This window comes from Cyanobium sp. Morenito 9A2 (assembly GCF_024345575.1).
Taxonomy (GTDB): domain Bacteria; phylum Cyanobacteriota; class Cyanobacteriia; order PCC-6307; family Cyanobiaceae; genus ATX-6F1.
On sequence record NZ_JAGQBJ010000005.1, the window covers coordinates 1 to 53,242 of the forward strand.

Genomic DNA, 53,242 nt, shown 5'->3' on the forward strand with positions numbered 1-53,242 from the left:
GCAGTTTTGAGCTTGCGGATGATCTGCTCCGCTGTGTGTCTGGTGCGTTTCATGGTGTAGTCCCCGGCCCAGTCTGGCCGGCTGAGGACTCTCATTCACCCTGCTCCGGCTGCCGGGGTCCACGTCACACCGGCATGTGGAGCGGGAGACACTGCTGATTCACTCGGATCAGGGCCGCCAGTACCGGGCTGCTGACTACCGCGATCTGCTCAGGGAGCAGAAGATCGTCTGCAGCATGTCCGCCAAGGGCTGCTGCTGGGACAACTCCGTGGTGGAGAGCTACTTCTCCACCCTCTAGCCGAAGGCTTCTGCGAAGCAGTAGCTGGAGTTGGACCTCGATGACAATCGAGAGGAGCTGATCTCACCCCAGCAGCTGCAGCGTGATCTGGCCTTCTGGATCGAGGGTTTCTACAACCGCGAACGGCGCCATTCAACGATTGGCTGCATCAGGCCGATCGACTGTGAACAGAGGTTCATCGCGACCTTTACAATCACCCCTGTGAATCCCTGATCAATGTCCACGATATCGGAGGAATCCCAGACATACACCTGGACGTCCTTCGAGAGCCAATCACGCACGGGGAAACGGCGGCAGGATTGCCTGCTCCGGCTGCCAAGGACGAAAGGTCAGAAGATTTTTGCATGGTACCTTGCTATCGCCTAGATCCATTGCAAAAATTGGGATCTTGGCTGATTCAAGGGCGTTGGTGGAGTAACTGCAGACGGCCTGCGCGCAACAACCGTTTAGCCCCGTGTCTCCCGCTGTTTCAGCAGGCTGCGGAGAGAGACCATCCAGGCGGGTGCGCGGGAGGTCAAGTGAGCCGTTCGGAAAGTAGAAGTCAACTTTCTCCGTCCTGTTCCGTGACCTGCACGGGTTAGAGAAGGATCGAGTGCAGAACTGCCCCACCAGGCCGTTTCACGCCCCACCGACCCAGACCCCCGACACCAGAAAACCCAGGCCTGGCCTAGGTTTCTTCAATGGAGCCAAGCGGATTCGAACCGCTGACCCCCTGCATGCCATGCAGGTGCTCTACCAGCTGAGCTATGGCCCCATGTGGCGCGGCGCTGGAGCTGAAAGCTCGGGCGCTTGACCTGAGGAGAGCCTACACCGCAGGGGTGCTCACACCTGGCGCCACACCGCCACGAGCTTGCCTTGGATGCTCACCTGGTCGGCGGGCAGCACGATTGGTTCGTAGGCGGAGTTGGCCGCCTCCAGCCGCACCGTGGCCCCGTCCCGATGGAAGTGCTTGAGGGTGGTGCCGCTGCCGGGTACCAGGGCGCTGACGATCGTGCCCGCCTTGAGGCGGCTTGGCTCGTTCACGGGCTCCATGAGAACCACGTCGCCATGGTCGATATGGACGTCGACCATGCTGTCGCCGTTCACGGTGAGGGCGAACAGGCCGCGGGTCTGGAGCACCGGCGACAGATCCAGCCGTTCCTGCAGGTCGTCGTAGGGCTCCACCAGACCCCCAGCAGCCACGGCGCCCAGCACCGGGATCCCCTGGGACGCCCCCCCAAGCAGCTGCAGGGTACGGGCCTGGCCCTCCTGCCAGGTGATCCAACCCTTCTGCTGCAGATGCCTCAGGCGGCTCTGAATCGGGGCCGGTGAACGCAGCCCCATGGCCTCCATCATCTGGCGGATCGAGGGGCTATGGCGGTGCACGCCGATGAACTCCGTCAGCCATTCGTAGAGCTCCTGCTGGGCGCTGGTGAGCTCCTGGGCCTCTTGGTGGCCGAGATCACTTGATCGGCCGGCAGCGAAGCGAATGGAGGGGTTAGCGGGCACCAGCAATACAGATGAACCAGTCCATCCTTTCTCGCACCGCCTGGGGCCTTTGTCCAGTCCCGGCCTTGACTTCGCTGCCTGGCTCCTGGAGAGCAGAACCCTCAATGTCTGATCAGAGGCTCCTCAGATCAGAGCGTGGGGCCGCCCAGCAACACCGCCAGCAGCGCCTGCTGAACATGCAGACGGTTTTCGGCCTGATCGAAGACGCGGCTGGCACTGCCTTCGATCACCCCGGCGCTGATCTCCTCGCCCCGGTGGGCGGGCAGACAGTGCAACACGATCGCCCGGGCATCGGCTTCGGCCAGCAGCGCCTCATCCAGGCAGAAGCCCTGGAAGGCCGCTTCCCGCTGGGCCTTCTCCTCCTCCTGCCCCATCGACGCCCAGACATCGGTGTAGAGAGCATGGGCACCGCGAACGGCCACCACCGGATCGTGGGTCACCTCGATGGTGCAGCTGTTCCCCGCCAGGGCGCTGGCCCGGTCCACCACAGCGGGGTCGGGCTCGTAGCCCGCCGGGGCGCCAATGCGCACGTTCACCCCCAACAGGGCGCCGGTGAGCAGCAACGAATGGGCCACATTGTTGCCATCACCCACGTAGGCCAGGGTGAGATCCCCGGGGCCCGCGCTGGCGCCGAAGGCCTCCTGAACGGTGAGAAAGTCGGCTAGGGCCTGGCAGGGGTGTTCCAGGTCGGTGAGGGCGTTGATGACAGGGATGGCCGCCCAGTGGGCGTACTCCTCAAGTTCCTGTTGGGCGAAGGTGCGGATCGCCAGGGCATCCACGTAGCGGCTCAGCACCCGCGCCGTATCAGCCACCGGCTCACCGCGCCCGACCTGGGTGAGGCTGGGGTTGAGGTCCATCGTCTGACCGCCCAGGCGAGCCATGGCCACGGTGAAACTCACTCTTGTGCGTGTGGAGGCCTTGGTGAAGATCAATCCAAGGGTCTTGCCCTGCAGATCGACGCGCCGCTCCCCACGTTTGAGTTCGGAAGCGAGCTGCAAGAGCGCTCTGATCTGCTCACCGCTCAGATCGGCGGAGGAGAGGAGGTCGTGGCCCCGCAAGGTGGCGAGGCTGGGCCCCGGGCTGGCGAGCTGAGGGCTCATATCCCCATCCCAAAGATCCCTTATCCGAGATTGGGGGCCCCGCCGTCAAGGGGCCCTTCACCCTTCAGGCACCTGCAGCCACAGGGTCAGGGAGAACAGCCGCATCGGGCAGGGTGCTGGAGGCCAGCAACCCCTTGAGCTCGTCGCCCTCGATCACCTCTTTCTCGAGGATCTTGCCGGCAATGGCCTCAAGCAGGTCCCTGTTGCCATGGAGGATCGCCAGGGCCCGGTCGTGGGCCCGGTCCACCAGGGCCCGCACCTCTCGATCGATCGCCTGGGCGGTGGCGTCACTGACGCTGCGACGGGGATTGCTGCCGCCCCCCAGGAAGCGGTTGCCGCCTTGCTTGTCATAGGCCAGCGGGCCGAGGGTGTCGCTCATGCCATAGGTGCCCACCATCTGCTCGGCAATGTCGGTGGCGCGCTGCAGGTCGTTGGAGGCGCCGGTGGTGACCTCACCGAAGACGACCTCTTCGGCGCTGCGCCCCCCGAGCAGGGTGGCGATCTGGCCCTCGAGATCCTCCTTGGAGTTGAGGAAGCGCTCCTCGGTGGGCAGCTGCAGGGTGTAGCCCAGGGCGCTCATGCCCCGGGGGACGATCGAAATCTTGGCCACCTTGCTGCCGCCCGGCATCAGGTGCCCGACGATCGCATGGCCCACCTCGTGATAAGCCACCACTTTCTTCTCATCGGGCTGGAGCACGCGGCTCTTCTTCTCCAGACCCGCCACCACGCGCTCGATCGCCTCATTGAGGTCGGCCTGCTCCACTTCGGTGCGGTAGGCCCGCGCCGCCAGCAGGGCCGCTTCGTTCACCAGGTTGGCCAGGTCGGCGCCGGCGAAACCACTGGTGGCCTGGGCGATCTTGTCGATGTCGATGCTGGAGGCCAGCTTCACTTTCTTGGCATAGATGTCGAGGATCTTCCTGCGGCCGGAGAGGTCGGGGCGATCCACCAGCACCTGGCGGTCGAAGCGGCCTGGCCGCAGCAGGGCAGCATCGAGGGTTTCGGGCTGGTTGGTGGCCGCCAGCACGATCACCGGCTTGTCCTGGCCGGTGAAGCCGTCCATCTCGGTGAGCAGCTGGTTGAGGGTCTGCTCCCGTTCGTCGTTGCCGCCCACCACGCCCATCGAGCCCGAGCGGCTCTTGCCGATCGCATCGAGTTCGTCGATGAAAATGATGCAGGGAGCTTTTTTCTTGGCCTCTTCGAAGAGATCGCGGACACGGGCGGCGCCGGCTCCCACGAACAGTTCAACGAACTCAGAGCCGGAGATGATGAAGAAGGGCACTTCCGCTTCACCGGCCACGGCCTTGGCCAGCAGGGTCTTGCCCGTGCCCGGAGGCCCCACCAGCAGCACACCCTTGGGGATGCGGGCGCCGATGGCGGCGTAGCGCTCAGGAGTCTTGAGGAAATCGACGATCTCGTTGAGCTCGGTCTTGGCTTCGTCCACACCAGCCACATCGGCAAAGGTGACCCGGGATTCCTCATCGGGCACGTAGACCTTGGCTTTGGATTTGGTGAAGCTCAGGGCTCCCTGGGCGCCACCCGCACCGCCCATGGCCCGGCGGGCGAAGAACTGCAGCACCACGATGAAGATCAGGGGCGGCACCACCCAGCTCAGCAAGGTGGTGAAGAAGCTGGGGCGCTTGGGCGGGGCGGCGGCGAATTCCACCCCCTTGGCCTCCAGTCGCTGGGGCAGCTCCATGTCGAAGATCGGTGTGGTGGCCAGCACCGGGGCTTCCCCTTCGCCGGGATTGGCCAGCTCGTAGCGGATCTGGTCCTGGGTGATGTAGGCGCGCTTGACCGCTCCGTCATCCACCTGATTGATGAACAGGGAGTAGGGCACCCGCGGCACCTGAGCCTGCTGGTTGGGCAGGAAGCTGCTGAACAGCAACAGCACCCCGAAACCGATCAGCACCAGATTGATGATGCCGATCCGCCGGTTCGGCTTGTTGTCGTCCTGGCGAATGGCCATCGGGGCTGTGTGCGCGTCCTGACCAAGCTAGGTCGGTGTTCCTTCGCTTCGGACCTGGGCCGAGGTGAGAGAACCGAACGTTCACAGCTGCGGTTGAATCGAGATGTGCGGCCGTTTCTGCCTGACCACGCCCCTGGCGACGTTGGCGTCGAAGCTGGGGGCTCCGTTGCCGCCGGGGCTGGCCCGCCACTACGCCCCCAGGCTTCAGGTGCGCCCCGGTGAACCCCTGCTGGCCCTGCGCCAGGAGCATGGCCGCGATGAGGTGGCCCTGATGCTCTGGGGTCTGCTGCCCGACTGGGTCAAGGATCCCGCCGGCGCCAACAGGTCGATCAACGCCCGTGCCGAAACCGTGGCCACAAAGCCCAGCTTCCGCGCAGCGTGGCGCCACCGGCGCTGCCTGCTGCCGGCGGATGGCTTTTACGAATGGAGCGGTGCGAGCAGCGGCCGAAGGCCCTGGCTGATCCGCCGTCGCGATGGTGCCCCCTTCTGGCTGGGGGGGCTCTGGGAGCGCTGGATCGGCGCCGATGGCAGCGAGTTGGAGAGCTGTTGCGTGCTCACCACCGCGCCAAACGCCCTGATCAAACCGCTGCACGATCGTCTGCCGGTGGTGGTGCCCGATGGGCTGGAGCAAGCCTGGATGGCGCCGTGCGACGGCCCCGAACTGCGGGCGCTGGTGCCGCTGATGGAGCCCTGGGACCCGCTGGGCTGGGAGGCGCTGCCCCAGGGGGGGCAGGTGGAGCTGCCGATCTGAGCGCTCCTCAGGGACCCCAGAACCCAGATCCCAACATCCCTTGCTCCGACAGCCAGATCTGAGGCACTCACCCTTGAGGCCCCACGCCCGAGGGCTCACAATCAGGAGGCCGTCGTATCGATCCTTGGACGTTCCCTCCACCCGAGTGTCCAAGGGCGTAGCCCGCCTGGGGCGCCGGCACCGCTTCTTCCTGCAGATGTTTCTCATCTGCCTTCTGTTGCTTGTGAGCTTCGCCCTGCCCCTGGGGTTCAATCGCCTCACGATCCTCTGGCAGATCGTGATGGTCCTGTTGCTTGTTCTGAACCTGGGGGAGCCCGGGACCGTACCGGGTGCCACCCGGCTCACCGATCGCAGCTATCGGGCCCTGGGCCTGGCGGCGCTGCTCTCCCAGACCGTGTGGGTGCTCACACCTCTGTCGCTGAGACACACCGGTGTGCCTGTGCTGGGTCTTTGGTCGCTGTTCGTCGCCTGGAGCACCCTGAGGCTGGTGCAGGTGATCGCCCAAGAAAAGCAAGTGAACGGCCGCGTCCTGATGGGGGCCGCCGCCGGCTACCTGATGCTGGGCCTCACCGCCGGTCTGTTGTTCAGCGTGCTGGAAACCGTGCAACCAGGCAGTTTCAATAGCATTCACCACAACGGCGGCCAGCTGCTCGTTCCGCGTCACATGCCCGGTCTTGGAGTTCAGCAGGTGTGGGAACTGGATTTCGTGCGGCTCAACTATTTCGCCTTCGTGAGCCTCACGACCGTGGGCTACGGCGACATCCTGCCGGTGACCCCCCTGGCCCAGATCGCCAGCGTCAGTTTCAGTGTGATCGGACCCATCTACCTGGTGATTGTGATGGGCCTGTTGATCAGCCGCCTCACCAGCCAAGAGGTGAATGAAGCCGTCGAGCTGGCTGCCGCACGAGCGGCAGAGGATGAGGAGCTCTCCGGGTAAGCCCCAGCATCAGGGTGCAGTGAGAGGAGTTGTTGGTGTGTCCAGGGTCCAGAGCAAATCCGGCCCCAGCCGGGTGACCGCCCGCTCCCTGAGAGAAGGGCCATCATCGACCCGCTCAAGGCCCAGGGATCCCAGGGCAGTGCGGGCCGCTTCGCCCCCCAGGAGCCTGGGGGCGACCACGGCGGCCAGCTGCTGGACGCAGCCCTGGCGCAGGGCGGCGGCGGCCAGGGCCGGACCGCACTCCCAGAGCACCCTGTTGCAGCCCCGCTGGGCCAGGGCCTGCAGCAGGGCGGCGGGTGCGCAGGCGGGCAACTCCAGCCGCGGCACGTCCAGCTGATCCAGGGTCTCCCGGCGCTCCCTGGGAGCCTCCGGGCCGTGGGCCACCAGGGTGGGGGCCCCGCGCTGGTCCCAGAGCCGGGCGCGGCCCGGTGTGCTGACGCCCGGTAGATCAAGTCGGCGGCAGAGCACCACGCGCAGGGGCTCCGGCTGACGCCTGCCGCGGCTTGTGAGCAGTGGGTCGTCGGCGCGCAGGGTGCCGCCCCCCACGATCACCGCATCACAGCGGGCCCGCAGCCGGTGCACCCAGGCCCTGGCCTCGGGGCCGCTGATCCATTGGCTGGCGCCGTTGGGCAGGGCCGTGCGGCCATCGAGGCTCATCGCCCACTTGAGGATCCCCCAGGGGCGGCCCGTGGCCAGGCGATGGAGGAAGGGCCTGTTGAGGGCGCGCGCTTCCGCTTCACGCACCGCTTCGATCACCTCGATCCCCGCCGAGCGGAGCTGGGTCAGGCCGCGGCCGGCCACGCGCGGGTCGGGATCAGCCATGGCCACCACCACCCGCGCCACCCCGGCGTCGATCAAAGCCGCGCTGCAGGGGGGGGTGCGGCCGTGGTGGCAGCAGGGCTCCAGGGTCACCACCAGGGTGCCGCCCCGGGCCCGCTCCCCCGCCTGGGCCAGGGCCCCCACTTCCGCATGGGGCTGGCCGGCGGCGGCATGGAAGCCTTCCCCCACCAGCTGGCCGCTGGCATCAAGCACCACCGCTCCCACCAGGGGGTTGGGGCTGGTGCGCCCTTCTCCCAGGGCCGCCAGCTCCAGGGCCCGGCCCATCCAGCCGTGCCAGGCGGCGGTGCCGCTCAACGGCCGCTGATCGCCAAGGCGCGCCATTGCTGGACCACGTAGGGCGGCACCACCAGCTCGTCGATGGCACCGGGGAGCCTCAGGCGCAGGGGCCTGTTTTGCTGGAGAACGGCCAGCAGCGGCTCCAGGTCGAATTCGGCGACGGCCGAGCGGCCATCGACCGCCAGCTGGGGGTTCTCCATGGTGAGGTCCGCCAGGCTCCAGCGGAACGGCCCGGAGCGCACCTGCAGGGCTGTGGGGTGCTCCAGTCGCAGCTTGCCGGGGAAGCCCACCAGCCGCAGGCGCATGGGTCCATCCTCGGCGCCCTGGTGGTAGGCCACCAGTTGCCAGCTCTGGTCGTCGAGGTCGCGCAGGCTTTCGAGGCTGCGCTCGATCGGATGGGCCCAGGCGGGCGCAGGGACCGCCGTCAGCCCCAGCAGCCCTGCGGTTCCAAGGGCGAGCGAGAGAATCACCGCCATCACGTGCTTGATTCGCCAACTCCCCATCGGTTCAGGGCCTCCGGGCCGCGCCGGGGATCGGCTCCCAGCCGGTGTGGGTGGCCCAGAGCGCCCAGATCGCCATCGCCCGCAGGTAGTGGCAGGCCCGGAAGGTGCCCACGGCCGTGATCGCCTCCGGGGTGCGGAACTGCAGACCGCCCGTGTACACCTGCTCGACAACGGCGCCGGTGATCGCCAGGGCGGTGCCCGTCTCGTCCAGCAGGCGGAAATAGGCGGCCAGGCCGAAGTTGATGCCGGTCCACACCTCCAGGGGGTGGGTGCCCTTGGGATCAAGCGGCGTGCCATCGCGGCGCAGGCCGTTGGCCACCCCGAGCCGGCCCCCCTCGAAGCGCTCGAAGCAGGCCTCCTTGATGGCGCCCAGGGCCGAGCGCGCCCGCTCCTCGGCCACCACCGCTGGCAGCCCCAGCAGGCGGGCATAGAAATCACCGCAGAGCTGGTCGGCCATCACCACTGGCGTGCCGCTGCCGGCATCGATGCGGTAGTACTCGCCGTTCCAGAGCAGCGCGTCGAAGTTCGCCCTGCTCTGCTCCAGCCAGCCCCCGAACTCCCGCTGCTCGGCGCTGGTGTCGAGCCCCAGCTCCAGCTGCAACCGCTGGCCCATGGCCAGGGCCGCCTCCAGGGCGGCGATCCAGAGGGCACCGCAGTAGGCGCTCACCCCCTCCAGGGGCCAGTCATCAAAGGTCTGATCCGGAGCCCCGCCGTTGTCAGGCAGGCCGTCGTCGTTGGCATCGAAGGTTTTGAGGTAGCGCAGGGCCTGCACCGCCGCCGGCCAGCAGTCGGCCAGAAACCGCAGGTCTTCGCCCGTGGGGGCGAGGGTGAAGGCACGCCAGACCTGGAGCACGAAGTCGCTGGCGAGGTCTTTCCAGCGGTTGCAGTCCTGGTACGCGGTGTAGTTGGTGGCGTCGAAGGGGCGTTCGTTGGGGGCCCCCAGGTCGTGGGGGGTGGCGCCGGCCACCTTTCGGGCCGCCTCCACCCGGCCGCGGCCCTGGGTGAAGTACCAACCGATCGGCCGCGGCGTGGGGTCGGCCGCGGGGATGGCGCGGGCGAAATCGCGCAGCACCGCCTTGTCGAGCTCCGGCCAGAGCTGCAGCAGGGCGAAGGAGCCGTAGAGCCGCACATCGAGGCTCTCGTACCAGGCGTAGTCGAGGCATTCGAGCACCCCGAAGCGGCCGACGGGATCGCTGGGGCTGGCGGCGGTCCAGAGGCTGCCGCCGCTGGCCAGGTCGTAGAGCTCGTTGAGCAGGGCCATGCGCAGCGGCTCGGGCAGATCGGCCCGCTCCAGCACCGGTGCCTGCCAGGCCTCGATCTGCTCGCGCCAATCCCGCCCATCGAGCAGCGCTTCAGCGGCGATTGCCGCAGCCTGGCGCCCACTGGTGCCGAAAAAGTCGGTGTAGCGGCGCAGGGCGCGGGTGCCGGTGGCAAACGCCGTGACGGGGAGATCCCAGCTGATCACCACCGGCAGCTCGATCGAGGCCCCGGGCGCCAGGGTGAAGCGCAGGGCGATCGCGGCACTGGCGGGTTCGTTCGCGGCGCTGGTGCGTTCGTCGTCGCGGTCGGGGATCGAGCCATCACGCTCAAAGCTCTCCCAGAGCTCGGCGCCGTCGCCCGAGGGGTCCCAGCGGCTGCAGCGCAGCACCTCCACCCCTTCAACGTCGTCGGGCACCGCCAGGCACCACTGGCCCTGGCCTTCGGCGATGGGTTCGCTGCGCGCTCCCTCCAGCAGCACCCCCTTGAGGCCGGGGGCGTCCACCCAGCGGTTGTGCTGGCCGCCGGTGGCGCCGATGGCGGGCACGTAGTTGTGCTCCGGGCTGCCGTCATCGCGGAAGGTGACGGCGGCGCTGGGGTCGGTGTTGGTGAACCAGCCGCTGGTGTTGCGCCAGCTGAGCAGCAGCGAGAGCTCCAGGGGCTGATCGCTGGGGTTGCTCAGACTCCAGCGGAAGACCGCCACCGGGTAGCTGCTGCGCTGGTAATCGCCGGGAAGAATCGGGCTGAAGGCCTCACAACCCACCGCCGCCTGGAACACGCCGTCGTAGCGGAACCAGCTGAGCGGGTAGCGGGCGGCGTAGGTGCCGGTGCTGCGCAGGTTGCCGTCGCTGCCGGTGGTGCTGGCGGGGTACCAGCTCCAGGCGCCCAAGGGAGCGCCGCTGGCCCCGGGGCGGGAGTCGTCCCGTTCGGGGGCGGTGGCCAGGGCATGGGCGCGGCAGCCGCTGCCGCTTTTTTCAAACAGGGCGAACTGGCAATCGGGCAGGGAGCCGAACCAGTGCTCACCGCCATCGAGGTGCCAGAGGTTGAAGGCGCCGTCGGGGCCGCGGCCGAAGCAGCCCGCCCCGAAGCCCCCCAGGGGCGCGCCGTGGTTGGGGCCGTCATCGAGGTTGCTGGCGTAGCGGACGGTGTAGGGCTTCTCCCAGCCCAGTCCAAAGGGCCGATGCCAGCTGGCGGCGGGGGCCTGCCAACCGGAGCCGCCCGCTCCGGAGCCCTTGCCCCGCAACAGCTCGTGGAGGGCAGAGAGGCCGAGGCGCGCCATGGCAGAGCCGGAGGTGGGTCCAGCTTGTCAGAGGCGGGCGCCGCCGGGGGCTCGGGGGTTCTCCGCTTCGCTGCTCACCTCCTGGTCGATCAGGGCATCGAGGGTGACGGCCGAGCGCACCAGGGCCTGGTAGTGCTGCACCACCCGCCGGTTGCGCTCCAGCCAGGCGCCCGGATCGCCGCCGTCGGCGGCCAGCAGCTCCCGCTCCCCCTGCTGGGCCAGCAGGGCGATCACCAGTTCATGGATCCGTTGGCGGCGCTCGCCCATGGGCGTGGGGGTGGGGAGTTGAGCATCATGATCCGATCGGCGGGAGCAAGCGGCGGTGGAATCCCAGCGGCAGCCAGGCAGCCGGATCAATGACCCGTCAGTAGCGCGCATCGACGTGCTGGGCACCGATGCCGGCGGCGTGGACGCGCTGGCGGCCCCGGCCCTGGCGCTGTTGCGCCAGGCGGATCTGGTGGTGGCGCCGGAGCGGCTACTGGCCGGAGCCCAGGCCTGGTGGCAGCGGGAAACAGCAGCGGGTCGGCTGGATCGCCCCCTGCCCCGGCTGCTCGCCAGCGACCGACCCGATGAACTGATGGCCCCCCTGGGGGCGGCCCTGGCGGCCGGTGTGCCCGCCGTGGTGCTGGCCAGCGGCGATCCGCTCTGGTTCGGCATCGGTCGGCTGCTGGTGCAGCACCTGGGTGCCGGCGCCCTGCGCTTTCATCCCGCCCCCAGCTCCCTGCAGCTGGCTTTTGCCCGCCTGGGCCGCCCCTGGCAGGACGCCAGCTGGATCAGCCTCCACGGCCGCGACCCCGAACCCTTGGCCCAGCGGCTGCAGCAGCGCCCACCTGCCCTGGCGGTGCTCACCGATCCCGGCCGCGGCGGCGCCGGGGCGGTGCACCGGATCCTGGCCGCCTCAGGCCTGGAGGCGGCCTATGGCTTCTGGCTGTGCGAGCGCTTGGGCCACCCGGCCGAACGCGTGCAGCGGCTGGACCCTGGGCAGCCCCTGCCGGTGGATCTCGACCCCCTGCATCTGGTGCTCCTGATCGCCGAGCCGCCCGCCGATCCCGATCCGGCTTCCCTGCCCCTGTTCGGCCTCGACGATGGCCTCTGGCTGCAGCAGGGCGACCGGCCCGGACTGATGACCAAACGGGAGGTGCGCATCCAGCTGCTGGCGGATCTGGAGCTGCCCGCCTCCGGGGTGCTCTGGGATCTGGGCGCCGGTGTGGGCAGCGTCGGTCTGGAGGCCCTGCGGCTGCGGCCGGAGTTGAAGCTCTGGGCCCTGGAGCGCCGCGGTGGCTCGGCGGCGTTGATCGCCGCCAACGCCCGACGCTTTGGGGTGACTCCCGCGGGGATCCTGGAGGGGGCCGCCCCTGAAGCACTGGCCCAGCTGCCTGATCCCGACCGGGTGCTGATCGGCGGCGGCGGCCGCGATCGCGCCGCAATTCTTGCGGTCGTCCTGGAGCGCCTGCGGCCCGGCGGTGTGGTGGTGTTGCCCCTGGCCACCCTCGAAGCGCTCGCGGAACTGCGGACGCTGCTGGAGAGCTCTGGCCTGGCGGTGGGGGTGGGCCAGCTTCAGGCCTGGCGCGGGGCCCCGTTGGCGGAGGGCACCCGCCTGGCGCCCCTCAACCCGGTGCTGGTGCTCAGGGGGCGCCGATCCGCTGGTGCAAAGGCGCCGGCTTGAGGCCGGTCAGCCAGCGGATCGGCGCCGGGCTGCCGGGGGTCAGCCCCAGGGCGGCCGCCTGGCCTGCCGCCAGTTCCACCACCCCGTCCACCTTCTGCTCCGGGCCGTAGCTCCGGCAGGGCAGCCGCGGGCAGGGGGTCGCCGCCGCTTCGATCGCCACCACCCGCTCCCCTGCCACGAACAGCATGTCGAGCGGCTCGGGGGTGCGGTGCATCCAGAAGCTCACGGGCTGGGCGGGCTCGAAGCGAAACCACATGCCGCGCAGGGGCGCCAGGGGTGGCCGCTGCATCAACCCCCAGGCGAACTGCAGCGGGGTGCGCGGCACCTCCAGCCAGATGCAGCGGGGTGCCGCCAGGACGCCCGTGGCGCTGGCGAGCGGCGGCAGGCACCACTCGGCCTCGACCGGCAGGTACTGGGGAGGCCCAGCCGCTTGAGGGGTCGTTCTCGCTGGCTGATGGGCTGTTGGGCTGACCGCCGGCCGGCTGGCGCTGGGGTAGGCCGGCCTCGGTGCCTGGGGCGTGGCCACCAGTAGGGCCGTCAGGGCCAGGGCAAGGTTCATGGAGATGGAGGATCCAAGGGGGGAGGACCATCACTGAGGCTGTAGCCGCGCCCCCGCACTGTGTGCAGCAGCCGCCGTTCGCCCCCCTCTTCGAGCTTCTGGCGCAGGTAGCGCACGTAGACCTCCACCACATTGCTGGCCACGCCCTGCTGCCCCTTCCACGCCGCCGCCAGGATCTGATCGCGGCTCAGGATCTGACCGGAGTGCTCAAGCAGGTGCAAGAGCAGGCCGTACTCGCGGGCGGTCAGGGCCACCTCGCGCTGACCGCGCCGCACCGTGCGGTTGCCGGGGTCAAGGCTCAGGTCCGCCAGCCGCAGCAAGGGTGAGCGGCCGCTGAGACGGTCCCCTATCCGCCGGAGCAGCCGCAGCCGCAGCAGCAGGTCGCTGGGGGGGGCCTCCGAGAGCCAGAAATCGTCCGCGCCGGCACTGAGACAGCCGGAGCGGGCCTCGAGGCCATCGCTGCCGATGTCCAGCAGCAGCGGGACTCCTGGCAGGTCCTGGCGGAGCACGGCAATCGCTGAACGGGTCTCCGCCCCGAGCACGACCACCGTCGGAGGGGCCGCGATCAGCAGGGCGCGTTGATGGGGGAGGGCCAGATCCTCCAGGTTCAGGCAGACGGGTTGGTAGTCCGAGGTCGCCAGACGCGAGGCCAGGGGGTGGGTGCTGATCCCCAGCAGCAACACGCGGATCATGGGGAGTGCTGGTGGGCGCCCGGTTTGGCCACGTGGGGCAATCCCCAGCCCAGCTTGTTGCGCAGCACCTGGAAGAATTCGTGGTTCTGCAGGCGGATGAAGCGGGCGGGATGGTCGCTCCGGCGGATGAGCACCCGGTCTTCCGGCCAGACGTAGCAACCGGCGCTGCCATCCACCACCATCATCAATCGCTCCGGCGTGGCCGGAAACACCGTCACCGGCTCCCGGTCACTGAACACCAGGGCGCGCGAGGCGAGGGAATGGGGGGCAATCGGGGTGAGTTGCAGCACCGGGCAATCAGGGGTGATCACAGGCCCGCCTGCGCTCAGGGCATAGGCGGTGGAGCCGGTGGGGGTGGAGAGGATCACCCCGTCCGCAGCGATGTCCACCGGCGCGTGGCGACCGATGGCGATCTCGAAGTGACACATGCTCGTGAGCGGCTCCCGGTGCAGGGCCATCTCGTTGAGGCAGAGCACCTCCCAGCGACGCTGCTCTCCCCGCATCACGCTCACCACCAGCATGCTGCGGTCTTCCACGGTCCAGCGGCCGGCGATCAGCTGCTCGAGCACCGCGTCGAGCTCGCTGAGGTAGGCCTCGGCCAGAAAGCCCAGGTGGCCGGTGTTGATGGTCAGGATCGGCAGGCCGATCGGCGCGGTCTGACGGGCGGCGGAGAGCACGGTGCCATCCCCGCCCAGCACCACCGCCAGGGCCATCTCGGCGTGGAATTCGCTGGGCACGCAGGCGCTGTAGCCCAGGTTGCGCAGGTGCTGATCGGGGTTGGCGAAGCCCACCATCCCCCCGGAGCTGCTGGCCCGCAGCACCGCATAGCCAGCCCCCACCATCCGGCGCTCGATCGCATCGGCGGTGCTGACGGCCAGCTCCTTGCCGTCATTCACGATCAGTCCAACGCAGGGCACCGATCGGGGGCGAGGGTGAGTTGAGTTTATGGAATGACCATCGGGGATGGTTTTCAGAACTGTTCGAGGAAGCGCAGGTCGCTGGTGTACAGCCTGCGGATGTCGTCGATGCCGTGGCGCACCATCGCGAACCGCTCCACCCCGAGGCCGGCGGCAAAGCCGCTCCAGCGCTCCGGATCGAGCCCCAGACCCTCAAGCACCGCCGGATCGACCATGCCGCAGCCCATCACCTCCAGCCAGCGGCCCCGCCACCGCACGTCCACCTCGGCGCTGGGTTCGGTGAAGGGGAAGTAACTGGCGCGGAAGCGCACGGGGAGGTCACCGAAAAAGGCCTGCAGGAAGGTGGTCACCGTGCCGCGCAGATGACTGAAATCGAGCCCCTCGTCGATGGCCAGCACTTCCACCTGGTGGAACACGGGGGAGTGGGTGGCATCGACCGCATCACGCCGGTAAACGCGCCCCGGCGCCACGATCCGCACCGGTGGGGGGGTTTTCTCCAGGTGTCGGATCTGCACCGGAGAGGTGTGGGTGCGCAGCAGCTGGTGCTCCGAGAGATAGAAGGTGTCCTGCATGTCCCGGGCCGGATGGTGGGGCGGGATGTTGAGGGCGGTGAAGTTGTAGTGGTCGGTCTCGATCTCCGGGCCCTCCTCCACCCGGTAACCCAGGCCGCAGAAGATATCGACGATCTCCTCGGTGGTGGTGATCAGCGGATGGCGATGCCCCACCGGGATGTAGCTGCTGGGGGCGGTCACATCCAGCCTCTCGCGCTCGAGCTTCTCGGCCAGGGCCAGACCCTTCATCCCGGCCAGCCGTTCCCCCAGCTGGGTCTGCACCAGTTCCTTGAGCACGTTGGCCCGTTGGCCCACCAGCGGGCGCTCAGCGGCGGGCAGCCGGCCCATGGCGCCGAGCACCCCGGAGAGGCGCCCTTTCTTGCCCAGCAGAGCCACCCGCAGGGCCTCAAGGGCAGCGGGGCTGGCGGCGGCGGCGATCTCGGCGCTGGCCTGCTCCTCCAGCTGCTTCAGCTGGTCGGTGAGCTCCTGCAGGCTCAAGGTGGCGCTCACGGCGACGAAACGATGACCCCCGACTGTAGGCAAGGACGCCTGGGGCACCCGGGCAGGCCCGCTGGGCGGCCTAACTTGCGCTTCCACGCCCCTGCCCATGGAGCCCCTGCGGATCCTGATCAGCAACGACGACGGGGTCTTCGCCGGCGGCATCCGTGCCCTGGCGGCCGAGGCGGCGTCCAGGGGGCATCGGGTCACGGTGGTCTGCCCGGACCAGGAGCGCTCCGCCACCGGCCATGGACTCACCCTCCAGACACCGCTGCGGGCAGAGCGGGCCGATGAGCTGTTCGCCGATGGTGTGGGGGCTTGGGCCTGCAGCGGCACGCCCTCCGACTGCGTCAAACTCGCCCTGGCCAGCCTGCTGGAGGAGCCGCCGGATCTGGTGCTCTCGGGCGTCAATCACGGCCCCAACCTCGGCACCGATGTCCTCTATTCAGGCACCGTCTCAGCGGCCATGGAGGGCACCTTGGAGGGCTTGCCAGCCCTGGCGGTGAGCAGCGCCTGTTTTCAGTGGCGTCAGTTCGAGCCCGCCGCTCGCCTGGCCCTCGACGTGGCCGAGCAGGCGCTGGCGAGGGGCTGGCCCGAAGGCCTGTTGCTCAACCTCAACGTGCCCCCCCTGCCGGATGGCTCGATGGCGCCCCTGCGCTGGTGTCGGCCAGGGGTGCGCCGCTACGTGGACCAGTTCGACCGCCGCAGCGATCCCCGCGGCCGCACCTATTACTGGCTCGCAGGTGAGGTAGTGAACGATCTGGAATCGGCCGGCGCCGGACCCCAGCACTGGCCGACCGACGTGGCCCAGGTGCACGCCGGTGGCGCGGCACTGACGCCCCTGCAGCCGGAACTCTTCTGGCGAGGAACCTTGGGGGCTTTGCCCACGCTGCCGGAGCTGCTTTCTGCCCCGCAAGAGTGATCGAACCCTGGCCTGGCAGGGTCCGTTTTCAGCGGGGGCGGTGGACCCGCTGCAGCAGCCATAAGCTGATGATCAGGCCCAGCAGGTGAGCAAACAGCACCTGGGTGTTGCTGAGCACGGACAGCATCTCGATCGAGGTGATCGGCAGCCCCACCACGCGCCCACCCGCCCCGGCCGCCCCCTGCATCTGGGCACCGAAGAAGCCCGGAACCTGTTGGGAGGCCTGCACGAACAGGCTGCCCGCCAAGGCCTGGTAACCCACCGCCGCCAGGGTGAGGCCGATCAGATCGGCCAGCAGTCCACGTTTGATCAGGCGGCTGGTCTCCCCCTTCGAGGGGTGGGCGGGGCTGTCCAGGGCGCGGCCGCACTTGACCACCAGCCAGCCCTGCCAAAGGCACCAGAGCAGCACCAGGAACGAGAGCGTGGTCAGCGAGAGGCCGGGGCCCAGCCCCAGGGCGCGGGAGGAATTGGCGGCCATCTGGCCGCCGATGTTGTTGAAGATCAGCACCCCCACCACAACAATGCCCAGGGCCAGCTGGATCCAGAAGCGCACCCAGCCCATGCGCCGCAGGGCGGCGGAGATCTGGAGCAGATCCAGGCGATCGGCCATGGGAACGGGGCGGGGGTGGGGAAGGGGTGAGCCGCTCAAACTTGCCATGGGAGGATCGATCGGGCGAGGCCCCGACCCCCTGATTTGATTCCGCTGCGTTCGCCCCAGGAGGCCCGCCGGCCCACGGCGGTGGCCCTCGGCAGCTTTGATGGTCTGCACCGGGGCCACCGGCGGGTGATCGAGGCGGTCACCGGCTGGCGGCCCGCCCCGTCCCGGACCCCGCCGGGGCCCGTTCCCGTACCGACGGTGCTGAGCTTCTGGCCCCACCCCCGGGAGGTGCTCTACGGCGACACGCGCCTCCGCCTCGACCTGCCGGTGGAGAAGCTCAGCCTGCTCGACCCATTGGGCATCGAACAGCTGGTGCTGGTGCCCTTCGATCGCGACCTGGCGGCCCTGAGTCCGGAGGCCTTCATCGAGCAGGTGCTCGTGGGTCAGCTGCAGGCGCGGGTGGTGGCCGTGGGGGAGAACTTCCGCTTCGGGGCGGGCCGCAGCGGCGACGCCGCGGCGCTGGTGGCCCTGGGCGCCCGCCATGGCCTTGAGGTTCGCGTCTTGCCGATGCTCCAGGACAACGGCGAGCGTTTCAGCAGCAGCCGCATCCGCAAGGCGTTGTCCATGGGCGACCTGCAGGAGGCCACCCGGTTGCTGCAGCGTCCCTATCGCTTCAGTGGCCGGGTGGTGCGCGGCCGTGGCCTCGGCCGTGAGATCGGCTGGCCCACGGCCAACCTGCAGGTGGACGGCCGCAAGTTTCTGCCCCTGGAAGGGGTCTATGCCGCCTTCGCGCAGCTGGGTGGCGGGCCGCCGCTGGCGGCGGTGATGAACCTCGGTCCCCAGCCGACTGTGGATCCGATGGCCCCCTCGGCGGTGGAGGTGCACCTGCTCGACCGCCAGCTGGAGCTGGAGGGCCGCGAGCTGGTGGTGGAGCCGCTGGCCCTTCTGCGGCGCCAGCAGCGCTTTTCAGGCCTGGAGGAACTCAGTGCCCAGATCGCCCGTGATGCCGACCGGGCCCGGGAACTGACCGGGGCCGCGTGCCCTCAACCCAGCGTCGGTGGGGGCTCAGGCGGCGGGGTAGGCGTTGGTCAGGCCCCAGATGATGAAGGCGCCGATGCCCCCCAGCAGCAGAATCCCTGAGATCAGCACCAGCATCGGGTTGTCCGCCTCTCCCTGAGCCATGGCCGCCGCAACGCTCGTAGTGGCGACAGCCTAAGCAGCCCCCTTCTCCCGCTTCGCCATCACCCACACCAAGTCGATGGAGTCTTTGCCCCCGGATGTCGCCCCCGCCAGAGCCCTGGCTGAGCCCAGCGCCGCAGCGGACGGTGCGGCGATCGCCCGGTTGCTGGATGCCAATCTGGATCGCGCCCGTGAGGGCCTGCGGGTGATCGAAGACTGGTGCCGATTCGGCCTCGATCGCGATGACCTGGTGGCCCGCACCAAAGACCTGCGCCAGCGCCTGGGTCTGCTGCACGAGGAGCGCTTCAAGCAGGCGCGTCACACCGCCTCCGATCCGGCCACGGGCCTGGGCCATCCCGCCCAGGAGACGCGGCGGGCCCCCTCCCAGGTGGTGGCCGCCAACTGCGCCCGGGTGCAGGAGGCCCTGCGGGTGCTGGAGGAATTTGCGCGCAGCGAGGCACCGGAGCTCGCACGCCAGGCGGCGGCTGGGCGCTATGCCCTCTACGACCTGGAAGTGGCGGTGCTGCGGGCCCGTCAGGGGGGCCATGGGCGTCGCCAGCAGCTGGCCCAGTGCCGGCTCTACCTGATCACCAGCCCCTCACCCCGGCTGGAGGCCACCGTGGCCGCCGCCCTCGAGGCGGGGGTGCGGCTGGTGCAGTACCGCAGCAAGGAGGCCCCCGATGGCGAGCGCTGGCAGGAGGCCCGGGCCCTGCGCCAGCTCTGCGCCCGCCACGGGGCCCTGTTCATCGTCAACGACCGCATTGATCTGGCCCTGGCCCTCGACGCCGACGGGGTGCACCTGGGCCAGGGGGATCTGCCCCCCGCCGTGGCCCGCCGGCTGCTGGGGCCCGAGCGACTGATCGGGCGCAGCACGGGTGAGCTGGCCCAGCTGCACCAGGCGGTGGCCGACGGCTGTGACTACGTGGGGGTGGGCCCGGTCAACGCCACACCGACCAAACCGGGCCGGGAACCCGTGGGGCTCTCCTATGTGCGCCAGGCGGCGGCGGAATCGCCCCTTCCTTTCTTTGCCATCGGCGGCATCGATGCCCTCACCTTGGCTGCGGTGCTGGCGGCGGGGGCCGAACGGGTGGCGGTGGTGCGGGCGATCACCGACGCGGCCGACCCCGGCCAGGTCAGCCGCGACCTGCTGGAGGCCCTGGCATGAGCGAGGCGGTGGGATGAGCGATGAGGTGGCGATCGAGGTGGTCCTCAACGGCGAGCAACGTTCTTGCCCGGGCGGCCTGGATCTGGAGGCGACCCTGCGCCACTTCGGCTACGAGCCGCGGCTGGTGGTGGTGGAGTTCAACGGGGCGATCCTCCCGCGCTCCCTCTGGCCGGATCAGCGGGTACGGGAAGCCGATGGACTGGAGGTGGTCACCATCGTTGGAGGTGGTTTCTAGAGTCAAGCCGATTCCTCAGGTGCTGGCCTTGTCCCCACTGCGGCCTTCCTCGCTACTCCGTCGCCTTTGTGGCGCCTTGCTCGTGCCGGTCCTGCTGTCTGGATTGCTGCTGGCGGCGCCCCAGCCCTCCCAGGCGGCCAGCGGCGGTCGCATCGGTGGCGGTAGCTTCCGCTCGGCCCCCTCCATGCCCCGGAGCTACGGCGGTGGAGGCGGCGGCTACCGGGGTGGCTTTGGCGGCGGGTACGGGGGTGGCGGCTTCGGCTTTCCCTTCTTGATCCCCATTTTTGGCTTCGGTGGTGGTGGCCTGTTCGGCTTTTTGATCCTCATGGCGATCGTCGGTGTGATCGCCAACGCCCTCAGGGGTGGCGCTGGCTCCCTGGCCGGAGGGGATGGCGGTGCCATCGAGGCCCCGCGCCGCGACGGCCCCGTGGCGATCGCCCAGCTCCAGGTGGGGCTACTTGCCACGGCAAGGGACCTGCAGCAGGATCTACGCGGCCTTGCCGGCAGCGCCGACACCAGTTCCAGCGCCGGCCTTCAGCGCGTGCTGCAGGACACCACCCTGGCCCTGCTGCGCCATCCCGACCTCTGGGTTTACGCCAACAGCGAACTGGGCCAGGTGCCCTTCACTGCGGCCGAATCCACCTTCAACCGGCTCTCGATGACCGAGCGCAGCAAGCTGCGCAGTGAGGTCACCACGAATGTGGCTGGCCAACGCCTCAGTTCACCTTCCGCGGCCGCTGGCAATGCCGATGCCACCAGTGATTTCATCGCCGTCACCGTGCTGGTGGCCAGCCGCAGCCGCGTGCCGCTCAAGCCAGTGACCACGGCCGATGAGCTGCGTGAGGCCCTGCGCGTGATCGGTTCGGTGCCCTCCGCCGATCTTCTCGCGCTGGAGGTGATCTGGCAGCCCGAGGGCGAAGGGGAGGTGCTCAGCACCGAAGAACTGCTCACCGCCTACCCCCAGATCCAGCACCTCTGAGCCCCTTGCCTGAGCGCTCCTTGGGCCGCACACTGCTCTCCAGTTCCAGGCTCAGCGGATGGCACGCCGACCGGTCGAGTGGGTGAATACCCCTGTACTGGCGGAAGCGTTGCAGCGCTATCGGCTGGGCCTGTTGCCCCTGTCCATGCGCCGCTGGGTGGAAACTGTGCTGGAGCTTCCCCCCGGCCCTTCCAAAGTTTCAGAACGCCTGCTCTGACCCCTTGGGAGGGCAGTCGGATCCCCTGAGAATGCGCAGGGCGGCCATGGCGGCGCCGTAACCGTTGTCAATGTTCACCACCACCAGTCCGGGCGCACAGCTGGCGAGCATCCCCTGGAGGGCCGCCTGGCCCCCGGCGCTCACCCCGTAGCCCACCGACACCGGCACCCCGATCACCGGCTGGGGCACCAGCCCCGCAAGCACCGTGGGCAGTGCCCCCTCCATGCCGGCGCAGGCGATCAGCACACGGGAGCCTTGCAACTGCTCCAGGCGCCCCAGCAGCCGGTGCAGCCCGGCCACGCCCACATCCACCAACAACCTGCTGGCCACACCCGAGCAGCGCAGGGCCAGGGCGGCTTCCTGGGCCACCTCCAGATCGCTGGTGCCGCCGGTGAGAATCGACACCGCCACGGGCCCCGGCGGTTCCTCCAGGGGCCCCTGGGTGAGGCAGCGGCTGTCCGGGTGATAGCGGCTGGCGGGGACTAACTTGAGTACCGCCGCGGCTTTCTCCGGATCCACTCGGGTGACGAGCGCCGGCAGCCCCAGCGCCTGCAGGCGCTCGAGGATCGCAGCGATCTGTTCGGCACTCTTATGGGCTCCCCAGATCGCCTCGGCCAGGCCCAGCCGGCGGCGGCGGTCGAGGTCGAGGTGCGCCAGCCCCACGATCGTGCCGCCGAGGCTTCCGACCGCCTCGGGGCTGGTCTCGCCGTTTCCCTGGACCAGCGTCATGGCCGATCCCTGGCGACCGTCTCCCCGAGTTGCTCAAGCAGCAGCTCACCGCTTGAAACGATCGGGAAGGGGTTGCTCGGGCGTGCGCCACTGGCCCGCACGGGCGGGCTCGGATTCCCCGGGGTCAGACAGCGACGGGCGGCGTCTTCGAAGCGCTCCTGCACCTGATCGAGGCTGGCGGTGGGGATGGCGTTCCAGTCGTGGCGGCGGGCCCAGCCAATCAGCAGCATCGCCTCCTGGCGCTGGGGATCCCAGAACAACTGGCGGCCGCGGTAGCCGCGCTGCTGGGCGAGCCAGGGTTCCCAGCTGGAGGCCTCCGCCTGGAGCCAGCAGACCCGCGCTGCAGCGGGAACGCGCAGGCGCAGGGTTTCCAGCACCTCGGCCTGGTCGGCCTGCAGCGCCAGCGGGGGAACGCTTGAGACGTCGAGGGGGCTGGCGCTGGCGGCCTGGGGAGACAGCAGCGACCAGGGGAGCCCGATCAGGGCGGCCAGCAGCCATGCCAGCGCCTGGAGGGTCCAGCTTGGGGGCGTTGAGGGATGGGGCCGTGGTGGGGCCATCGGAATCAGGGTTTGTGCAGCAGGGCCACGGCGTGACAGGCGATGCCTTCCTCGCGGCCCGTGGGGCCGAGCCGTTCATTGGTGGTGGCCTTCACCCCCACCTGATCGGGTTCCACCCCGAGCCGGGCGGCGATGGCCGCGCGCATGGCGGCGATGTGGGGCTTGAGCTTGGGGCGCTCCGCCACCACCACCGTATCGAGATTGAGCACCTGCCAGCCCCGTTCCCGCACCAGGGACACCACCTGCTCCAGCAACACCAGGCTGTCGGCCCCTTTCCAGCGCGGGTCCTCGGGGGGAAAGTGCAGGCCGATGTCCCCGAGGCTGAGGGCCCCCAGCAGGGCATCCATCAGGGCGTGCACCAGCACATCGGCATCGCTGTGACCATCGAGCCCGAGGCCGTCGGGGTGCTCCAGCCGCACGCCCCCCAGGATCAACGGCCGCCCCGGCACCAGCCGGTGGATGTCGTAGCCGTTGCCGATACGCAGGTGCATGGGGCGATCGAATCGGTGCTCGGCCCAGTCTCCCAGTCCGCCCCAGGCGGTGCCTGAGACGGCCTAAGGCTGTTCCTGCTCCCGCCAGCGGGCATGGAGATCGGGCCGACGCTCGGCGGTCCGTTGCTGCTGCTGCTCGAAGCGCCAGCGGGCGATGGCGCCGTGGTCGCCGCTGCGCAGCACCGCGGGCACCTCCTGGCCGCGGAAGCTGGCCGGGCGCGTGTAGTGGGGATGCTCCAGCAGCAGGGTGCTGTGGCTTTCCTGCTCCAGGGAGGCGGCGGTGCCCACGGTGCCCGGCAGCAGCCGCACCACCCCGTTGATCAGCACCATCGCCGGCAGCTCACCGCCGGTGAGCACGAAATCGCCGATCGAGACCTCCTCATCGGCCAGGGAGCGGATGCGCTCATCGAAGCCCTCGTAGTGGCCGCAGAGCAGCACCAGCTGATCGTGGTCGGTGGCCCAGCGCTGCAGATCGGCCTGCTGCAGGGGCCGGCCCTGGGGGCTCATCAGCAACACCCGCCGCCGTGGCAGCACCGGAATCGACTCCACCGCCGCAAACACGGGTTCGGGCTTGAGCACCATGCCGGCACCGCCTCCGTAGGGCTCATCGTCGACCTTGCGGTAGCGATCGAGCGCGAAGTCGCGCGGGTTGTGGGTGTGCAGATCGGCGATGCCGGCGGCAAAGGCCCGCCCGATCACCCCGAGGCTCCGCAGGGGGGCGAAGGCCTCCGGCGCCAGGGTCACCACATCGAGGCGCAGGCCGCTCATGCCTCCTGGGCGGGGGGGCGGGAGACCCGGCGGATTTCGGAGCTGAAGCTGGCGTCGCTGGGGCGGCCATCGGCGTAACGCTCGACGGTGCTGCGCAGGCGCAGGTTGGGCTTGGTGAACCAGATGCGCTCGCGCAGTTCCCGTTCGCCCTGGAGCAGCGTCAACTCCAGGCTGCCGTCGGGCCAGAGCTGCCAGGAGCCGCTGAGATCGGCAGTGGTGCCGTCATCCGTGGCGTGAAACCTGCCGCCCGGTTCGAAGCGCAGCTGGCGCCCCGCCTGGCCCTTGGGGGTGACCACCAGCACGCCGATGGAGCTCTGACCATCGCCCGCCTGCCAGGCCACCTGAAGCTCGCCGCGCTCGCTGCTGTGCCAGTCGTCGTCGCCAGCGGCGGCCAGGGCGAACCGGCTACGCAAGCTCATCCACTCACCGGCGCAGAAGGCCAGAAAGCCGGCCAGATCCTCGGGCGGAAACGGGGCGCTGCTGTCGGTCAAGGGGGCGGGGGACGCGGTGCGGCAGCCCATCTTCTCAGTCGCCGGCCTCAGGCGCCGCTGGGCACTTAACCGTCTCCTCGATACCCCAGCTCCGCCAGCTTGGCCGGGTTGCGGCGCCAGTTGGGCACCACCTTCACGAACAGCTCCAGATACACGGGGCCATCGAACACCTTCTGCATCTGCAGCCGGGCGCCGCTGCCGATGGTTTTGAGCATGGCGCCGCCCTTGCCGATGAGGATGCCTTTCTGGCTGGAGCGCTCCACCAGCACCGTGGCCAGCACGGCGGTGCGCGGGCCGTCGTCGACGATGCGATCGATGCTCACGGCCACCGAGTGGGGCACCTCCTCTCGCGTCTGATGCAGCACCTGCTCGCGGATCAGCTCTGAGAGCAGCAGTTGCTCGGGCTGGTCGCTGACAGCATCGGGGGGGTAGAGGTGGGGGCCCAGGGGAAGCCGAGCGGCCAGGGCCTCCACCAGCGCACTGGTGCCGACGCCGGTGGTGGCACTGCAGGCCAGCAGGGGCCAGTGGAGCGGGGTGGGCCGTTGGCCCCAGACGGTCGCTTGGCCACCAGGGCCACCTGCGCTCTCTGTCTGAGCTGGCGGGGCCGCACGCATGGGCTCCTGGCCGTTCGGGTCCTGGCCCAGCAGCGCGCGGTAGCTGGCCATGAGCTGCTCGGCGCGGGCGGGATCCACCAGGTCGCTCTTGTTGAGAGCCACCAGCACCGGGGCCCTGATCGAGCTCAGCAGCTCGACGATGAAACCATCCCCCCGGCCGGCCGGCTCGCTGCCATCCACCAGCAGCATCACCACATCCACCTCGCCGATGGCCCCCCGGGCGCTCTGCACCAGGCGCTCGCCCAGCAGGTGGTGGGGCTTGTGGATGCCCGGGGTGTCCAGCAGCACCAGCTGGGCGCTGGGGGTGGTGAGAATGGCGCGCAGGCGGTTTCGGGTGGTCTGGGCGACGGGGGAGGTGATCGCCACCTTCTCGCCCACCAACTGGTTGAGCAGGGTGGACTTGCCCACATTCGGCCGCCCGATCAGGGCCACGAAGCCGGAGCGGAAGCCGGGTGGGGTGCTGGGGAAGGCCCCTGCCGCCGGCACCCCCAGCGGTGGATCATGGATCTCCATAGCCTTCACACTGCCAGCCCACCGGCCCGATGTCCGATACCCAAGCCGCTGATACGCGTGGTCTCGACTACGCCGCCCTCCCCAGCGAAGCACCCGTCTCGCCCAGCTTTCCCCAGGCGATGGAGATCGCCACCCAGTGGCTGGCGCTCTGGGAAGCGGGCGAACTCAGCGATGAGGTGCTGGCTGATCGGGTGGGAGAGCTGGTGGACAGCCTCGATGGGGCCAGGGGCTTCTTTGTCGTGTCCCTGGCCGGTGATAGCCCCGTGATGGACCGGCTGCCGGAACCGCTGCTGTTGAGCCTGCGCCTCGCCGGCGAGTTGGTGGTGGACCTCACCGCCCGCAACCTGGCGATGAGCACGGCCATGGCGCTCCACCACGGCCGTAGCGGCGACGCTGCCCAGCAGGCGGGATCGGAGCGGGTGCAGACCCGCTGCACCGAACTGTTGCGCCATCTGGAGCCTGGAGCGGTGAAGGCGCGACTGGAGCGCTTGCTGGCGGCCACCGCGGACAGCGGCGACGACGTGGCGTTTCTGGAGCGCTGGGGCTACGACGACGACCAGAAGGCCGCCATCGCGGCGGCGATCGAAGCGGTGGCTGAGTGAGCAGGCGCAGCTTCCAGGCGCCCCACCCTGCCGACCCATAAAAAAAAGCGCCCCTGGGGAGGGCGCCTTGGTTGAGAGCTTCGGTCCCCTCAATCGCGGCGGCCGCCGCCGTTGAGGGCAATGATCAGCCGCAGGATGAAGATGAACAGGTTGATGTAGGTGAGGTACATGCCCAGGGCGCCGGCCAGGTACTGGTCGTCGCTGTAGGTGCGGGGCATCGTGTAGAAGTCGACGAAGGCGGCTCCCACAAACAGCACGGTTCCGAAGCCGGCGATCAGCAGCTCAAAGCTGCCGCCATGGAAGACGCCGGGGGCAAAGATGCCGCCGATGATCTGAACCACCATCGCGATCAGCAGGCCGACGATCCCTAGGCCCACCACGGCGCTGAGGGATTGGCCGACGCTGTCGCTCATGCGGCGCCCCAGCACCGAGGCAATCACGAAGGTGACGCCTGTGGCCAGGGCCGCCACACCGATCGAGCCGATGCCGGCGGTGCCGATGGCCAGGGCGACGATGCCACTGAGGGTGAAGCCGGTGAGAAGGCTGTAGAGGGTCAGCAGAGGCAGAGCTGTGGAGCTGTTCCCCTTCAGCGCCACGTTCTGGGCGACGAAGAAGAGGATGAAGTTGCCGATCAAGGCAACCCAGAACAGCGGTTGAAACGCCGATGGATTGCTGGCCAGGAGGGCCAGGCCACCGGCCACGCCGCCGGCGGTGAGCACCATGCCGCCACCCACGTAGGGCAGGGCCTTGTTCACCACATTGGGACCCACCAGCGCGCTGCTCTGGGCTTCGCGAATGGCCTGTTGAAAATTGCTGCTGGCCGGCATGGCTCACCAGAGGGTTTAACTCCACCCATCCTGCCAGTGCAAGCCATGGGGTGGGGTGTGGTTCTCCCTAAAGACCCCGGCTGCGGCGCCGGTCCCGCTCGGCGTAGGCCTGCACCAGGCGCTGCACCAGGGGGTGACGGACGACGTCGGCGGCGGTGAGCCGGCAGATCGCCACCCCTTCCACCCCTTCAAGCACCTCCGCAGCCTCGATCAGGCCGCTCGGCTGCTGGGGCGGCAGGTCGCTCTGGGTGGGATCGCCGGTGACCACCATGCGCGCGTTCTCCCCCAGGCGGGTGAGCACCATGCGCATCTGGGCCGGCGTGGTGTTCTGGGCCTCATCGAGGATCACGAAGGCATCGGCCAGGGTGCGGCCGCGCATGTAGGCCAGCGGCGCCACCTCGATCACCCCCTTCTCCAGCAGAGCAGCGGTGCGCTCCGCTCCGAGCAGGGTGTGCAAAGCGTCGTAGAGGGGGCGCAGGTACGGATCCACCTTCTGCTGCAGATCGCCGGGCAGGAACCCGAGCCGTTCACCCGCCTCCACCGCCGGGCGGGTGAGCACCAGGCGCTCCACCTTGCGCTCACTCAGCAGGCGCACCGCCTGAACGGTGGCCAGAAAGGTCTTGCCGGTGCCCGCCGGCCCGAGGGCGAGGGTGAGGTCATGGCGCTCCATCGCCTCGACGTAGGCCTTTTGATTGAGGGTGCGGGGGCGCAGCAGACGGCCGCTCTGGCTGCGGGCCAGCACCTGTTGGCCCAGCGCCCGATGCTCCTCGCCGCGGCCGCTGTCGAGGGCCGAGAGGGCCGTCTGCAGATCAACAGCCGTGATGGCCTGGCCCTCTTGCCACAAGGGACGCAACAGCTCAACCAGGGCCGCAGCGCGCTCCAGCTGACTGACACGGCCCTGGATCACCAAAGTGAGTCCGCGCAGGACGAGCGTGGCTCCGGTGAGAGCGCCGATGCGGTGCAGGGTGGCTTCCGCCTCGCCGGCGAGGGCAAGGGCTGCACCCCCATCCGGCAAGTCGAGGCTGAAGGCTGTGGCTCTGTCGGCCCCGGCCATGGGGCGGGCGATCAGGCTTCGGCGGCGGCGGGTTCGGGCTCGCTGGCGGCGGCGGCCGCTTCGGCGGCTTTGGCCTCAGCAGCGGCCGCCGCTTCAGCGGCCTTGGCGGCGGCGGCTTCCTTGGCCGCAGCCTTGGCGGCGGCGTCGCGGGCCTCGGCCTGCTTCAGCTTGCCAACGCTTTCGGCATGACGGATGGTTTTTTCCACCAGGCCGGCCTTCTCGAGCAGGGTGCGCACGGTGTCGGTGGGTTGGGCGCCCTGGCCTAGACGCACCCGGATGGCCTCGGTGTCGAGGCGGGTCTCGTCAGTGCGGGGGTTGTAGAAGCCCAGCTCCTCAAGGGGGCGGCCGTCACGGCGGGAGGTGCTGTTGGTGGCCACCAGGCGGAAGCTCGTTTCCCGCTTCTTGCCAAACCGCTTCAGGCGGAGCTTGATCATCGTGGCCTTGCCTTGCTTGCTGGGGGAGGAACCGGCGGTGAAATCACGCGCCAAACGACAACCATACCCTGCCGACAGACCACCTCAAAGTTGCCCGAAACCCTTGCGCTTCTTGGTCGGTTTGGGGGGGCGCGGCGCGGCGCCGCCCCGGGCGGACGCCCCCGGATGGCCGAAGACCCCACCCATCTCCGGCAGGCCACCCCCTAGGCCTGGTAAGCCTCCGCCCAGGCCCGGGAAGCCCCCGCCCATCCCCGGAAGGCCCGCAGACAGTCCGCCCCGGCTCATCTGCTGCATGAAGCCGCGCATCTTCTGGAAATCGGCCAGCACCTTGTCCACGTCGGCGGGGGTGTGGCCGCTGCCGGCGGCAATGCGACGACGGCGGGAGGGCTGGGCCGCCAGGAGTTCGGGCTGCTGGCGCTCAGCGGCGGTCATCGAGCCGATCATCGCCTCGATCTTCTTGAGCTGGGCTTCCCCCTGCTTGAGCATGCCGTCGTCGATCTTGTTCATGCCCGGGATCATCTTCATCAGGCCCCCGAGCGAGCCCATGCGCTTGATCAGGCGCATCTGCTGGACGAAATCGGAAAAGTCGAAGCTGGCCTCCTGCAGCTTCTGCTGCATGCGCGCCACATCCGCCAGCTCCACCTCCTTGCTGGCCTTCTCCACCAGGGTGAGCACATCGCCCATGCCGAGGATGCGGCTGGCCATCCGCTCCGGGTGGAAGGGCTGCAGGGCCTCCACCTTTTCGCCTGTGCCGATGAACTTGATCGGCGCGCCGCTCACCTTGCGAATCGAGAGGGCGGCGCCGCCGCGGGAGTCGCCGTCCAGCTTGGTGAGCACCGCACCGGTGAGGCCCACCTGCTCGTGGAAGGCACGGGTGAGATCGGCCGCCTCCTGGCCGATCATCGAATCCACCACCAGCAGCACCTCGTCGGGGGCCACGGCAGTGCGGATCCGCACCATCTCCTCCATCATCGCGGCATCGATCTGGAGCCGACCGGCGGTGTCGACGATCACCGTGTCGAAGCCCTCAGCCCGACCCTTGGCGACCCCGGCGGCAGCGATGTCTTCTGGTTTGGCCTCGGCTCCGAGGCTGAACACCTCCACACCGATCTGGCGGCCGAGGGTCTGGAGCTGGTCGATGGCGGCGGGCCGGTAGACGTCGGCAGCCACCAGCAGGGCGCGGCGCCCCTGCTCTTTGAGGTGCAGCCCGAGCTTGGCCGTGGCGGTGGTCTTGCCCGCCCCCTGCAGGCCCGCCATCAACACCACGGTGGGCGCCGTATCAGCGTTGGCGAGGGGGGCATTGCCGCCGCCCATCACCTCCACCAGGGCCTCGTGCACCAGCTGGATGAACTTCTGATCCGGGTTGATGCCGCGCACCACCTCAGCCCCGAGGGCCTTGGCGCGCACATCGGCAACGAACTCCTTGATCACCGCCAGGCTGACGTCGGCCTCAAGCAGGGCCCGGCGCACTTCCTTGAGGGCGCTGTCCACGTTCGTTTCCGTGATCGTGGCCTGACCCCGCAGGCTCTTGACCGCGTCTTCAAAACGTTGGGAGAGCTCGTCGAACATGGGCGGCTAATCAATGGGCGGGTGTGGAACGGGCCGGCGGGGACCAGCGGCTGGGCATTCGTGTCGGCTCAGGCCAGGGGACGGAAGAAGACCAGCTTCCAGGTCTTGCCGTCCCGGCCGAACACATACCTATTCGATCGGCTGCCCTCGGGGGTTCGCTTCAGCACCTGACCCTGGCGGTTGCGCAACTCATCGCTGTAGCTCAGTTCCACTTCGGCCTCGATGCGGTTGGCGGCGCGGTTGGTGACGGTGAAGCGGCGCACGCTGGACCTGATCTCCTCGATTCGACCGGCGGCTTCATCCTCGCGGCGCTGACGGCGGAGCCGCTCCACCTGGGGTGTGCGCGCCAGTTCCTCGAGGGGGAGGCTGGCGCTGCCCCCGGCTAGGACCGCAGCCTTGGCCTTCAGCCACGCTTCCAGCAATGCCTGCAATTCCTCGGGGGTGGGTTCATCGCTCTCCAGGGGCAGGGTGGCGGGCAGGGAGGGCGCCGGCTTTACCACCGGAGGCGAAACGGGCTGGGTCAGCGGCGGCACGCTGGCGCTCGGGGCCATCCCGGCCTGGGGCGTCCCGGGGGCCAGCCGCTGGCGCACCAGGGCAAAGCCACCGGCGGCCACGCCGAGGGCAAGCACGGACAAGGCGGCCGCTCGGGTCCAGCGGGGCTGCTCCGGCAGGTTCAGCTTCGCCAGGTTGAACCGGGGCACGTTGAAGGTCGGCCGCCGGAAGACTGGTCGTTTCAGGGATGGCCCCCCCGGAGTCGGCAGGCGCAACTCAGGCGGGCGCCAGGCGCTGATCGCCTGGAGCGAACGCCCCCATCGGGGCCAATGGAGCTGGGGCCATGGCCAGCTCGGCCAGTCCAGATCGTCCTCCTCCGCGCCATCGTCACGCCCAGCAGCGCCGGTGGCCGCGGTGGGGGCGGGGTAGGTGCCAAGCCCGGAGATCGCCGGTGACCATTCCGCCAGCAGATTGGTGCTCTCGCTAGGGACGCTCGCAGCACTGGAGACGGCTTCCCCACCCCGGGCCATCTTGCGGTCCTCCCGCTCCACATAGAGCTGCACGTCCCGGTCGGCGAACCAGGCCTCCAGATCAACCTCCACCTCGATGTCGCGGTAGCCCGGCAACACCTCGCGATCGAGCCAGTCGATGCAATAGGCGCACAGTCCCGCCAGGGGTTCGTCGCCCTGCTCGGCCGCCCATTGGCGCAACGGCTCGCTGGCTCCCTGGGCAAACAGGCTCTGGGCGACCTCCACCTGGCCGAGCAACAGCGAAAGGCAGGCGAGGTAGGGCTCCATGCCGGCCTGGCCACCGGCCACCAGGCGCTCGCGCGCGGCGGCGATCCGCTCCGGCTTGCGCTGGCTGAAGCCAGAGGCCGTGAGGGCGTAGCTGGCGAGGAAGCCGGCCGTTGGGGAGGAGGGCACCGCCCAATGGCTGAAGAGATCCACCTGCTCCTGCACGGTCAGGAATTGGCGGATCTGCTTGAAGAAGGCCTGGAACTCCTCGGGGCTGAAGTCAGCGTCCCCGGGCCCATCAAGGCCGCCGCGCTGCTGCACAAGGTGCTCCAGCAGATGCAGCCCCTCCTGGCGCTCAGCCACCGCGGCCAGATCACGGCTGAGCAGATCGAGGATTCGATAGGGCAGCAGGGCCGCCAGGCTGCGTTCGATCATCTGGCGCGAGGCCGGGAGCTGACCCATGCGCTGCAGCAGTTGCAACCCCAACTGGAGGGTCTGGGCGGCGGCTTCGTAGCGGCGCTCCTTGTGGTAATCCTCCGCGCTGGCCTGGCAGGCGAGGGCCGCCAGCAGGGTCAGGTCGGCCTCGCGGCTGCTGCCCAGGGCAGGGGCCTGGGGCGGGTTGAGCCCGCGGCGGGCGGCCTCGAAGGCCTCGGCCCCCTGGCCCGCCTCCAGCAGCAACAGCAGGCCAGCCACTTCCTTGGACGGGGGCACCTCCAGGCCCGGCACCAGCGAGGCCTCAGCGCTCGAAAGGTTGGTGAGGTCCGCTTCATAGCGTTCGCGCCGCTCGGAGTTGCTGAGCAGGTCGGCACTGCTGCGTAACAATTCCGCCCTCGTTTGCAGGGTCTCCGGGGTGAACCCTTGATCGGGGGGACGATCGAGCCGCAACTTCAAGGTGTGCAGCACGGTCTGAGCGTCCGCGGCCGGGCTGACACCGAGAAGGCGGAAATGATCGAACGGCAGTTCCAACCGCGCGGCAGCGATGGCACGCGACTGTAGGCAGGGCCAATGGTTTTGACTGCAGAACGAGGACGGACCCCGTACAGTCAGCCTCACCCGATCAGCCTCCTCCGCCATGACCCAGGAGATCGTTGCCCCGGTTCAGCTCGGCGGAGCCACACGCATGGACAGCTCCGCCGGGGCCGCCGGCAGCCACGCGGAACGTCTGGCGGCGCTCTATCCCGCCGGCCCCAGCAGTGTCAGCCGCGAGGACGGGCTGATGCTCTACCGCGACATGACCCTGGGCCGGCGCTTCGAAGACAAGTGCGCCGAGATGTACTACCGCGGCAAAATGTTTGGCTTCGTTCACCTCTACAACGGCCAGGAGGCCGTGAGCACGGGTGTGATCAAGGCGATGAAGGCCCAGCACGACTGGTTCTGCAGCACCTACCGCGACCACGTGCATGCCCTCAGTGCCGGCGTGCCGGCCCGGGAGGTGATGAGTGAGCTGTTCGGCAAGGAGACCGGGTGCAGCAAAGGCCGGGGAGGCTCGATGCACCTTTTTTCGAAGGAGCATCATCTGCTCGGGGGCTATGCCTTCATCGGCGAGGGCATCCCCGTGGCCCTCGGGGCCGCCTTCACCAGCCGCTACAAGCGTGACGCCCTGGGCGATGCCAGCAGCGATGCGGTGACCGCCGCCTTCTTCGGCGATGGCACCTGCAACAACGGTCAGTTCTTCGAATGCCTCAACATGGCGGCGCTCTGGAAGCTGCCGATCCTGTTTGTCGTGGAGAACAACAAGTGGGCGATTGGCATGGCCCACGACCGTGCCACCAGCGATCCGGAGATTTGGCGCAAGGCTGCCGCCTTCGGCATGGCCGGCGAGGAGGTCGACGGCATGGACGTGCTGGCGGTGCGGGCCGCCGCCCAACGGGCGATCGAGCGGGCGCGGGCGGGCGAAGGCCCCACCCTGCTGGAATGCCTCACCTATCGCTTCCGTGGTCACTCCCTGGCCGACCCCGACGAACTCCGCAGTGAGGCCGAAAAGACCTTCTGGGCGGAGCGCGATCCCATCAAAGCGCTCGCAGCCCACCTGCAGGAGCACGGTCTGGCCAGCGCTGAGGAACTCAAGGCGGTCGAAAAAGAGATCGACGCCGAAGTGGCCGACGCGATCAGCTTCGCTCTGGCGGCACCCGAGCCGGATCCCGCCGAGCTCACGCGTTACATCTGGGCTGAAGACTGATCGGCCTCAGAGTTCGACGCTCTGCCGGCGTGTGAGGTTGCGCAGCTTGCGCAGGGCCTTGAGCTCCACCTGGCGGACGCGCTCACGGGAGACCTCCAGCAGCCGGCCGATCTCGGCCAAGGTGTGGCGCTCCTGGCCCTCAAGGCCAAAGCGCAGCTCCAACACCTGGCGCTCCTGGTCGGTGAGGGAGGCCAGCCAGCGCCCCAATTGCTCTCGGTGCATGCCGCGCTCCACCTGGTCGAGTGGTTCGTCGTGGTGACCATCGGCGATCAGATCGCCGAGAAAACTGCGCCCCTCTTCGCCGTTGACGGGGGCATCAAGGCTTGAGGTGGTGAGGGACTGGCGAAGCAGGGAATCGAGTTCCTGGATCGGGATCGCCATGGCTTCAGCGATTTCCCCGCGGCTCGGCATGGCCCCGAGCTTTTGGGCCAGATCGAGGCTCACCTTGCGGACGGCGCCAAGGCGCTCGCTGAGGTGCACCGGCAGGCGGATCGTGCGCGACTGGCAGGCAATCGCCCGGGTCATGCTCTGGCGAATCCACCAGAAGGCATAGGTGGAGAACTTGTAACCACGGGTGGGATCGAACTTTTCGACGGCCCGCTCAAGGCCGAGGGAACCCTCTTGGATCAGGTCGAGCAACTCAAGTCCTTTGCCCTGATACTTCTTCGCCACGCTCACCACCAGACGAAGGTTGGCCTTCATCATCCGATCCTTGGAGCGCCGCCCCACTTTGATCGACTTCTTCTGCTGGTCGCTGAGGGGCTTGATCTTCCCGTCTTCGATCAGACGCATCATCGTCTGGACTTGATTGCCGAGTTCGATTTCTTCGGCCGGGGTTAAAAGGGGCTCCCGCCCGATCGTGGCCAGGTACCAGCTGATCGGGTCACTGCTCCGCCGGCGACTGCCGCTGGCCGAGAGGCTGGAGGTTGTCATGAACCCTGGCCTTGGATGCAACGAATCTCCTATGAACTTCCGGTTGATGGCTGTCATGTCAACAACCCTTCAGCTTGATACGTGTAAAACCACACATTCCCCCTGCTCAGCGCTGGGGGTGACGGCAGCATTAACCACCTCTTCCCTGGCTGACGCCAGCGCTCGTTCATCAGGGAGGGGGTTCCTTTGCCCCCATGGCCCTCAGCCGAGGAGGCCGTCATCGACGCGGTGCCGCCCCAGCGTTGCCGCGACGGCCATCGGTGTGCAGGCGCCAGCACCCTCCTCGCACGCCGTCCTCCGGCCGGCCTGGGCATGGTCAAGGGCGATCGCCGCCAGGAGGGCGCTGAAGGAGGCCGCGGCGCCCCTCGCCGCAACGCCCTCGGCCCCTGTGCAGGCATCAGCATCGGCCATTCCACCCGCCAATGCCATGGCCCCCCGTCCAGCGGCGTAGCCCGCGAGCACATCGCCCAGACCCGCACGGGCACTGACGGCCTCGGCCTCGATCAGCTGCCAGCGGTGTCCAAGGGGACTGGCCACCACCGTGCGCGCGCCTTTGAGCAGCACCGTGGCGCCACTGGTGGCCGCTGCTTCCGCCGCAGCCGCCAGCGGCGGCCGTTCGGCCAGTGCAGGGAACAACCGGGCGAATTCACCCCTGTGGGGGGTGAGCCAGGTGGGCCCCTGCCTGCCCTGGAGCCAGTCCACTGCGGCTCCCGAGGTGCGCTGGGCCAGGCGGTTGAGTCCATCGGCATCGAGCACCAACAGCCCGGAAAAAACCTGAAGCGCGACCCAGGCTCCCTCCTCCTTGGCAGCGGCGTTCGAAAAACCGCGCTCGAGACCGCTGGCCTTGGCGCCCGTACCGATCCCCGGCCCGAGCAGCACCGCATCAAGCCGCTCCAGGATCCCCGGGACCGCCAGCGCCCCCAACTGAAGGTGACCGTCGTGAGCGCAGGCCAGGGCTTGCTCCACAACCACATGGGGCTGCACGGCCCAGAGCCCTTCGGCCACGGCCTCGGGCAAGGCCGCTCGAAGACTGCCGCAGCCGCTGGCGCTGGCCCCGAGCAGCGCCAGCGGGGCGGCACCGCGGTAGCGCTCGCTGCCGCACACCACCAACAGCCGGCCACGGCCGTACTTGGCCTGCTCCGGTCCCAACCGTGGCGACGGCGCCCCGCGTCGATCGGCGGCGGCCAGGGCCAGGGGCTGCTCGGGCGGCAGGGCTTCGAAAAGTCGCTCGGGCAGGCCCAGGTCCAGGCGCCGCAGCTCCCCCACCCAAGCAAGGGCCGGATCCTGCACCAGGCCCAGCTTGAGCAGGCCGAGGCAGTAGGTGATGCGGGCGCAGGCGGCGACACGGCCCAGGAGCTGGCCGCTGTCGGAGCAGAGGCCACTGGGGACATCAAGGGCCACCAACCGGCCGGGCCGCCGGCACTGGCGCTCGGCCAGGAGCTCTTCAAGCGAGTCATCCAACGGCCGGCTCTGCCCCATGCCGAACAGGGCGTCGATCCAGAGGGCCGCTTCGGCTGGATCGGGGGCGACGCTGAGCGGCTCAATACCCATCCAGAGGGCGCACTCCAGGTGCCGGGCCGTGAGGGGCTTGGGACGCTCGAACGGGTTCCAGACCCGCACCGGAACGCCTGCCAGCCAAAGCTCCCGGGCCACCACCAGACCGTCGCCGCCGTTGTGGCCTGGGCCCACCAGCACCGTCACCCCGCTCTCCAGCAGCGAGGGCGCATCAAGCAGCGCCGCGCTGATCGCCAGGGCCGCCTTCTCCATCAGCGCTTCCACCGGCAGGCCGTGGGCGAAAAGGTCCGCTTCAATCGCCGCCATCTGGGCCGAGCTCACCATCAGATGGGCGGCATCCCGCCGGGGCCAGGGGGCATGGAGCGCGCTCATGGGGGGACGTCCTTCAGGCGGGGGAGCGGTGTCGGTTCCATGATGGGGATTCCCGTCGCCTCGACTTGAGCACCGCTTCTCTGCAGACCGGTTTCAGCCGTCCCCCCGCCACCGCGGCCGGAGCCGAGGCCTTGGCGCGCCTGGCCGCCTGGCCCGGGGAACGGCGGGTGGCGGTGGGGCTCTCCGGCGGCGTCGACAGCTCCCTCACCGCCGCCCTCCTGGTGCAGGCGGGCTGGCAGGTGGAAGGCCTCACGCTCTGGCTGATGAGTGGCAAGGGCTCCTGCTGCGCTGAAGGGCTGGTGGACGCCGCCGGCATCTGCGACCAGTTGGGGGTGCCCCACCACGTGGTCGATTCCCGAGAGCGCTTCCGCGAGCAGATCGTTGAGTTTCTCGTCACGGGCTACGGCGAAGGGGTGACCCCGCTGCCCTGCTCCCGTTGCAACCGGGAGGTGAAATTTGCGCCGATGTTGGCCTGGGCCAGCGCCGAGCGCGGCCTTGGCCGGCTCGCCACCGGCCACTACGCCCGCACACGCCCGGCCGAGGAATCCGCCAATGGCCGCACCCAGCTGCTGCGCGGCCTCGACGCCCACAAGGACCAGAGCTATTTCCTCTATGGCCTCTCCCAGGAGGTGCTCTCGAGGCTGGTGTTTCCCCTTGGTGAACTCACCAAGGCCGACACCCGCGCCGAGGCGGAGCGCTACGGCCTGCGCACCGCCGCCAAGCCCGAGAGCCAGGACCTCTGCCTGGCGGACCACCACGGCTCGATGAAGGCGTTCCTGGATGCCTACCTGCCGCCGCGCCCGGGGGAGATCGTGCTGGCCGACGGCACCGTGCTGGGGAGCCACGACGGCATTGAGCACTTCACGATCGGCCAGCGCAAGGGACTGGGGGTGGCCTGGAGCGAGCCCCTGCACGTGGTGCGCCTCGACGGGGCCCTGAACCGGGTGGTGGTCGCCCCCAGGGCCGAGGCGGCTCGATCCTCTTGCCAGCTCGACGAACTCAACTGGGTGTCGATCGAGGCTCCGGATGGGCCCCTGGAGGTGGAGGTGCAGGTGCGTTACCGCAGTCTTCCGGAGCGGGGCTTGCTTGCTCCGGAGGCAGGGGGCCAATGGACGCTCGAGTTTGCCGAGCCCCAGTTCTCGATCACGCCGGGGCAGGCGGCCGTCTTCTACGACGGTGAGTTGCTCCTGGGGGGTGGCTTGATCCAGCGCTGAGTCCCGCCCATTGGGATGGTTCACCAGTGGGGGTCACTGGCCAGTTCCACCTGGAGCCGTCCGCTGCGGGCCCTCGGCACCGTGGCGATGCAGGCGCGCACCACGCGGCCGTTGACCTCGATTTCGCAGGCACCGCAGCTGCCCGTCAGGCAGCCGGTGGGAATGGCCAGCCCCGCCGCCGCCGCCGCCGGCAGCCAGTCCTGGCCCACCTCGGCCGAGCCCGTGGCTCCCCCCGGCCAGATCACCTCGATGGTGGCCTTGCTTCCCATGGCGGTTGCCGCGGCCCAGTCCTGACCCATCATCGACACAGCGACGGCTGATCCCTGTGCCCGATGCGCCTGAGCACGTCGAGCGGTAGAAGGAGCTGTTTGAGCGGGCCGGTCGTCGCCTGGGGAGGAGCCGCACCCTGTGCCGGGCGCAGCCAGCCGGCTCACGGCCCGCAGCTACGTGCTCGTGGCCGGGGACGGCCGTTTGCTGGCCCGCATCCCCCTGGCTCAGCTGGGGTTGCCCTGGCAATGGGGCGATCCGACGGAGCCCCCCTGGCAACGGTTGGGCCTGATGCCAGTGGCCACCGCGCTCTCCCTGCTCCTGAACGCCCTGTCCCCCTGGTGCCGCTGGGTGTTGGCGTACGGCTCTGGTTCCATGAGTTCGGCCATGCCATGGTGGCCTCGTGGAGTGGCCGGCGGGCCTTGCCACTCCCCATCGGCTGGACCAGCGCCGATCGGGAGCGCTCCGTCCTGGTCGTGATGCTGGTGCTGCTGTTGGAGCTGGTGCTGCTCACCCTGGCCTGGCGGGAGCGCCGGGCGTACATGGCCCTCCTGGCATGCTCCCTGATCGCCACCCAACTGGCGGCGGTGGTCTCCCTGGGGGGAAAACCCTACGCACCCCTGATGGCCTGGGGCGGCGTGGCGGGTGAGTTCGTGCTGCCTACGATCCTGATCACCGGCGGCCTATTCAGCGTACCGACCTACTTCCGCTGGCCGCTGCTGCGCTTTCCGGCCGTGCTGGGGGGAAGCCTCACCTTCTGGTAGGCAATGGCGGAGTGGCGCGGGATCGCCGCCGACAGCAGGCCCCTGCCCCTGGGCAGCCTCTGGGCGGTGAAGGTGCCGGTGACATCGACCGGCTGTTGGCGGCCGGATGGAGTACCCGGGCCATCACCAGCTCGTACGTGAACCTCGGCCAAAGCTGCCTGATGATCATCCTGACGTTCTACGGTCTGCGCCAGTGGCAGGCCCATCGGGGCCATTAGGGCGGGCCCAGCAGCGGCGCCAGATCGACGTGCGCTTCGAAGGCATCCGCGAGCCGATCGAGCAGGGCTTCCCGCTGGCGGCCGTGGTGGGGCTGGCGCTCGCTCAAGGGAAGCAATCGGCGCCGCTGGCGGAGCTGGTTGAGCCAGCGGCGCCGCCAGGGCCCCGCTTCGAACACACCATGCAGGTAGGTGCCCGCCACCTGACCGCCGCAGTCGCCCCAGGGAAGCCACCAGCCCAGGCCCCCATCGCTCGCCAGCGGCTGAGCCGGAGCTCGCCCGTGGTCCAGGGGGCCGGTGGCGCCCCGGTGCAGTTCGAAACCCTCCAGCTCCAGGGGTGATCCCGGCGGCCAAAGGGCCGTCGCGCGGTGCTGGCGCAGGGTTTTACTAGCGCCAAAACGGGTGCGAAGCGGTAGGAGCCCCAGACCCTTCACCACGCCAACGGTGGGCACTCCCCCCTCCAGGCCATCGGGGTCGAGCAGCTCGGCGCCCAGCATCTGCATGCCGCCGCAGAGCCCGAACACGTGGCCCCCGCCGGCCAGGTAAGTCTTGAGTTGCTCCTCCAGCCCCGCTGCTTTCAGCGCCTCCAGATCGCGCAGAGTCTGTTTACTGCCAATCAGCAGCAGGGCATCCGGTTGGCCTAGGGGGTCTCCGGGGCGGATCCAGCGCAGCCTGACGCAGGGTTCCGCCTCCAGGGGATCAAGATCCGAGAAGTTGCTGATTGAAGGCAGGCGCAGCACAGCGATCTCCAGTTCCGCCTGGGGTTTGCGCGGCTTGCGCTCCAGCAGGTCAAGGGAATCTTCAGGTGGAAACAGCTCATCGAGCCAAGGCATCACACCCAGCACCGGCAGTCCCGTTTCCCGCTCCAGCCAATGCCGGCCCCCATCGAACAGTTCGCGGCGGCCGCGGAAGCGATTGATCAGCAATCCCTTGATCAAGGGGCGCTCCACCGGCCGCAACAGGGCCAGTGTGCCGACGATCTGGGCGAACACCCCGCCGCGCTCGATGTCGGCCACCAGCAGACAACGGGCCCGCAGAAACTGGGCCAGGCGCAGGTTGGTGAGATCCCTGGGCTGCAGGTTCACCTCCACCGGGCTGCCCGCGCCCTCCAGCACCAGTCGGCCGCCGGGGTGGGCCGAGCGCAGCGCATCGAGCCCCGATCGGATGGCCTTCCAGCCCGGCTTGAACCAGTCGCGGTAGTAGTCCTCGGCGCGGGCGACCCCCACCGAGCTCCCCAGATGGATCACTTCACTGGTGCTGTCCCCCTGGGGCTTGAGCAGCACCGGGTTCATGGCCACCTCGGGCTCCAGCCCGGCGGCCCAGGCCTGCAGCGCCTGGGAATAGGCCATCTCTCCGCCGCTGGGATCCACCCAGGCGTTGAGGCTCATGTTCTGCCCCTTGAAGGGCAAGGGGGTCTCGCCCCGACGCTTGAGCACCCGGCAGAGGGCGGCGGTCATCAGTGATTTACCCGCGCCGCTGCTGGTGCCCAACACCATCAAGGGGCTTGGGCCGCCCCCGGTGGCCAACGGAACCGGAGTTCTCACAGGGGCCAGTGGCGGCGCAGGGCGTCGCGGAGTCGGGCGAGGGGGCCGGCGCTGGGGATCTCACCGGGCCATTGACGCAGCAGCTCCCGGCCCATGGGGGTGAGCCGCACCCGATCGGTGAGGCCTTGGCCATCCACCTCCCAGCGGATCAACCCAAGGCGAATCAACCAGGCCAGGTGATCCTCAGCGGCTCGACGGCTCAGGGGCCGCCCTCTCAACGTGGGCACGGCCTCCGCGGCACTGAGCAGTTCGGCGTCCACGCCTCCCGCCGCCAAGCGCTCATAGAAGGCACGGCGAAAGGGCAGGCAGCCCATGGCCCGCCAGGCCCGCGCCCGGGAGTGCCGATCGCCGTCGATCAGCTCCGGATGGGCCTCTGGGGCGGGCCCCTTGGTAGGAGGTTGGGTCAGGCTCACGTGGGGAAGGCGGGTAGGCCTCTGCCAACTGCTGCCATTCTCAGGGGCCGCCTGGCTCGAACGTCGCCGATGCTTGTGCTCGCCTCCGCCTCCCCCGCCCGCCATCGTCTGCTGGAGCAGGCCGCCATCCCCCACCGGATCCGCGTCAGCGGCGTCGATGAGGAGGCGATCCCGGCCGCTGAACCGACCGAGCTGGTGCGGCGTCTGGCCCAGGCCAAGGCCGAAGCGGTGGCAGCACTGGAAGGGGAGTTGGGGCCGCTGCCGGTGCTGGGCTGCGATTCACTGCTGACGTTCGATGGCGAGGTGTTTGGCAAGCCCCGGGATGCCACCGAAGCCGAGGCGCGCTGGCACCGCATGGCCGGCCACTGGGGGGAACTCCACACGGGCCACTGCCTGCGGTGTCCCGGCCGTGCGCCGCTGCTGTCCACGGTCACCACCCGGGTGCTGTTTGCTCCGCTAGGGGCCGAAGAGATCAGCACCTACGTGGCCAGTGGTGAGCCCTTGCAGTGCGCTGGGGGCTTTGCCCTCGAGGGCCGCGGCGGTCTGCATGTGGAGCGGATCGAGGGCTGCTTCAGCAACGTGATCGGCCTGAGCCTGCCGCTGTTGCGGCGCTGGCTCCTGGTTGTGCGGACTTGACCCGTACCGCGCCGCTCGAGACCTCTGCAGAAGGCCACAACCCTGATGGTCGGGGCTGGCCGGTTCGCCATAAAAAACCCCCCGACGAAGCGGGGGGTTAAGGGATTGATGGAGCCTGGAAGCCGGGCTCAGTCGAGGTCAGGCATGGCCAGGGTGGGCTCGGCCTGACGGTCGATGCCCTTCTCAAATCCAGCAGCGGCGGCGCGGGCGCGACCGGCGTGCCAGAGGTGACCCACTAGGAAGAAGAAGGCGAGAATGAACTGAGTGGCCGACAGCCACTGGCGAACATTCACGAAATTCACCGAGTTTGGTTCGGTGATGATGCCGCCCACCGAGTTAATGGAGGCGTTGGGGGCGTGGGTCATGTATTCAGCCGCGCGGCGCACTTGCCAGGGCTGAATGTCGTTCTGGAGCTTGTCGAGGCTCAGGCCATTGGGGCCGCGCAGGGGCTCCAGCCAGGGGCCACGGAAATCCCAGAAGCGCATGGTTTCACCACCGAAGATGATCTCGCCGGTGGGGGAGCGCATCAGGTACTTGCCCAGGCCAGTGGGGCCCATGGCCGAACCGATGTTGGCGCCGAGGCGCTGGTCGCGCACCAGGAAGGTGAAGCTCTGGGCCTGGGAGGACTCGGCGTTGGTGGGGCCGTAGAACTCAGAGGGATAGGCGGTGTTGTTGAACCAGATGTAGGTGCTAGCAATGAAGCTCATCAGGCTCAGGGCGCCGAGGCTGTAACTCAGGTAGGCCTCACCGTTCCAGATGAAGGCGCGACGCACCCAGCCGAAGGGCTTGGTGATGACGTGCCAGATGCCACCGAAGATGCAGATCAGGCCGATCCAGATGTGGCCACCGATGATGTCTTCCATGGAGTTCACCCCGATGATCCAACCTTCACCGCCGAAGGGGGCACGGGTGAGATAACCGAAGATCACTCCGGGGCTGAGGGTGGGGTTGGTGATCACCCGCACATCGCCGCCACCGGGGGCCCAGGTGTCATAGACACCGCCGAAGAACATCGCCTTGAACACCAGCAGCAGCGCACCGACACCCAGAAGGATGAGGTGGTAGCCAATGATGTTGGTCATCTGGTTCTTATCGCGCCAATCCTGGGCGAAGAACGCGGAGTAGTTCTCGAGGATCTCGGGGCCGCGGAGGGCGTGGTACAGGCCGCCGAGACCGAGCACGGCAGAGCTGATCAGGTGCAGCACCCCCACCACAAAGAACGGATAGAGATCGGTGACCTCACCACCGGGGCCGACGCCGTAGCCAAGGGTGGCCACGTGGGGAAACAGGATCAGGCCCTGTTCGTACATGGGCTTGTCGAAGGTGAAGTGACTCACTTCGAACAGCATCATCGCCCCAGCCCAGAAGACCATCAGGCCAGCGTGGGCCACATGGGCGCCCAACAGACGTCCAGAGAGGTTGATGAGGCGGGCATTGCCCGCCCACCAGGCGTAACCGGTGGAGTCGAGGTCCTTGCCCCCGACCGACACCAGGTTGGGATTAGAGAGCGTTACCACGGGGCAGAACCTCTTCGGGGAAGATGAAGTTTTCGTGAGGCTGGTCAGCCGGTGCCATCCAGGCACGCAGACCTTCGTTCAGAAGAATGTTCTTCGTGTAGAAGGTTTCGAATTCGGGGTCCTCCGCGGCGCGGATCTCCTGCGACACGAAGTCGTAGGCCCGCAGGTTCAGCGCCAGGCCGATGATGCCGATGCTGCTGGTCCACAGACCCATCACCGGCACGAACAGCATGAAGAAGTGCAGCCAGCGCTTGTTGGAGAAGGCGATCCCGAAGATCTGGCTCCAGAAGCGGTTGGCGGTGACCATCGAGTAGGTCTCCTCTTCCTGGGTGGGCTCAAACGCCTTGAAGGTGTTCGCCTGCTCGGAATCCTCAAACAGCGTGTTCTCCACCGTGGCGCCATGGATGGCACACAGCAGCGCACCGCCCAGAATCCCCGCCACACCCATCATGTGGAAGGGGTTCAGCGTCCAGTTGTGGAAGCCCTGCAGGAACAGCAGGAAGCGGAAGATCGCCGCCACGCCGAAACTGGGAGCGAAGAACCAGCTGTTCTGACCCAGCGGGTAGATCAGGAACACGCTCACGAACACCGCGATCGGGCCCGAGAAGGCGATCGCGTTGTAGGGGCGGATGCCCACCAGCCGGGCAATCTCGAACTGACGCAGCATGAAGCCGATCAGAGCGAAGGCACCGTGCAGAGCCACGAACGGCCAGAGACCTCCGAGCTGAACCCAGCGCACGAAATCACCCTGGGCCTCGGGGCCCCAAAGCAAAATCAGGCTGTGCCCAAGGGCATCGGCCGGAGAACTCACCGCGGCGGTGAGGAAGTTGCAGCCCTCCAGGTAGCTGCTGGCAATGCCGTGGGTGTACCAGGAGGTGGCGAAGGTGGTGCCGGTCAGCCAGCCGCCCAGAGCCAGATAGGCCGTGGGAAACAGCAGCAGACCCGACCACCCCACGAAAACGAAGCGATCGCGCTTGAGCCAGTCATCGAGGACGTCGAACCATCCCCGGGCCGAAGGCGCGCGCCCTACAGCAATCGTCATGGGTGGGAAAAGGAGCCGTGCGGGGTGGAAAACCCGCGGGCAGTGGGTTACCGGGCGATGGTAACAACGCTGCAGGCGATCGCGAGACAGGTTGAAACGCCCCGACACCGCTCACCCCGCGGGGCTTTTAGGTATTTCTTCCCATGACCGATGCCCTCCGGAGCGTCGGTGGGGCCCCCGCGGCGCGAAGATGACGATCCGCCGCCCGCCAGGCTTCCTCCACCCATGCCCTCGGTTTCCCCCTCCGCCTCCCCCGGAGCCCAGGCCTCGGCCCCTCAGCTCCTCCAGCAGGCCGTGCTTGGTTCCCGTCGCGTCTCCAACGTGCTTGTGGCCGTGCTGGTCAGCACAGGCGGCGTGGGCTTCCTGCTCACCAGTCTCTCCAGTTACCTCGGCGTGGATCTTCTGCCGATCGGCCACCCGGCCGAGCTGCTGTGGGTGCCCCAGGGGCTGGTGATGGGGGCCTACAGCCTCGCGGCCATCCTCCTGTCCACGTATCTCTGGACCGTGATCGGCCTGGACGTGGGATCAGGGGTCAACCGGTTCGACAAAGGGGCGAGCCAGTGCACGATCACCCGTCGGGGCTTCCGCCAGTGGATCCAGGTGGACCTCCCCCTGCGCGAGATCCAGGCGGTGAAGGTGGAGGTGCGTGAGGGGTTCAACCCACGCCGACGCCTCTCCCTGCGTGTTCAGGGGCGCCGCGATCTGCCACTCACCCGCGTCGGTGAACCGATCAGCCTCACGGATCTGGAGCAATCCGGAGCCGAGCTGGCCCGTTTCCTCAACGTGCCCCTCGAAGGGATCTGACATGCGAACCGTGAATCTCTTGCTGGCCGTGGTGCTGGCCCTCTGCCCTCTCACGCTCTCGGCCTGTGGAGCGGAGCAGCCCCAAAGCAATCTCGGTTGCGCCTCTGGGGCCCTGGCCTGCCTCAGTGGCACGGCTGTGGTGGCACTGTCGACCAGCAAAGGGGAGGTGCAGGTGCAACTCGATGGCAAGGCCGCCCCGCTCACGGCGGGGAATTTCGTTGATCTCGTGCGCCGAGGCGCCTACGACAACACGGTGTTCCACCGGGTGGTGCGCGAACCGGTGCCCTTCGTGGTGCAGGGGGGTGACCCCCAGAGCTCCGATTCCAAGGTGAACCCCAGCCAGTACGGCCTGGGCAGCTTCATTGACCCCGCCCTCGGGCAACCCCGCTTGATCCCCCTGGAGTTGGCCCTCAAGGGTGACGAACAGCCGCGGTACGGCCAGGTGACGGAGAGCCCCGGCCAGCTCAAGTTGGTTCATGAGCGCGGGGCCCTGGCGATGGCCCGCTCGGATGACCCCAACTCGGCCAGCGCGCAGTTTTACATCGCCCTGCGCGCCCTGCCCGAATTGGACGGCCGCTATGCGGTGTTCGGGCGAGTGATCAAGGGGATGGACGTGGTGGATCGGATCCAGCAGGGGGACAAGATCACCAAGGCCAGGTTGCTGGAGGGGGGCACCCTGGTGAAGGGCAAACCCTGACGCCCCTCGCGCCTCGCGGCCTGGCCAGGGAGCGCAGGCTCCGCTCAGGTCGGCACGCGCTTGTCTGAGGCGATCACTTTGAGATAGGCGGTGTTGACGCCCGAGGCCCGCTCCAGCGCGACCTTTCCGGTGCGGGCGATCTCAAGGATGCCAAAGCTCTCAAGCACCTGCTCAAGGGCCGCCAGCTTTCCCGGATCCCCCACCACCTCGAGGGTCAGGGCGGTTTCGGCCACATCAACGACATTGGCACGGAACACCTGGGCCAGATCCAGGATGGTGGCGCGGTTCTCCGGTGGGGCGGAGACCTTGAGCAGCATCAACTCCCGCTCCACCACAGGAATCCTCGAGAGATCGAGCACGCTCAAGACATTGACGAGCTTGTTGAGCTGCTTGGTCATCTGCTCAAGCGTGCGGTCATCGCCCTCCACCACCATGGTGAGCCTGGATTTGCCGCGCTGCTCAGCGGGTCCCACGGCCAGGCTCTCGATGTTGAAGCCGCGGCGGGCGAACAGGCCGGAGATGCGGCTGAGGGCTCCGGACTCGTCCTCCACCAGCACCGAGAGGGTGTGCTTCATGCCCTGAGCGGATCGCCCCCCAAACTACGTGTTGGCCGGTTGCTTCTGGCGCTCCAGCCAGCCCAGCAACGGCGGGTTGAAGCGCTCGGGCGCCTCATCGTGGGGGCAGTGGCCGAGTCCGTTGAGCACCTGCAGCTCCAGATCGGGTTTGTGGCTAACCAACCGATGGGCCACCGCCACGGGCACGAGTTGATCCTTCTGGCCCCAGAGCACCAGAAGCGGTTGAACCATGCGTTCGAGCAGCGGGGCAGCGGTGGCACCGCGGGGTCGCAGGGCCATGGCGATGCTCATGCCCCGCAGGGCCCAGGCCGCGGTGGGTCTCTGGGCCGGCCGGGCGATCAGGCGGCGCAGGTCGTCGTTGATGGCGCGGCGGTCGGGGTAGGCGGCGGCCAGGGCGAGATCCAACAGCACCGTGCGGGCGATCAGGGGTAGAAGCAGTTCCAGGGGCAGCGCCGTGCAGAGCAGCACCGCCAGGGCTTGCCGTAGCCGGCGCCGCCAGGGCGGCCGCCGCCGCGGGATCGGCATCAGCAGGGTGGGATCGGGCAGGGGCGCCACCGCCACGGCCCGCACCCAGGAGGGCGTGAACACGGCGGTGGTGACCGCCACCAGACTGCCGAGGGAGTTGCCCACCAGCACCGCCGGCCGGCCCACCACCTGCTCAAGGAAGGCGCCGCACTGGCGCGCCCAGAAGCGGTTGTCGAGGCGCAGGCCGGGCTGGTCGGAGGCGCCGAAGCCGATCAGATCGATGGCGTAGACGCACCAACCCGCCGCCACCAGGGGGGCCGCCGTGAAGCGCCAGTGGCCACTGGCGGCCCCGAATCCGTGAATGAGCAGCACCGCAGGACGGCTCTCTTCCCCCAGCACCCGCCAGTGGCAGGCCAGGCCGCGCCAGCGCCAGGTGCCATGGCGTCCCCAGCCGCATCCCTGCGTTGCGACAGGCTGGGCGAGGCTTGTCGTCACGGGTTCGGCCATCGCGATCGAAGGCTCTCACTATTGCGAAGCCGCCGTGCGGGTGCGCACGGGCGACGGCTTCTTTCGGCCCCAGTCCCGCCCTTCGAGGGATCTCGGGGTGCTGCTGGCCCGGTGGCTGCGCGCTGAACACGGGCGCCTGCGGGTGCTGGATCTGATGGCCGGCTGCGGCATCCGCGCCCTGCGCTACGGGCTTGAAGCCGGGGCGGAGGCGATCTGGGCCAACGACGCTGACCCGGAGCGCCTGCCACTTCTGGAGACCAACCTCGCTCCCTTGGCCGGCCCAGACGGCGCCGGAAAGGCTGATCCGGAGCGGGTCCGGTGCACCGCGCGCACCGCCCAGCAACTGCTGGCGGGCTGCCTGCTGGAGCGACGCCGCTTCGAGCTGGTGGACCTCGATGGCTTCGGTTGCCCCACAGCCCTGCTGCCGCTGGCCCTGGAGGCGGTGGCCTTCGACGGGGTGCTCTACCTGGCCAGCACCGATGGCCGCTCCCCCACCGGCCACGACCGGCCGGCGGCGATTCGCTCGCTCGGGGCGGCGGCCCGGGCCCACCCAGCCAGCTGGGAGCTCGCCCTGCGCCTTCAACTGGGGGTGATCGCCCGCAGTGCCTGGGCGATGGGTCGGGGGATGCGGCCCCTGTTCTCGTTCAGTGAGGGCCGTACCTTCCGCACCGCCGTGCAGCTCAGGCGCCGGCCTGAACCTGGGGAGGAGACGAACCTGGGGCTGCTGGCCCACTGCCATGGCTGCGGCGATCAGCAGGCGCAGAGCCTGCTGAGGCTTCGCGGCTGGGCGCCCTGCGGCTGCGGCGCCTCGGCAACCGGTGCGGCCCCCTCGTCGATCAGCGGACCCCTCTGGATCGGCCCGCTCCAGGAATGCTCCGCCCTTGGGGCGATGGCGATCGACGGAGGCCGCAGCGGGGCCGAAGGGGCAAGCGCAAGCCTGGGGCGCGAGGGGGCTCGGCTGTTGGCGGCCCTGTCCACCGATCCGGGACTTCCCCCCCGTTGCTGGCCCCTGGCCGAGATCGCCCGGCGGCTGGGCAGGGGCCCGCCACGGTTGGCAGCGTTGCTGGCGGCCCTGCGGGCCGACGGCTGGCAGGCCTGCTCCAGTGCCGTGATGGCCGCCCAGGTGCGCACCGATGCCCCCTGGCCCCGACTCTTGGAGCTTGCTCAGGTTGTGGGCCCTGGCCAGACCAGCCCTGCGGCTGGGGTTGCGGATGACAAAGCACCCGGAGCCTGAACCAGGGGTACGTGTCGTGACCACGGGACGCTAAACAGGTAGGGAAACCGATTCCTTGGGCATGGCCTCTGAAATCTTCGGCATCGCGGCTGTCTTCTGGGTGCTGATCCCGGTGGGTCTCGCTGGAGGCGCCCTGCTGCTCAAGCTGCAGAAAGACTGAGCGCCAGGAGGCGAACGCGCCCTCCACCCCTGAGCCCTAGGCTCAGGCCCCTTTCTCCACTTCACCTTCATGAAGGTTCTGGTCGTCGGTGGAACGGGCACCCTTGGCCGCCAGATCGCCCGCCATGCCATCGACCAGGGCCACCAGGTGCGTTGTGTGGTGCGCGCCCCCCGTAAGGCCCATTTCCTGCAGGAGTGGGGTTGCGAACTCACCCGCGGCGACCTGCTCGAACCGGCCAGCCTCGACTACGCCCTGGAGGGCCAGGAGGCGGTGATCGATGCGGCCACGGCCCGCCCCACCGACAGCGCCTCCCAGCAGTCGATCGACTGGGACGGCAAACTCAACCTGCTGCGCTCCGCCGATGCAGCCGGTGTCAAACGCTTGGTGTTTCTCTCCCTGTTGAGGGCTGAGCAGCACCCCACAGTTCCCCTGATGGAGATCAAGGCCTGCACCGAGCAGCTCCTGGAGCAGTCCGATTTCGACTACACGATTCTCCGCGGTGTCGCCTTCATGCAGGGGGTGATCGGCCAGTTTGCGATCCCGGTGCTGGAGAGCCAGACGGTCTGGGTGAGCGGTACCCCAACCCCGATCGCCTACATGAACACCCAGGACGTGGCCCGCTTTGCCGTCGCCGCCCTGGGCCGCCCTGAAACCGTGCGCCGCGCTTTCCCTGTGGTGGGCCCAAAGGCCTGGAACACGGGCGAGATCGTGCAGCTCTGCGAGCAATTGAGTGGCCGCTCGGCGCGGGTGTTTCGGGTGCGGCCGATCCTGATTCAGTGGATGCAGGCGCTGGCGTCGTTTTTTGAACCCGGCGTGAACGTGGCCGAACGGCTGGCGTTTGCGGAGGTCACCGGCGGCGGCGAACCCCTCGATGCGCCGATGGAGGAGACCTACGCCGCCTTCGGCCTCGATGGGGCCGAAACCACCCGGCTGGAGGATTACCTCAAGGAGTACTTCGATCGCATCCTCAAGCGGCTCAAGGAGCTGGACACCGACCTGGACAAGTCCGCCAAGAAGAAACTGCCCTTCTGATTCATCAGGGCCAGCCTGGGCCGCCAGTACATCTGTACGATAGCCGTGGTTGTCCGCCGCCGCCGATGTCGATCTCCCAGGTCAAGAATCTCCAGCGCCGCCTGCTCAACTTGGAGCAGGAGGCGATCGATGAGATCAACCGCGCCTGCGGCCATGAGCTCTGGGTGAGCCTGGGCTTCGATGCCCTCGACACCCTCGAGGACCCGGCCCGCCGGGCCCGGGCGAACTACTACTACGGCCAACTGCAAACCGCCCGCGAACTGCAGCAGGTGCTGGCCTAGGCCCGACGGCCTGGCCTGGGCTTCCCTGGCGGCCCCGCGCGGCCCAGGCGCCGCAGCCGCTGGGCTTCGTTCAGGTTCACCCCCCGCCACTGACCGGGGCCCAGGCCCGAGAGATCGAAGGCTGGGCCACCATCCAGCAGATCAATTCCCACGCGGATCAGGCGCAGGGTGGGCAAGCCCACCGCGGCGGTCATGCGCCGTACCTGACGGTTGCGACCCTCGCGCAGTTCAATCTGCAGCCAGGCGCTGGGCACCTTCAGCCGGTGCCGGATCGGCGGTGTGCGTGGCGGCCAATCGGGGTCCGGCAGAAGCGCCGCCCTCGCCGGCAGGGTCAGCTGGCCCTGCACCAGCAGCCCCTGGTTCAGCCGTTCGAGCGCCCCATTGGTGGGGGTGCCCTCCACCTGGGCCCAGTAGCGGCGCCAGTGGCCCCAGCGAGGGTCGGTCAGCCGCTGCTGCAGCCGCCCGTCTGCGGTGAGCAGCAGCAGACCCTCGCTGTCGGCATCAAGCCGACCGGCGGCATAAACACCGGCCACGGGAATGTGCTCCGCCAGAGTGCCCCAGACGCTGCCGGGTTCGGGGCTGAACTGGCTCAGCACCCCGTAGGGCTTGTGGAACAGCAGGGTGGTGGGTTGCGCCTGCGGCTCGAAGGCCTGGGTCACGGCGACTCCCCCAACGCTCAGTCGGCGTCAGAGACGCCAAAGGAATGAAGCAGGGCATCACCCCAGGTGTCGAGGCGCTCCAGGTGATCGTCTTCAGCCCCGCCCATGGTGCTGGCCTGATGGCGGAGCAGAGTGGCCTGGCTGAAGGCGTGGCCGTGTTCACCCGCCAGGGCCACCACCTCACCAGGGCCCTTGGCCTGGCTCACCTTCTCCCTGAGCTGTTGATCGGCGGCCAGCAGGGCCGAGAAGGCATGCAGGGAGGCGCGTGACATGACAGCCGCAGAGGGGACGACGTCAGCCTGGCACGGCCCGCTGGCGCTGGCGGGTGCCTGAGCTCAGCCGCGTTTACCCAGGAGACCACGGACCTTCCAGAGGTTCACTGCGCCGATGGAAATCAGCAGCAGGCCCAGATCCATGCTCAGGGGCGGGACGATCACGGGCGCGTGGCTGCAGGTGGCCGGACCCTAGGCCCGCAGGGGCGACATCTAAGCTGAAACCATTCACGGACTTTCAGCCGCCCTACCGCATGATCGAGACCTCCGGCGTGATTGAGAAGGAACAGGGGAACGGGTTCTACCTGGTCACACTGGAGCAACCGGCCGGTCATCAGTGCCTGTGCCGCGCGGCGGGCAAGCTCACCAAGTTCAGAATCAAATTGCTGGCGGGCGACAAGGTGCTCGTGGAGATCAGCCCCTACGACCTCACCCGCGGGCGGATCACCTATCGGGAACGCAATGTCGGCGCCGGCGGGCCCCGGCCGGGCGGCAACCGCCCCGGCGGACCCCGGCGCCGCTGAGCGGGCCCCAGCCCCGCTGGGAGCCAGGAGGCTCAGGCCAGGCAGGCCTCGATGGCGCTGCGGAATTCGCTGCGCTGCTTGACCCCTTTCCACTGCTGCTTGAGTTCTTTGCCGGCAAACAGCTGCACCGTAGGGGTGCCGCTGACTCCGGCCTGCTGGGCGATTTCCGGCTCAGCATCGATGTCGATTTCCACCCCTTGGGCGGCGCCGCTGAGCTCTTCGAGCACACGCTTGAGCTGGGGCTTGAGCACGTGGCAGGGGCCACAACTGGGGGAGGTGTAAACCACCAGCAGCGGCCTGGCGCTGTCGTGGTAGAGCTTCCGCAGGGCGTAGCCGCCTTTTTGCCAGCGGGCCTCGGCATCAAAATTCTCGGCGTCGCTGGTGGCGGTGGGAGCGGGTTGATCGGCGGGGGCGGGCTCAACTGATTCCCGGGCCACGGTGGTGGCCAGCTGGTGGTGGCTGAGCCAGCGCTCGGCCGCCAGGGCCGCCTGGCAGCCGCTGCCAGCGGCGGTGACGCCTTGGCGCCACTCGGCATCGGCCACATCGCCGGCGGCGAAGACCCCTTCGACGCTGGTGGTGGGTTGCCCAGGCGTGGTGACCAGGTACCCGCGCGCGTCCAACTCCAGTTGTCCCTTGACCAAGGTGGTGTTCGGGGTGTGGCCGATGGCATAGAAGAGGCCGCGCACGGCCAGCTCCCTGGTGGCGCCGCTGGGGCGATCGCGCAGGCGAAGGCCGGTGAGCCACTCCTCCCCCAGGGCATCGACGGGTTCACTGTTCCAGTGGACCGTGATCGCAGGGTTGGCGAGAACCCGGTCGGCCATGGCGGCGCTGGCCCGCAGGCGATCGGAGCGGACGATCAGGTGCACATGGCTGCCGTACTTGGTGAGGTAGACGGCCTCTTCGCAAGCGGAATCACCGCCCCCCACCACGGCCAGCTCGGCATTGCGGAACTGGGGCGTGGCCCCGTCACAGATGGCGCAGGCGCTGATTCCGGCACTCCAGAGCCGGTCTTCGCTCGGAAGCTGCAGGCGGTTGGCGCTGGCGCCGGTGGCGAGGATCAGGGCATGGGTACGGATCTCTCTGCCCTCCACCCGCACGCTGAAGGGCCGCTCGGTGAGGTCGATCGCCTCTGCATCCGCCTCCAGCAGATGGGAGCCCCAGCGCACAGCCTGGGCTTTGATCCGGTCCATCAGATCGGGCCCGAGGATGCCATCGGGGAATCCGGGGAAGTTCTCCACGTGGGTGGTGGTCATCAACTGCCCCCCCGGGATCCCACCGGTCTGGAAGCCGGTGATGACCAGGGGCGCCAGGTTGGCCCGGGCGGCGTAGATGGCGGCGGTGTAGCCGGCGGGGCCGGATCCGACGATCACGAGGTTCTCGACGGAGGTGGTCGCCTCACCGTTCGGACCAGGGGCGGCCTGGGCGTCGGGCACCATCGACTTATGTGAAGTGGGTATGACTTGACCCTAGGTGATGGCTGCTTGGCCTGAGGTCAATGCTCAGATCTCTAGCAGACCGTCCTGCTGACGGGGGTTGGTGGGGGAGGGGCCCGATTTTCCGGGGTTCTTGGGCACCATCTGAACCGTGGAGGCCAGGCGCTCGGGCTGCTCTTCCAGGCAGAGCAGCCACTCGCCGAATTCCTGGGTGATGGCGTAACTGTCTTCAAAGCGCTCGCTGGCGTCGAGGGTGCCGATTCGAGCCATCGCCCAGTTCACCGCCACGGTGAGCCTGCGGTAGGCGGATCCATTCATGGGTCCCTCTGGGCTGGCACCACGCTGGTCGTCCATGGGGCGATTGGAAGGTTGGTTCGCAGAACGTCGCATTTTTTTGGGGTCCGTAATGTAATCAGGACTGCAGGAAGCCGGGTAACTGGGGACCGCTCAAGCGCAGAACGGCCCCGGCACGGTCCGCAAGGGCTTGCAAAGGAAGGGCGGGTGCCGATGCGCCGCCACCACTGGGGGCCTCCGGCCGGGGGCGGCTGCGGACCACGTAGGGCTCCACCAGTGACCAGGTGCGGGCGTAGCTGATCAGCAGCGGATCGGCCGGGGCATAAATGTAAGAAGGCTGCCGCGGGATCGCTTCCAGGGGCGAACGGCTGCCATCCATGCGCACGGCGCGGGTGATCGCCTGCACAAAGCGGCTACGGGTCACCACCGTGGTCAGGTAGGCCACCACCCGCAACCGCGGGGCATCAAAGCCTTCGGCACACATGTCAATGCTCACCAGCCAGTCGGATTCCCCCACCTGGAAGGCCGCCAGCCGCTGGGCGGCCTCCGGGTCCTGGGAATGCACCAGTTGCACGCGGTCTCCTTCTTCCTCCAGCAGGCCGCTGATGCGGCGGGCGTGGGCGATGTCGCGGGCGATCACCAACCCACCTGCCTCCGGATGCCCCAAGCGCACGCGCTCCAGGCGGGCGCGGGCACCCAGCAGCAGCCGCAGGGCGATGCCGCTGGCATCCCCCAGGCGGATCGCCCGGCGCAGGTTGCGGGCGCGCCAGCTCTCGCGCTCCTCGGCCGAAAGCGGGGAACACTCCTGCTCGCCCCCACGGGCGCCCCCACGGCCGTGGTCCACCCAGCCGTCCTGGAAACGGAACTCCAGGGGACGCACATCGCCAGCGGCGATCAGTTGCCGCGGCTCGACGCTCAGATCGGGTTCGATGCGCCAGGCGATCTG

General features: G+C 68.8%; 60 protein-coding genes and 1 tRNA gene (1 of these 61 cut by a window edge). 23 read left to right on the forward strand and 38 right to left on the reverse strand.

The annotated features are described in order from the left end of the window. Positions 1 to 136: 136 nt before the first annotated feature. Both KBY88_RS07750 and KBY88_RS07755 read left to right on the forward strand, forming a co-directional pair. Positions 137 to 298 carry a hypothetical protein gene (locus tag KBY88_RS07750; RefSeq protein ID WP_254939355.1) on the forward strand — a complete coding sequence of 54 codons (162 nt, stop codon included), beginning with the start codon at positions 137 to 139 and terminating at the stop codon, positions 296 to 298. 30 nt (positions 299 to 328) lie between these two features. Further along, a complete protein-coding gene (locus KBY88_RS07755; RefSeq protein ID WP_254939356.1) occupies positions 329 to 511 on the forward strand; it encodes a hypothetical protein in 183 nt (60 codons plus the stop codon). Positions 512 to 979: 468 nt separating this feature from the next. Here the strand turns inward: KBY88_RS07755 and KBY88_RS07760 are convergent. The 4 genes from KBY88_RS07760 to ftsH all read right to left on the reverse strand — a co-directional run bounded on the left by KBY88_RS07760 (position 980) and on the right by ftsH (position 4,852). Beyond that, positions 980 to 1,052 (reverse strand) — tRNA-Ala (locus KBY88_RS07760). A gap of 68 nt (positions 1,053 to 1,120) precedes the next feature. Continuing rightward, a complete protein-coding gene (gene lexA / locus KBY88_RS07765) occupies positions 1,121 to 1,768 on the reverse strand; it encodes a transcriptional repressor LexA (protein ID WP_254939535.1) in 648 nt (215 codons plus the stop codon). Positions 1,769 to 1,914: 146 nt separating this feature from the next. Next, entirely contained in the window at positions 1,915 to 2,886 is a 972-nt protein-coding gene (gene argF, locus KBY88_RS07770; protein ID WP_254939357.1) for an ornithine carbamoyltransferase, read from the reverse strand. Positions 2,887 to 2,950: 64 nt separating this feature from the next. Next, the gene (ftsH, locus tag KBY88_RS07775) at positions 2,951 to 4,852 is read right to left on the reverse strand and encodes an ATP-dependent zinc metalloprotease FtsH (RefSeq protein WP_254939358.1); all 1,902 of its coding nucleotides are present in this window, start codon (positions 4,850 to 4,852) and stop codon (positions 2,951 to 2,953) included. A gap of 103 nt (positions 4,853 to 4,955) precedes the next feature. Here ftsH and KBY88_RS07780 point away from each other — a divergent pair, with 103 nt between their 5' ends. After that, positions 4,956 to 5,603, forward strand: a complete 648-nt coding sequence (locus KBY88_RS07780) for an SOS response-associated peptidase (RefSeq protein WP_254939359.1) — start codon at positions 4,956 to 4,958, stop codon at positions 5,601 to 5,603. Between the two features lie 145 nt (positions 5,604 to 5,748). After that, positions 5,749 to 6,540, forward strand: a complete 792-nt coding sequence (locus KBY88_RS16180; protein WP_254939360.1) for a potassium channel family protein — start codon at positions 5,749 to 5,751, stop codon at positions 6,538 to 6,540. 9 nt (positions 6,541 to 6,549) lie between these two features. On the opposite strand, the gene ribD is transcribed toward KBY88_RS16180, so the two are convergent. The 4 genes from ribD to KBY88_RS07805 are packed head-to-tail and all read right to left on the reverse strand — an operon-like array spanning position 6,550 to position 10,962. Then, positions 6,550 to 7,701, reverse strand: coding sequence for a bifunctional diaminohydroxyphosphoribosylaminopyrimidine deaminase/5-amino-6-(5-phosphoribosylamino)uracil reductase RibD (gene ribD, locus KBY88_RS07790; RefSeq protein WP_254939361.1), 1,152 nt, complete (start codon positions 7,699 to 7,701; stop codon positions 6,550 to 6,552). Further along, positions 7,671 to 8,159, reverse strand: coding sequence for a DUF3122 domain-containing protein (locus KBY88_RS07795; protein WP_254939362.1), 489 nt, complete (start codon positions 8,157 to 8,159; stop codon positions 7,671 to 7,673). The genes ribD and KBY88_RS07795 overlap by 31 nt, the downstream gene beginning before the upstream one ends. A 4-nt stretch (positions 8,160 to 8,163) precedes the next feature. Then, on the reverse strand, positions 8,164 to 10,695 hold the full coding sequence (locus tag KBY88_RS07800) for a GH116 family glycosyl hydrolase (protein WP_254939363.1): 2,532 nt from the start codon (positions 10,693 to 10,695) through the stop codon (positions 8,164 to 8,166). Positions 10,696 to 10,722: 27 nt separating this feature from the next. Beyond that, positions 10,723 to 10,962 carry a DUF8678 family protein gene (locus KBY88_RS07805; protein ID WP_254939364.1) on the reverse strand — a complete coding sequence of 80 codons (240 nt, stop codon included), beginning with the start codon at positions 10,960 to 10,962 and terminating at the stop codon, positions 10,723 to 10,725. Positions 10,963 to 11,017: 55 nt separating this feature from the next. Here KBY88_RS07805 and cbiE point away from each other — a divergent pair, with 55 nt between their 5' ends. Beyond that, entirely contained in the window at positions 11,018 to 12,361 is a 1,344-nt protein-coding gene (gene cbiE, locus KBY88_RS07810; protein ID WP_254939365.1) for a precorrin-6y C5,15-methyltransferase (decarboxylating) subunit CbiE, read from the forward strand. On the opposite strand, the gene KBY88_RS07815 is transcribed toward cbiE, so the two are convergent. Genes KBY88_RS07815 through pheS form a run of 4 tightly spaced genes read right to left on the reverse strand, consistent with a single transcriptional unit; the run spans position 12,321 to position 15,590 of the window. After that, a complete protein-coding gene (locus tag KBY88_RS07815) occupies positions 12,321 to 12,920 on the reverse strand; it encodes a DUF192 domain-containing protein (protein WP_315858113.1) in 600 nt (199 codons plus the stop codon). The genes cbiE and KBY88_RS07815 overlap by 41 nt on opposite strands. After that, a complete protein-coding gene (locus KBY88_RS07820) occupies positions 12,917 to 13,612 on the reverse strand; it encodes a winged helix-turn-helix transcriptional regulator (protein WP_254939366.1) in 696 nt (231 codons plus the stop codon). Before KBY88_RS07820 ends, KBY88_RS07815 begins: the two co-directional genes overlap by 4 nt. Then, entirely contained in the window at positions 13,609 to 14,529 is a 921-nt protein-coding gene (locus tag KBY88_RS07825; protein WP_254939367.1) for an NAD(+) kinase, read from the reverse strand. The genes KBY88_RS07820 and KBY88_RS07825 overlap by 4 nt, the downstream gene beginning before the upstream one ends. 53 nt (positions 14,530 to 14,582) lie before the next feature. Then, positions 14,583 to 15,590, reverse strand: coding sequence for a phenylalanine--tRNA ligase subunit alpha (gene pheS / locus KBY88_RS07830; protein WP_254939368.1), 1,008 nt, complete (start codon positions 15,588 to 15,590; stop codon positions 14,583 to 14,585). Positions 15,591 to 15,687: 97 nt separating this feature from the next. Here pheS and surE point away from each other — a divergent pair, with 97 nt between their 5' ends. Beyond that, complete coding sequence (gene surE / locus KBY88_RS07835; protein ID WP_254939369.1) at positions 15,688 to 16,500, forward strand: 5'/3'-nucleotidase SurE; 813 nt, start codon at positions 15,688 to 15,690, stop codon at positions 16,498 to 16,500. Between the two features lie 28 nt (positions 16,501 to 16,528). On the opposite strand, the gene KBY88_RS07840 is transcribed toward surE, so the two are convergent. Next, positions 16,529 to 17,110 (reverse strand): DUF3611 family protein, encoded by a 582-nt coding sequence (locus KBY88_RS07840; protein WP_254939370.1) that lies wholly within the window; start codon positions 17,108 to 17,110, stop codon positions 16,529 to 16,531. An 84-nt stretch (positions 17,111 to 17,194) separates the two neighbouring features. On the opposite strand from KBY88_RS07840, the gene KBY88_RS07845 reads away from it, so the two are divergent. From KBY88_RS07845 to KBY88_RS07865, 5 genes are all read left to right on the forward strand, one after another. After that, the gene (locus KBY88_RS07845; RefSeq protein ID WP_315858114.1) at positions 17,195 to 18,238 is read left to right on the forward strand and encodes a bifunctional riboflavin kinase/FAD synthetase; all 1,044 of its coding nucleotides are present in this window, start codon (positions 17,195 to 17,197) and stop codon (positions 18,236 to 18,238) included. Positions 18,239 to 18,356: 118 nt separating this feature from the next. Then, on the forward strand, positions 18,357 to 19,442 hold the full coding sequence (locus tag KBY88_RS07850) for a thiamine phosphate synthase (RefSeq protein WP_254939371.1): 1,086 nt from the start codon (positions 18,357 to 18,359) through the stop codon (positions 19,440 to 19,442). Between the two features lie 13 nt (positions 19,443 to 19,455). After that, a complete protein-coding gene (gene thiS, locus KBY88_RS07855; protein ID WP_254939372.1) occupies positions 19,456 to 19,677 on the forward strand; it encodes a sulfur carrier protein ThiS in 222 nt (73 codons plus the stop codon). Positions 19,678 to 19,699: 22 nt separating this feature from the next. Further along, on the forward strand, positions 19,700 to 20,656 hold the full coding sequence (locus tag KBY88_RS07860) for a DUF1517 domain-containing protein (protein ID WP_254939537.1): 957 nt from the start codon (positions 19,700 to 19,702) through the stop codon (positions 20,654 to 20,656). Between the two features lie 58 nt (positions 20,657 to 20,714). Then, entirely contained in the window at positions 20,715 to 20,873 is a 159-nt protein-coding gene (locus KBY88_RS07865; RefSeq protein ID WP_254939373.1) for a hypothetical protein, read from the forward strand. Here KBY88_RS07865 and larB read toward each other — a convergent pair. The 6 genes from larB to era form a co-directional block, all read right to left on the reverse strand. Next, the gene (gene larB / locus KBY88_RS07870; RefSeq protein WP_261348561.1) at positions 20,856 to 21,602 is read right to left on the reverse strand and encodes a nickel pincer cofactor biosynthesis protein LarB; all 747 of its coding nucleotides are present in this window, start codon (positions 21,600 to 21,602) and stop codon (positions 20,856 to 20,858) included. The genes KBY88_RS07865 and larB overlap by 18 nt on opposite strands. Beyond that, a complete protein-coding gene (locus KBY88_RS07875) occupies positions 21,599 to 22,159 on the reverse strand; it encodes a TIGR03792 family protein (protein WP_254939374.1) in 561 nt (186 codons plus the stop codon). Before KBY88_RS07875 ends, larB begins: the two co-directional genes overlap by 4 nt. Before the next feature lie 5 nt (positions 22,160 to 22,164). Continuing rightward, positions 22,165 to 22,650: a 2-C-methyl-D-erythritol 2,4-cyclodiphosphate synthase gene (gene ispF, locus KBY88_RS07880; RefSeq protein WP_254939375.1), complete on the reverse strand. Its 486-nt coding sequence runs from the start codon at positions 22,648 to 22,650 to the stop codon at positions 22,165 to 22,167. A 63-nt stretch (positions 22,651 to 22,713) separates the two neighbouring features. After that, complete coding sequence (trmD, locus tag KBY88_RS07885) at positions 22,714 to 23,418, reverse strand: tRNA (guanosine(37)-N1)-methyltransferase TrmD (protein ID WP_254939376.1); 705 nt, start codon at positions 23,416 to 23,418, stop codon at positions 22,714 to 22,716. Beyond that, the gene (locus tag KBY88_RS07890; RefSeq protein WP_315858115.1) at positions 23,415 to 23,909 is read right to left on the reverse strand and encodes a phycobiliprotein lyase; all 495 of its coding nucleotides are present in this window, start codon (positions 23,907 to 23,909) and stop codon (positions 23,415 to 23,417) included. The genes trmD and KBY88_RS07890 overlap by 4 nt, the downstream gene beginning before the upstream one ends. Before the next feature lie 65 nt (positions 23,910 to 23,974). Further along, positions 23,975 to 25,036, reverse strand: a complete 1,062-nt coding sequence (gene era / locus KBY88_RS07895) for a GTPase Era (RefSeq protein WP_254939539.1) — start codon at positions 25,034 to 25,036, stop codon at positions 23,975 to 23,977. 29 nt (positions 25,037 to 25,065) lie between these two features. On the opposite strand from era, the gene KBY88_RS07900 reads away from it, so the two are divergent. Then, positions 25,066 to 25,638, forward strand: a complete 573-nt coding sequence (locus KBY88_RS07900) for a sll1618 family protein (RefSeq protein WP_514130637.1) — start codon at positions 25,066 to 25,068, stop codon at positions 25,636 to 25,638. 89 nt (positions 25,639 to 25,727) lie between these two features. Here the strand turns inward: KBY88_RS07900 and KBY88_RS07905 are convergent, their stop codons facing one another. The 5 genes from KBY88_RS07905 to KBY88_RS07925 all read right to left on the reverse strand — a co-directional run bounded on the left by KBY88_RS07905 (position 25,728) and on the right by KBY88_RS07925 (position 31,714). Continuing rightward, positions 25,728 to 26,465, reverse strand: coding sequence for a Bax inhibitor-1/YccA family protein (locus tag KBY88_RS07905; RefSeq protein ID WP_254939378.1), 738 nt, complete (start codon positions 26,463 to 26,465; stop codon positions 25,728 to 25,730). Positions 26,466 to 26,532: 67 nt separating this feature from the next. Further along, positions 26,533 to 27,519 carry a PhoH family protein gene (locus tag KBY88_RS07910; RefSeq protein ID WP_254939379.1) on the reverse strand — a complete coding sequence of 329 codons (987 nt, stop codon included), beginning with the start codon at positions 27,517 to 27,519 and terminating at the stop codon, positions 26,533 to 26,535. Positions 27,520 to 27,530: 11 nt separating this feature from the next. Then, a complete protein-coding gene (gene rpsP, locus KBY88_RS07915) occupies positions 27,531 to 27,953 on the reverse strand; it encodes a 30S ribosomal protein S16 (protein WP_254939541.1) in 423 nt (140 codons plus the stop codon). Between the two features lie 84 nt (positions 27,954 to 28,037). Beyond that, positions 28,038 to 29,522 carry a signal recognition particle protein gene (gene ffh / locus KBY88_RS07920; RefSeq protein WP_254939380.1) on the reverse strand — a complete coding sequence of 495 codons (1,485 nt, stop codon included), beginning with the start codon at positions 29,520 to 29,522 and terminating at the stop codon, positions 28,038 to 28,040. 68 nt (positions 29,523 to 29,590) lie between these two features. Next, entirely contained in the window at positions 29,591 to 31,714 is a 2,124-nt protein-coding gene (locus KBY88_RS07925; protein ID WP_254939381.1) for an IMS domain-containing protein, read from the reverse strand. A 154-nt stretch (positions 31,715 to 31,868) separates the two neighbouring features. Here KBY88_RS07925 and pdhA point away from each other — a divergent pair, with 154 nt between their 5' ends. Then, positions 31,869 to 32,927: a pyruvate dehydrogenase (acetyl-transferring) E1 component subunit alpha gene (gene pdhA, locus KBY88_RS07930; RefSeq protein ID WP_254939542.1), complete on the forward strand. Its 1,059-nt coding sequence runs from the start codon at positions 31,869 to 31,871 to the stop codon at positions 32,925 to 32,927. Between the two features lie 6 nt (positions 32,928 to 32,933). On the opposite strand, the gene KBY88_RS07935 is transcribed toward pdhA, so the two are convergent. Further along, a complete protein-coding gene (locus KBY88_RS07935) occupies positions 32,934 to 33,860 on the reverse strand; it encodes a sigma-70 family RNA polymerase sigma factor (protein ID WP_254939382.1) in 927 nt (308 codons plus the stop codon). 201 nt (positions 33,861 to 34,061) lie between these two features. Then, entirely contained in the window at positions 34,062 to 35,747 is a 1,686-nt protein-coding gene (locus tag KBY88_RS07940; RefSeq protein ID WP_254939383.1) for an NAD(P)H-hydrate epimerase, read from the reverse strand. Between the two features lie 80 nt (positions 35,748 to 35,827). On the opposite strand from KBY88_RS07940, the gene mnmA reads away from it, so the two are divergent. Then, positions 35,828 to 36,961, forward strand: coding sequence for a tRNA 2-thiouridine(34) synthase MnmA (gene mnmA / locus KBY88_RS07945; RefSeq protein WP_396102831.1), 1,134 nt, complete (start codon positions 35,828 to 35,830; stop codon positions 36,959 to 36,961). 20 nt (positions 36,962 to 36,981) lie between these two features. Here mnmA and KBY88_RS07950 read toward each other — a convergent pair whose 3' ends face one another. Next, positions 36,982 to 37,230 carry a 2Fe-2S iron-sulfur cluster-binding protein gene (locus tag KBY88_RS07950; protein ID WP_254939385.1) on the reverse strand — a complete coding sequence of 83 codons (249 nt, stop codon included), beginning with the start codon at positions 37,228 to 37,230 and terminating at the stop codon, positions 36,982 to 36,984. Positions 37,231 to 37,569: 339 nt separating this feature from the next. Here KBY88_RS07950 and KBY88_RS07955 point away from each other — a divergent pair, with 339 nt between their 5' ends. Beyond that, positions 37,570 to 37,992 carry a hypothetical protein gene (locus tag KBY88_RS07955; RefSeq protein WP_254939386.1) on the forward strand — a complete coding sequence of 141 codons (423 nt, stop codon included), beginning with the start codon at positions 37,570 to 37,572 and terminating at the stop codon, positions 37,990 to 37,992. Positions 37,993 to 38,206: 214 nt separating this feature from the next. Here the strand turns inward: KBY88_RS07955 and KBY88_RS07960 are convergent, their stop codons facing one another. Both KBY88_RS07960 and KBY88_RS07965 read right to left on the reverse strand, forming a co-directional pair. After that, positions 38,207 to 39,703, reverse strand: coding sequence for a cobyric acid synthase (locus tag KBY88_RS07960; protein WP_254939387.1), 1,497 nt, complete (start codon positions 39,701 to 39,703; stop codon positions 38,207 to 38,209). A gap of 44 nt (positions 39,704 to 39,747) precedes the next feature. After that, complete coding sequence (locus KBY88_RS07965) at positions 39,748 to 40,164, reverse strand: Npun_F0494 family protein (protein WP_254939388.1); 417 nt, start codon at positions 40,162 to 40,164, stop codon at positions 39,748 to 39,750. A 69-nt stretch (positions 40,165 to 40,233) separates the two neighbouring features. Between KBY88_RS07965 and KBY88_RS07970 the strand changes: the two genes are divergently transcribed. Beyond that, a complete protein-coding gene (locus tag KBY88_RS07970; protein ID WP_254939389.1) occupies positions 40,234 to 40,800 on the forward strand; it encodes a Maf family protein in 567 nt (188 codons plus the stop codon). A gap of 128 nt (positions 40,801 to 40,928) precedes the next feature. On the opposite strand, the gene psbC is transcribed toward KBY88_RS07970, so the two are convergent. Together psbC and psbD are read right to left on the reverse strand one after the other, a co-directional pair. After that, positions 40,929 to 42,317: a photosystem II reaction center protein CP43 gene (gene psbC, locus KBY88_RS07975; protein WP_254939390.1), complete on the reverse strand. Its 1,389-nt coding sequence runs from the start codon at positions 42,315 to 42,317 to the stop codon at positions 40,929 to 40,931. Beyond that, entirely contained in the window at positions 42,301 to 43,359 is a 1,059-nt protein-coding gene (psbD, locus tag KBY88_RS07980) for a photosystem II reaction center subunit D2 (RefSeq protein WP_254939391.1), read from the reverse strand. The genes psbC and psbD overlap by 17 nt, the downstream gene beginning before the upstream one ends. A gap of 225 nt (positions 43,360 to 43,584) precedes the next feature. Here psbD and KBY88_RS07985 point away from each other — a divergent pair, with 225 nt between their 5' ends. Next, on the forward strand, positions 43,585 to 44,163 hold the full coding sequence (locus KBY88_RS07985; RefSeq protein WP_254939392.1) for a photosystem I assembly protein Ycf4: 579 nt from the start codon (positions 43,585 to 43,587) through the stop codon (positions 44,161 to 44,163). Position 44,164: 1 nt separating this feature from the next. Continuing rightward, entirely contained in the window at positions 44,165 to 44,860 is a 696-nt protein-coding gene (locus KBY88_RS07990) for a peptidylprolyl isomerase (RefSeq protein WP_254939393.1), read from the forward strand. A 44-nt stretch (positions 44,861 to 44,904) separates the two neighbouring features. On the opposite strand, the gene ilvN is transcribed toward KBY88_RS07990, so the two are convergent. Together ilvN and KBY88_RS08000 are read right to left on the reverse strand one after the other, a co-directional pair. After that, positions 44,905 to 45,435, reverse strand: coding sequence for an acetolactate synthase small subunit (gene ilvN / locus KBY88_RS07995; protein WP_254939394.1), 531 nt, complete (start codon positions 45,433 to 45,435; stop codon positions 44,905 to 44,907). Positions 45,436 to 45,459: 24 nt separating this feature from the next. After that, on the reverse strand, positions 45,460 to 46,407 hold the full coding sequence (locus tag KBY88_RS08000) for an alpha/beta fold hydrolase (RefSeq protein ID WP_254939395.1): 948 nt from the start codon (positions 46,405 to 46,407) through the stop codon (positions 45,460 to 45,462). Positions 46,408 to 46,447: 40 nt separating this feature from the next. Here KBY88_RS08000 and KBY88_RS08005 point away from each other — a divergent pair, with 40 nt between their 5' ends. The 4 genes from KBY88_RS08005 to KBY88_RS08020 all read left to right on the forward strand — a co-directional run bounded on the left by KBY88_RS08005 (position 46,448) and on the right by KBY88_RS08020 (position 49,114). Continuing rightward, positions 46,448 to 47,641, forward strand: a complete 1,194-nt coding sequence (locus KBY88_RS08005) for a N2,N2-dimethylguanosine tRNA methyltransferase (RefSeq protein WP_396102833.1) — start codon at positions 46,448 to 46,450, stop codon at positions 47,639 to 47,641. A gap of 61 nt (positions 47,642 to 47,702) precedes the next feature. Then, the gene (gene petM / locus KBY88_RS08010; RefSeq protein ID WP_011933540.1) at positions 47,703 to 47,801 is read left to right on the forward strand and encodes a cytochrome b6-f complex subunit PetM; all 99 of its coding nucleotides are present in this window, start codon (positions 47,703 to 47,705) and stop codon (positions 47,799 to 47,801) included. 69 nt (positions 47,802 to 47,870) lie between these two features. Then, on the forward strand, positions 47,871 to 48,833 hold the full coding sequence (locus KBY88_RS08015) for an NAD(P)H-binding protein (RefSeq protein ID WP_254939397.1): 963 nt from the start codon (positions 47,871 to 47,873) through the stop codon (positions 48,831 to 48,833). Between the two features lie 65 nt (positions 48,834 to 48,898). After that, positions 48,899 to 49,114 carry a DUF8669 family protein gene (locus tag KBY88_RS08020; protein ID WP_254939398.1) on the forward strand — a complete coding sequence of 72 codons (216 nt, stop codon included), beginning with the start codon at positions 48,899 to 48,901 and terminating at the stop codon, positions 49,112 to 49,114. Here the strand turns inward: KBY88_RS08020 and KBY88_RS08025 are convergent. Both KBY88_RS08025 and KBY88_RS08030 read right to left on the reverse strand, forming a co-directional pair. Further along, the gene (locus tag KBY88_RS08025; RefSeq protein WP_254939399.1) at positions 49,111 to 49,773 is read right to left on the reverse strand and encodes a pseudouridine synthase; all 663 of its coding nucleotides are present in this window, start codon (positions 49,771 to 49,773) and stop codon (positions 49,111 to 49,113) included. The genes KBY88_RS08020 and KBY88_RS08025 overlap by 4 nt on opposite strands. A gap of 17 nt (positions 49,774 to 49,790) precedes the next feature. Then, entirely contained in the window at positions 49,791 to 50,045 is a 255-nt protein-coding gene (locus KBY88_RS08030; RefSeq protein ID WP_254939400.1) for a Nif11-like leader peptide family natural product precursor, read from the reverse strand. 218 nt (positions 50,046 to 50,263) lie between these two features. Here KBY88_RS08030 and infA point away from each other — a divergent pair, with 218 nt between their 5' ends. Next, positions 50,264 to 50,569, forward strand: a complete 306-nt coding sequence (infA, locus tag KBY88_RS08035; RefSeq protein WP_514130638.1) for a translation initiation factor IF-1 — start codon at positions 50,264 to 50,266, stop codon at positions 50,567 to 50,569. 32 nt (positions 50,570 to 50,601) lie between these two features. Here infA and trxB read toward each other — a convergent pair whose 3' ends face one another. From trxB to KBY88_RS08050, 3 genes are all read right to left on the reverse strand, one after another. Next, positions 50,602 to 52,005, reverse strand: a complete 1,404-nt coding sequence (gene trxB / locus KBY88_RS08040; RefSeq protein ID WP_254939402.1) for a thioredoxin-disulfide reductase — start codon at positions 52,003 to 52,005, stop codon at positions 50,602 to 50,604. A 63-nt stretch (positions 52,006 to 52,068) separates the two neighbouring features. Continuing rightward, positions 52,069 to 52,320, reverse strand: coding sequence for a DUF8673 family protein (locus KBY88_RS08045; RefSeq protein WP_254939403.1), 252 nt, complete (start codon positions 52,318 to 52,320; stop codon positions 52,069 to 52,071). Positions 52,321 to 52,414: 94 nt separating this feature from the next. Next, positions 52,415 to 53,242: the 3' portion of a DEAD/DEAH box helicase gene (locus KBY88_RS08050; RefSeq protein ID WP_254939404.1), read on the reverse strand. It continues 642 nt past the right edge of the window; 828 of the gene's 1,470 nt are visible here — the last part of the coding sequence; the start codon falls outside the window, past its right edge — the gene reads right to left on this strand; its stop codon occupies positions 52,415 to 52,417.

Excerpts from the sequence above, each read along its gene's own strand:
- argF (WP_254939357.1), bottom strand. The coding sequence starts at position 2,886 with ATGAGCCCTCAGCTCGCCAGCCCGGGGCCCAGCCTCGCCACCTTGCGG.
- KBY88_RS08015 (WP_254939397.1), top strand. The coding sequence starts at position 47,871 with ATGAAGGTTCTGGTCGTCGGTGGAACGGGCACCCTTGGCCGCCAGATC.
- KBY88_RS07970 (WP_254939389.1), top strand. The coding sequence starts at position 40,234 with ATGCTTGTGCTCGCCTCCGCCTCCCCCGCCCGCCATCGTCTGCTGGAG.
- KBY88_RS07950 (WP_254939385.1), bottom strand. The coding sequence starts at position 37,230 with ATGGGAAGCAAGGCCACCATCGAGGTGATCTGGCCGGGGGGAGCCACG.
- KBY88_RS08045 (WP_254939403.1), bottom strand. The coding sequence starts at position 52,320 with ATGAATGGATCCGCCTACCGCAGGCTCACCGTGGCGGTGAACTGGGCG.
- KBY88_RS07800 (WP_254939363.1), bottom strand. The coding sequence starts at position 10,695 with ATGGCGCGCCTCGGCCTCTCTGCCCTCCACGAGCTGTTGCGGGGCAAG.
- ilvN (WP_254939394.1), bottom strand. The coding sequence starts at position 45,435 with ATGAAGCACACCCTCTCGGTGCTGGTGGAGGACGAGTCCGGAGCCCTC.
- ispF (WP_254939375.1), bottom strand. The coding sequence starts at position 22,650 with ATGCACCTGCGTATCGGCAACGGCTACGACATCCACCGGCTGGTGCCG.
- rpsP (WP_254939541.1), bottom strand. The coding sequence starts at position 27,953 with ATGATCAAGCTCCGCCTGAAGCGGTTTGGCAAGAAGCGGGAAACGAGC.
- KBY88_RS07940 (WP_254939383.1), bottom strand. The coding sequence starts at position 35,747 with ATGAGCGCGCTCCATGCCCCCTGGCCCCGGCGGGATGCCGCCCATCTG.
- ffh (WP_254939380.1), bottom strand. The coding sequence starts at position 29,522 with ATGTTCGACGAGCTCTCCCAACGTTTTGAAGACGCGGTCAAGAGCCTG.
- pdhA (WP_254939542.1), top strand. The coding sequence starts at position 31,869 with ATGGACAGCTCCGCCGGGGCCGCCGGCAGCCACGCGGAACGTCTGGCG.
- larB (WP_261348561.1), bottom strand. The coding sequence starts at position 21,602 with ATGACGCTGGTCCAGGGAAACGGCGAGACCAGCCCCGAGGCGGTCGGA.
- KBY88_RS07815 (WP_315858113.1), bottom strand. The coding sequence starts at position 12,920 with ATGAACCTTGCCCTGGCCCTGACGGCCCTACTGGTGGCCACGCCCCAG.
- KBY88_RS07900 (WP_514130637.1), top strand. The coding sequence starts at position 25,066 with ATGTCCGATACCCAAGCCGCTGATACGCGTGGTCTCGACTACGCCGCC.
- KBY88_RS07795 (WP_254939362.1), bottom strand. The coding sequence starts at position 8,159 with ATGGGGAGTTGGCGAATCAAGCACGTGATGGCGGTGATTCTCTCGCTC.
- KBY88_RS07910 (WP_254939379.1), bottom strand. The coding sequence starts at position 27,519 with ATGGCCGGGGCCGACAGAGCCACAGCCTTCAGCCTCGACTTGCCGGAT.
- KBY88_RS07875 (WP_254939374.1), bottom strand. The coding sequence starts at position 22,159 with ATGGCCCCACCACGGCCCCATCCCTCAACGCCCCCAAGCTGGACCCTC.
- KBY88_RS07990 (WP_254939393.1), top strand. The coding sequence starts at position 44,165 with ATGCGAACCGTGAATCTCTTGCTGGCCGTGGTGCTGGCCCTCTGCCCT.
- ftsH (WP_254939358.1), bottom strand. The coding sequence starts at position 4,852 with ATGGCCATTCGCCAGGACGACAACAAGCCGAACCGGCGGATCGGCATC.
- trxB (WP_254939402.1), bottom strand. The coding sequence starts at position 52,005 with ATGGTGCCCGACGCCCAGGCCGCCCCTGGTCCGAACGGTGAGGCGACC.
- KBY88_RS07960 (WP_254939387.1), bottom strand. The coding sequence starts at position 39,703 with ATGGTGTTGGGCACCAGCAGCGGCGCGGGTAAATCACTGATGACCGCC.
- KBY88_RS07840 (WP_254939370.1), bottom strand. The coding sequence starts at position 17,110 with ATGGCCGATCGCCTGGATCTGCTCCAGATCTCCGCCGCCCTGCGGCGC.
- ribD (WP_254939361.1), bottom strand. The coding sequence starts at position 7,701 with ATGGCGCGCCTTGGCGATCAGCGGCCGTTGAGCGGCACCGCCGCCTGG.
- KBY88_RS07780 (WP_254939359.1), top strand. The coding sequence starts at position 4,956 with ATGTGCGGCCGTTTCTGCCTGACCACGCCCCTGGCGACGTTGGCGTCG.
- KBY88_RS07905 (WP_254939378.1), bottom strand. The coding sequence starts at position 26,465 with ATGCCGGCCAGCAGCAATTTTCAACAGGCCATTCGCGAAGCCCAGAGC.
- thiS (WP_254939372.1), top strand. The coding sequence starts at position 19,456 with ATGAGCGATGAGGTGGCGATCGAGGTGGTCCTCAACGGCGAGCAACGT.
- KBY88_RS07865 (WP_254939373.1), top strand. The coding sequence starts at position 20,715 with ATGGCACGCCGACCGGTCGAGTGGGTGAATACCCCTGTACTGGCGGAA.
- KBY88_RS08000 (WP_254939395.1), bottom strand. The coding sequence starts at position 46,407 with ATGGCCGAACCCGTGACGACAAGCCTCGCCCAGCCTGTCGCAACGCAG.
- KBY88_RS07805 (WP_254939364.1), bottom strand. The coding sequence starts at position 10,962 with ATGGGCGAGCGCCGCCAACGGATCCATGAACTGGTGATCGCCCTGCTG.
- KBY88_RS07820 (WP_254939366.1), bottom strand. The coding sequence starts at position 13,612 with ATGATCCGCGTGTTGCTGCTGGGGATCAGCACCCACCCCCTGGCCTCG.
- KBY88_RS07985 (WP_254939392.1), top strand. The coding sequence starts at position 43,585 with ATGCCCTCGGTTTCCCCCTCCGCCTCCCCCGGAGCCCAGGCCTCGGCC.
- era (WP_254939539.1), bottom strand. The coding sequence starts at position 25,036 with ATGGAGATCCATGATCCACCGCTGGGGGTGCCGGCGGCAGGGGCCTTC.
- KBY88_RS07935 (WP_254939382.1), bottom strand. The coding sequence starts at position 33,860 with ATGACAACCTCCAGCCTCTCGGCCAGCGGCAGTCGCCGGCGGAGCAGT.
- surE (WP_254939369.1), top strand. The coding sequence starts at position 15,688 with ATGGAGCCCCTGCGGATCCTGATCAGCAACGACGACGGGGTCTTCGCC.
- KBY88_RS08020 (WP_254939398.1), top strand. The coding sequence starts at position 48,899 with ATGTCGATCTCCCAGGTCAAGAATCTCCAGCGCCGCCTGCTCAACTTG.
- KBY88_RS08030 (WP_254939400.1), bottom strand. The coding sequence starts at position 50,045 with ATGTCACGCGCCTCCCTGCATGCCTTCTCGGCCCTGCTGGCCGCCGAT.
- psbD (WP_254939391.1), bottom strand. The coding sequence starts at position 43,359 with ATGACGATTGCTGTAGGGCGCGCGCCTTCGGCCCGGGGATGGTTCGAC.
- trmD (WP_254939376.1), bottom strand. The coding sequence starts at position 23,418 with ATGAGCGGCCTGCGCCTCGATGTGGTGACCCTGGCGCCGGAGGCCTTC.
- KBY88_RS07850 (WP_254939371.1), top strand. The coding sequence starts at position 18,357 with ATGGAGTCTTTGCCCCCGGATGTCGCCCCCGCCAGAGCCCTGGCTGAG.
- petM (WP_011933540.1), top strand. The coding sequence starts at position 47,703 with ATGGCCTCTGAAATCTTCGGCATCGCGGCTGTCTTCTGGGTGCTGATC.